The organism is Sphingomonas gilva (genome assembly GCF_003515075.1).
GTDB classification, from domain to species: domain Bacteria; phylum Pseudomonadota; class Alphaproteobacteria; order Sphingomonadales; family Sphingomonadaceae; genus Sphingomonas; species Sphingomonas gilva.
This window is the reverse complement of the sequence record NZ_QWLV01000002.1, coordinates 789,509-844,689: the sequence shown is the minus strand read 5'-3', so window position 1 is coordinate 844,689 and position 55,181 is coordinate 789,509. Positions and strand designations below refer to the sequence as shown.

Sequence of the window (55,181 nt, the reverse complement as noted above, 5' to 3'; positions counted from 1 at the left end):
CTTACCTCTCCCTGAAGGCGGCCGTCGTCGCGGCCTGCCCCACTCGCCGCGAAAAATTCGCGACGCCGCTATGGTAGCGCTATCAAGGAAAATCGTCAATCCTAATGTCGGAGTAATCGCCAGCAGTTCGCAACTTTCGACGCTGATTGGCCGCCTGCAACGTATCATGCGCATAGCTGCCGGCACGCGCGGTTGACGATAATTGCTCGAACAGTATGTTAGCGCTATCGATACGCAAGCCGCAAAATATCGGCTGGACGGCTTCAGGAGGGGACATGCGCGGCAATCGGTTGAAGGGCGGCGTGCCGGCCCTGGCGCAGGCATGTTTCGCCTTGGCGATCGGCTGGCTGCTGATCGCATCGCCGGCGCTGGGGCAGGCGGGCGGCGGCCGCGAACGCATCCGGATAAGCGACGACTGGCGCTTCGCGCGTGGCGACCCCGCCGGGCTCTCGGTCGATCTGCGCTACGACGTCCGCCCCAAGGTCGAGCGCACCGCCGATGGCCGCATCGCCGATGCCGAGCCGGAGGAGGCGGCGGCCGTCCGCAGGGCGGGGGCCAAGGTCCTGAAGCCCTGGATATTGCCCACCGCCAACCCGTTCATCGCCGATCCGGCGAAGCGTCATGTCCGCCCGGCGGGCCATCCCGGGGGCGATGTGTCCTATGTCCAGCCCGGATTCGACGACAGCGCATGGCAGCGCGTCACCCTGCCGCATGACTGGGCGATCGAGGGGCCGTTCCTGGAAGAGGGGCCTTATGGCGGGATGGGCCGGCTGAAAAGCTGGGGCATCGGCTGGTATCGCAAAGCGCTCGACATTCCGGCGAGCGATGCGGGGCGGTCGATCTTCCTCGATGTCGAAGGGGCGATGGCCTATGCGACGGTGTGGCTGAACGGCAAGCTCGTCGGCGGGTGGCCCTACGGCTATAACAGCTGGCGGCTCGACCTGACGCCTTATGTCGCACCGGGCGGGCGCAACCAGCTGGCGGTCCGGCTGGACAATCCGCCCGAATCCTCGCGCTGGTATCCCGGCGGCGGGCTCTACCGCGACGTCTGGCTGGTGAAGGCCGATCCGATCCATGTCGGCCATTGGGGCAGCTTCGTCACCACATCCGAGGTGAGCGCGGCGTCGGCCAGGGTCGATCTGGCGCTCAAGATCGACAACCGCTCGGATCGCGAGGCGGCGGTCGAGGTCGAGAGCCGGATCTACGCGCTGGACGAGAATGGGCTGCGCATCGGCAAGCCCGTGGCGCGCATCGCGCCCGTGTCCTTGCCGATAGCGCCGAACGCCGATGCGCGGTTCGCGGGATCGGCCCGCATCGCCAAGCCCCGGCTATGGGGACCGCCGCCGACGCAGCAGCCCAATCGCTATGTCATGGTGTCCACCGTCCGCTCGAATGAGCGGGTGGTGGACCGGTATGAAACGCCCTTCGGCATTCGCGACGTCCGGTTCGATCCCGACCGGGGGGTCGTGGTGAATGGCGAGCACATCCGCCTCAACGGGGTCAACAACCACCACGATCTCGGCGCGATCGGCGCGGCGTTCAACGCCCGCGCCGCCGAGCGGCAGCTCGAGATCCTGCGCGAGATGGGGGTCAACGCGATCCGCATGAGCCACAATCCGCCCGCGCCCGAGCTGCTCGAGCTGACCGACCGGATGGGCTTCCTCGTGATCGACGAGGTGTTCGACGTGTGGGAACGCAAGAAGACGCCGCTCGATTTTCATCTGATCTTCCCCGACTGGCACGAGGCCGACCTGCGATCGATGCTGCGCCGCGACCGCAACCATCCATCGGTGATCCTGTGGAGCATCGGCAACGAGGTGGGCGAGCAATATACCGGCGAGGACGGGGCGAAGATCGCGCGGCGGCTGGTATCGATCGTGCGCGAGGAGGACCCGACCCGTCCGACCACCACCGCGATGAACTATGCCCGGCCGGAGATGCCGCTGCCCGCCGAGGTGGATGTCATCAACATCAACTATCAGGGCGCGGGCGTGCGCACGCTGCCCGGCCAATATGCCGCCTTCCGCGCGAAGTTTCCCGACAAGGTGATCTTCGAAAGCGAGAGCGCTTCGACGCTGAGCAGCCGCGGCGAGTTCCTGTTCCCCGTGTCGGGCAGCGTCAGCGGGCCGGTCCGCCCCGGATCGGGCGGCGATCCCGAGACGCGGCATGTGAGCGCCTATGAGCTTCATTCCGCCGATTTCGGCTCCTCGCCCGACCGCGAGTTCAGCGCGCAGGACCAGCATCCGTTCGTCGCGGGCGAGTTCGTCTGGACGGGGTTCGACTATCTGGGCGAGCCGACGCCCTATTACAGCTCGCGCAGCTCCTATTCGGGCATCGTCGACCTGGCCGGCTTTCCCAAGGACCGCTTCTACCTCTATCAGTCGCGCTGGCGCCCCGACCTGAAGTTCGCGCACATCCTGCCGCATTGGACCTGGCCGGGCCGCGAGGGCGAGGTCACCCCGGTCCACGTCTTCAGCTCGGCCGACGAGGCGGAGCTGTTCGTCAACGGCAAGTCGCAGGGGCGCATCAAGCGCGCGCCCTTCGCCTATCGCTTCCGCTGGGATTACGTGACCTACGAACCCGGCGAGGTGAAGGTCGTCACCTGGAAGGACGGCGAGCCCTGGGCGACCGCGACGAAGACCACCGCCGGACCGGCGGCGAAGCTTTCGGCCACGGTCGACCGCAGCCGCATCGATGCCGATGGCCGCGATCTCGCCTTCGTCACCATCGATGTGGTCGATGCCGAGGGGCGGATCGCGCCCCGATCGGATGCGATGATCCGTTTCCGGATCGAGGGACCGGGCGAGCTGGTCGCGACCGACAACGGCGATCCGACCGACATGACCGCCTTCCCCTCCGCGCGGCGCGCCGCCTTCAACGGCAAGGCGCTGGCGATCGTCCGGGCGAAGACGCCCGGCCGCATCACGCTGATCGCGGAAGCGGAGGGGATGACCGCCGGACGCGCAAGCATCACCGCCGCGGCCGCCAGGCGATGAAGATCGCGCATATCGCCGCGCTCCTGCTGTCGCTGCTCGCCGCGCCGGCTTTCGCCTGCACCGGCGACGCCGCCATCTGCGAGACGACATCGCCCGGCGCGCTGTCGCTGATCGCCGAGGGCGTCCCGGCCAGGATTGTCGTCGAGCCCGGCGGCGATGCCGGCGTGCGCGACGCGGCCGACGATCTGGCGCGCGATCTTGCCGCGCTCGGCGTGCGCGACGATACGGCGTCCGATCGAGCGATCATCATCGGCGTCGTCGGCGCGAGCCCGCTGATCGACCGGCTGGTCGCCGAAGGGCGGCTGGACGTGAGCGGGGCCGCCGGGCGCTGGGAGGGCTTCGTCCAGCAGGTGGTCGACCGGCCGATGCCGGGCGTCGAGCGCGCGCTGGTGATCGCCGGCGCCGACCGGCGCGGCGCGATCTTCGGCGTCTATGATCTGTCGCGGCGCGCAGGCGTGTCGCCCTGGGCTTGGTGGGCGGACGTGCCCGTCGCCCGCCGGGCGAACCTGTTCGTCGCCACGGGCAGCCGCGCGGATGCGCCCGCGGTGCGCTATCGCGGCATCTTCCTCAACGACGAGGAGCCGGCGCTCGGCGAATGGGCGAGGGCCAGTTTCGGCGGCATCAACGCGAAATTCTACGAACGCGTGTTCGAGCTGACCCTGCGGCTGAAGGGCAATTACCTGTGGCCGGCGATGTGGGGCAAATCGCTGTGGCAGGACGATCCGGCCAGCGCCGCGCTCGCCCAGCGGATGGGCATCGTGCTCGGCACCTCGCATCACGAGCCGATGCTGCGCGCGCATGTCGAATGGGAGCGCGAGAAGGCGGGCGCATGGGACTATACGGCCAACACCGCCCGGCTGCGCCGGTTCTGGCGCGAAGGGATCGAGCGCAACGCCGGGCGCGAGGCGCTGGTCACCATCGGCATGCGCGGCGACGGCGACGAGCCGATGATCGAGGGCACCGCGATTTCGCTGCTGGAACGCATTGTCGCGGACCAGCGCGCCATCCTCGCCGACGTTACCGGCAAGCCCGCCGAGCAGACGCCGCAGATATGGGCGCTCTACAAGGAGGTGCAGGACTATTACGATCAGGGCATGCAGGTGCCCGACGACGTGACCCTGCTGTTCGCCGACGACAATTGGGGCAATATCCGCCGCCTCCCCAAGCCCGGCGAGACGCGGGCGGGCGGCTACGGCGTCTATTATCATTTCGATTATGTCGGCGGACCGCGCAACTACAAGTGGCTCAACACCAACCAGATTTCGCGGACCTGGGAGCAGATGTCGCTGGCCTGGACGCACGGCGTCGACCGCCTGTGGATCGTCAATGTCGGCGACCTCAAGCCGATGGAGCTGCCGACCAGCTTCTTCCTCGACATGGCGTGGAACCCGGCCGCGATGACCGTCGACGCGATGGCGGACTATCACCGCGCCTGGGCGGCCGAGCAGTTCGGCGCGGGGAGCGCCGCCGCGATTGCCTCGATCCTCGACCGCACCACGCGCTATCTCGCGCGGCAGAAGCCCGAACTGTGGTCGCCCGACAGCTGGAGCCTCGACAATGGCGAGGCGGCCGGCGTGCTGGCGGAATGGGCGGCGCTAGACCGCGATGTGGATGCGGTGCGGCCGATGATCGCCGCCGATGCGGAGGCGGCGTTCTTCCAGCTGGTCGAGCATCCGGTGCGCGCCGCGGGCAATCTCGCGCGCCTCTATGTGACCGTCGCGCGCAACCGCCGCGCGGCGTCCGAAGGGCGGCTGGAGGCGAACGCATTGGCGGACCAGGCGGAACGCCTGTTCGCCGAGGACCGCGCGATCCGGCGGCGCTACGAATCGCTGAAGGGCGGCAAGTGGCGCCACATGATGGCCCAGACGCATATCGGCTATACCGGCTGGCAGCAGCCCGAGACGGACATCATGCCGCAGGTGCATCGCGTCGTCCCCGGAACCGCCGCGACCCCGAGGCAAGGCCCGGCGGCTCTGCCTGCTCCGCTGACGATCGAGGCCGCCGCGTTCGCCAGCCAGCGGCCGGACGGCGACGCCCGCTGGATCACCGTGCCCGGCCTCGGCATCACCGGACGCGCGGTCACGCCCTGGCCGCAGATCGCTTCCGCGCGTTCCGCGGGCGAGGGGCCGATGCTGGAATATGACGTCACGCTGCCCCGCGGCGAGGTTCAGCTGGAGGTGCTCGCGGCGCCCTCGCTCGACGTGACGGGAACCGGGCGGCGCTACGCCATCGCGATCGGCGACGCCCCGCCGCAGACGATCGACCTGTGGGCCGGAACCGGCGAGCGCGAATGGGCGGAGGCGGTCAGCAATTCGGTGCGGATCACGACGTCCCGCCACCGGATCGAAACGGCCGGACGCCATCGCATCCGCCTCTGGATGGTCGATCCCGGCGTGGTGATCGAGCAGCTTCGCATTCGCACGTGGGGAATCGGCCGGTAACCAATGCGCTCGGCCATGGCGGCGCGGCGCCAATGGCGCCGTCCAATGTGCTGGGCGGATTTTTTCTCGTCCATGTCACACATGGCCATGTCGGCTCGTCATGTGGTCGGAACCAGAAAAGGAGACCGACCAATGACCGCCAAGCTCGATCCGATCGCCGCCGCTCCCCTTCTCATGAAGAATTGGATGGCCACCTCCATTGCCGTCGCCGCCAGCCTTGAGCCGACGCTGATGGAGCTGGTGAAGATCCGGTCCTCCCAGATCAACGGATGCGCCAACTGCATAAACATGCACACCGCGGAGGCGCGGGCGAAAGGGGAGACCGAGCAGCGTATCTACCTGCTCTCCGCCTGGCGGGAGGCGCCGTGCTATACCGACCGCGAGCGCGCCGCGCTCGGCTGGACGGACGCGCTGACGCGGCTTTCCGAAGGCCATGCGCATGAGGCCGCCTATGAAGCGCTCAAGGCCCAGTTCTCCGAGGAGGAGCAGGTGAAGCTGACGCTGATGATCAATGTGATCAACGGGTGGAACCGCATCGCGGTCGGCTTCGGCCTGTGGTTCGAGCCGGCTGCGGCGGCCAAGGCCGCGGCGTGACGGGCGACGCGGCCCACCGGGACGCGGCGGCGAGCTTCGACCCGCTGCGTCCCCGCCTCGCGCGCGTCGCCTATCGCATGCTCGGCTCGGTCGCCGACGCGGAGGACGTGCTGCAGGAGGCGTTCATCCGCTGGATGCGGACCGACCGCAGCGAGGTGCGCGAGCCCGAGGCGTTTCTGCGCCGGACGGTGACGCGGCTGTGCCTCGACCAGCTCAAATCGGCGCGGCGCCAGCGGGAGACCTATATCGGCCCGTGGCTTCCCGAGCCGGTGATCGAGGAAGAAGAGGAAGAGGACGTCACCCTGCCGCTGATGCTCGCGCTCGAGCGCCTCTCGCCGCTTGAGCGCGCCGCCTTCCTGCTGCACGACGTGTTCGGGCTCGGCTTCGAGGAGATCGCCGCGACGATCCAGCGGGACCCGGCCGCGTGCCGCCAGCTCGCCTCGCGCGCGCGGACGCATGTCCGTGAGGCGCGGCCACGCTTCCAAGTGGAGAAGGAGCGCGGCCTTGAAATCGCCGACGCCTTCTTTTCCGCCTCGCGCAGCGGCGACATGACCGCGCTGGGCGCGATGCTCGCCGCCGATGTCAGCATCCATTCGGACGGCGGCGGCAAGCGGCCCGCGGCGATGCGGCCCATTCTGGGCTTCGATCGCGTCCTTGAGGTGCACAAGGGGCTGGCGGCGATGTTCCGCAAGCAGGGGTCGACGCTCGTCCGCACCGCGATGATCAACGGCCTGCCGGGCTTCGTCACCCGCGAAGGCGACGGCGAGCTTCAGACGACCGCCCTCCAGATCGAGGACGGGATGGTCGCCGCGATCTATGTGATGCGCAATCCTGACAAGCTGAGGCACCTGCATTAGGCTATGCCGCATGGTCGCGGCTGTGCGCGGCGATCATGGGGCAGCTGGTCAAGGGACTGGGCGAGACCCATGTCTGCTGGGGCACCGATGCGGTGTGGACCGGATCGCCGCAATGGCAGATCGAAGGTCTGCGCCGCCTCGAGATTCCCGAGGACATGCGGAGCAAGCACGGCTTCGCGCCGCTGGGCGCCGCCGACGGGCCGGTCAAGACGGCGATCTTCGGCGGCAACAATGCGCGGCTTTACGGTATCGAGCCCCCGATCGCCGCCGCCGCCTCGGCCACCGACCGCTTCGCCGCGATCAAGGCGGAGTATGTCGCCGGCGGGCGCCAATCCGTCCAACCGCCGCTATGGCTTCGTCGCGCGCGGGCGGGATGATCGGCGCGGCTGATCAGGCGCTTTCGTCCCCGCCGATCCGGGGATCGGCCGAACGGCGCGCATAGGCGCTGGGCGACATCCCGAATTCGCGGGTGAAGGCGTGGGTGAAGGCGCTCAGATCGCCGTAGCCCGCGCTGTCGGCGACCTCCGTCGCGGAAGTATGCGAACCGGTAAGCATCCGCGCGGCGTTCTCGAGCCGCAGCTTGCGATGATAGCGCGCGGGCGGAAGGCCGTAGACGGCCGAGAAGTAGCGGACGAGGTGGAAGCCCGACAGCCCCGCCACGCCGGCCAGTTCGGGCAGCGGGACGCTGCGGCCGAGATGGCCGTGCAGATAGGCGCGGGCGATCTCCAGCCGGTTCATCACCTCATGCCGGGTCGAGGCCTTCTTCGCATCGATCCGCGCCATGTTTCCGGCGGCGGCGACCAATGTGTCGTTGAGCGCGGCGCGGACCTCCTGAAGCACGGGATCGGCGGCGTCGGGATCGAGGCTCTGGTGCAGCCGCGCGCCGTGCTGCCGCACCAGGGCGCCCAGCCGGCTGGCCTCGCTCGACAGGATCAGCGCGCGGCCCAGCAGCGGGCTTTCGGGCTGGGGCTCACCCACCGGGCCGGGCAGATAGAGACAGAACCCCATGGTGGTGACGTTGCGCCGCAGCATCGCGCGATATTCGGCGCCGCGATCGACGATCAGCATCTGGCCCGGCCGTACGATGTGGGCGCGGCCGTCGACCTCATGGATCTCCTCGCCTTCCAGCACGAGCTTGATCGAGGTGAGCGAGCAGAGGATGCGGCTCTCGCCCGAGCCGAGGCGGGACACGACAACCTTGCCGTCCGGCACTGCCGGCGCCGGCGTATCGACGTGCTTGTCCATCCTGACCAACACTGCCGACATCAGCGGCCCTCCCGAATCACCCTTGCTTTACAGAGGCTGAATCGGACGTGAACGCGTATTAGTATCATAATACACTAATTCAGTGACTCGGAAGGTGGGAAGACCTCGCCCAACTTGTTCGATCTTGCGAAAAACCCAGGATATCCGGCATTTTTTCAGCTTTCTGGCAAGCACGAACAAATGCCCGCTGAGCGACAGGGAGTACCTTTGAAGGGCTGCGTCATGCAGCGCTTAGGAGGTGAGTGATGAAACGTTTGATGAGCGCCATGGGCCTCGCCGCTCTGCTCACAGCCGGACTGGTGACGGCGCCCGCCGCCGCGGGAGGCGTGAAGAAGATCGAGGAGGCCAAGCCGAAGCCGCGTAAGGTATCCTATCGCGATCTCGACCTGACTACTGAAGCGGGCGAGCGCAAGCTGCGCAAGCGGCTGAGCTCGGCGGCCTACGGCGTCTGCACGACCGATCAATATGGCCGGTTCATCAGGCCGAGCGCGGCGAATCGCAGCGCTTGCCACAAGGAGGTCATGGCCGGCCTCGAGCCGAAGGTGGTGGCGCTGGTCCAGAATGTCCGCCTCGCGGCGAAGAGCGGCGGCGATGCCAAAGCGGCGGTGGCGGCAGCAGGGCTGGTGGTCGCGCGATGATCGAGATCGATTGTCCGGAAGGCGACAGCGCACGACGCCCCGTGATCAAGCGCGGGGCGCTCACCGCGACCTTCGATCCGATCCGGATCTGGTGGAACGACCGGCTCATCCCGCTCTCGCCGACCGAGGCGGAACTGCTCGCGCTGATCATGCGGCGGAGCCGGCTGTGCTGGGCCGAGGTCAACGAGGCGTTGGGATCGAGCGCACCGGCGCGCGCCGTGCTGCTCCACCGCATCCGGCACAAGCTGGCCGAGCTGGGCGGCGCCGATCCGGTCGAGACGATCCGTCACTGGGGCGTGAGGCTGCGGGTCGAGCCGGATCGGGAGCAATCGCGCACGACCTGGATCGGAATCGACGAGGCCGGTCTGCGGCTGCTGGCGCGAACCGGCTATCCGACGCCGGAATTGGCAAGAACGAACAAGACGGCGGCGGCGGCGTGAGGCTAGACTGGCGGCGATGATCCGCCGCCACCTCTCCGCAATCGCCGCCGCCGTCCTGTTGGGCGGCGCATCCCTTCCCGCGTTCGCGGCGGAGGACTTGCCTCGCCGCGCCTGGCTGGGCGCGCGCTTGTCACCCGCGCCCGCGGGCGGTTTTCGCGTCGACCGGGTCGAACCCGGCCAGACCGCCGATCGCATGGGGATGCGTGTCGGCGACGTGCTGATCGACGATTATCCGCCGAACGGCCGCCCGCCGATCGCCGGCGCCGATCTGACGCTGCGCGTGAAGCGCGGCGACCGCACGCTTGCCCTGAAGGGAAAGGCCGTCGCACGCCCGCGCGAAAGCTATGCTGGCGGCGTAACGCGCTATGGCTCGGTGGATTTCGGCGGCGGGCGGCTGCGCGACATATTGGTGCTGCCCGAGGGCGTGGAAGAGCCGCCGATCGTGTTCCTGATCCAGGGCTACACCTGCACCACGATCGAATCGCCCAATCCGGAGAATATCCATCGCCGTGTGGGCGCCGATCTGATCGCAGCGGGCATCGGCTATTACCGTGTCGAGAAGCCCGGCGTCGGCGACAGCAGCGGCGGTATGCCGTGCACGGAAATGGACTTCACGACCGAGCTCGACGCCTTTCGCGCCGCCTACAGGCACCTTACCGGCGAGCTGGGCGTCCCCACCGGCCGCATCATCATGCTCGGTCATTCGATGGGCGGGATCCAGGCGCCGCTGCTCGCCGCCGAACGCCCGCCGCGCGGTATCGCCGTCTACGGGACGGTGGTGCGCAACTGGGCCGATTACATGCACGATCTCGGCACCTTCCAGGAATTCATGCTCAACGGCGCCGATCCGGTGAAGGAATATGCCGAGGCGCAGGCCGCGCGCGAGGCGATGCGGCGCTTCTATTTCGGCGGCGAAATGCCCGCCCGGATCGCCGCAACGAGTCCCGCGCTGGCGGCGGCGGCGCGCGACGCGTTCGGCACCGACAGCAGCGAGCAGGTGTTCGGCCGCCATGCGCGCTTCTGGCAACAGATCGCCGCGATCGATCTGGTCAAGGCCTGGGCGGATACGAAAAGCCGGGTCCTGTCGCTCTACGGCGAAAGCGACGTGATCGCGCTGTTCGACGAGGATCAGCGCCTGATCGCCGATATCGTCAACCATTACCGGCCGGGCACCGCGCGCTATGTCGGCGTGCCCGATACCGGGCATGGCATGGAGCTTACCGGAAGCCGCGCCGAGATTCGCGCGCGCAAGGGGGCGCCGCTGGCCGAGCCTGAACCCTTCAACCCCGCGGTGACGGCGCAGCTGGTCGCGTGGATCAAGGACACGATGAAAGCGCCCGCGGCGAGCTAGGATCGGCGCTTGCACCCGCTTGCGCGCGGCCCCTAAAGGACCACGCGTCAGGAAAGGGTGAAGATGAGACTGTCGTCCGAGACGATCGATCGGCTGCCGCGCGATGTGGCCCGGCCGGCCTACGACCGCGCGCAGGTCCGCGCCGGCGTGGTCCATCTCGGCATCGGCGCGTTCCACCGCGCGCACCAGGCGGTGGTGTTCGACGATCTGCTGGCCGCGGGTGACCTGCGCTGGGGCGTGCGCGGCGCGTCGCTGCGCTCGCCCGGCGTGCGCGACAGCCTCGCGCCGCAGGACGGGCTCTACACGCTGCTGGTGCGCGACGGGGACGAGGAGCGGGCGCGGATCATCGGCGCGGTCGGCGATGTGCTGGTGCTGCCCGAGGATCCCGCCGCGCTGATCGGCGCGCTGGCGAACCCCGACACGCATCTTGTCACGCTGACCGTGACCGAGAAGGGCTATCGGCTCGATCCGGCGAGCGGCGAATTGCTGAGCGGCGATCCCGACGTCGCGGCCGACATAGCCGGCGAGGGCGCGCCGCGGACCGTGCCCGGCCTGCTGGTCGCGGCGCTCGCCGAGCGGCGCGCGCGGGGCCTGCCCGCCTTCACCGCGATCTCTTGCGACAATCTCGCGCATAACGGGCGCAAGCTGGAAGCGGCGGTGCTGGCGATGGCGGCGGCGCGCGATCCCGCCCTGCGCGACTGGATCGCCGAGGCCGCGCGTTTTCCCCAGACGATGGTCGACCGCATCGTTCCCGCCACCAGCGCGGTGGACATCGCCGCGCTCGCCGGGGGGCTGGGGGTGACCGACGCAGCGATGGTCAAGACCGAGCCGTTCAGCCAGTGGGTGATCGAGGATCGCTTCGCCGGCGAGCGTCCCGATTTCGCCGGCGCGGGCGTGCAGCTGACCGACGATGTCGCGCCCTGGGAGGAGGCGAAGCTGCGCCTGCTCAACGGCGCGCACTCGACCATCGCCTATTTGGGCGGGTTGGCGGGTATCGAGACGGTCGACCAGGTCGTCGCGCGGCCGGGCGGACGGGCGCTGGTCGAGGCGTTGTGGGACGAGGCGGAGACGACGCTGTCGCCGCCGCCCGGCCTCGACATCGCCGCCTATCGCCGCGCGCTGATGGCGCGCTTCGCCAACAGCGCGCTGGCGCACCGCACGCGTCAGATCGCGATGGACGGATCGCAGAAGCTGCCGCAGCGGCTGGTCGCGACCGCGGCGGCGCGGATCGCCGCCGGCCGGCCGATCGACACGCTGGCGCTCGCCATCGCCGGCTGGATGCGCTGGCAGGCGGGGCGGACCGACGCGGGCGCGGCGTTCGTCGTCGACGATCCGCTCGCCGCCCGGACCGCCGCGCGGATCGCCGGGCGCGAGACGTCGTCCGGTCAGGTCGACGCGCTGCTGGGGCTGGAAGCGGTGTTCCCCGCCGATCTTGCCGCCGATCCGCGCTTCCGCGAACCCGTCGCCGTCGCGCACCGGCGGCTGGCCGAAAAGGGCGCCGCCGCCCTCCTCGCATAGAGGGTTCGTTAACCGCTTTCGTCAATGACTGGCGGGATGACGACCACCGGCACAGCGCAGCACGCCCTGGCCGTCCGCCGCGAACGCGTGGCGGACGCGGTGTGGCGCGCATCGGCGCGGACGGGGGTCGATTTCGGCTATCTGATGGATCAGGCGCGCGTCGAAAGCGGATTCGACGCCGACGCGCGCGCGCGAACCTCCTCTGCGACCGGGCTGTTCCAGTTCATCGAGCAGAGTTGGCTGGGCGTGGTCGAGCGCCACGGCGCCAAGCACGGTCTCGGCTGGGCGGCGCAGGCGATCACCCGCGGCGGCGACGGCCGCTACCGCGTGGCCGATGGCGCGACCCGCCAGGCGATCCTTGGCCTGCGGCGCGATCCCGATGCGGCGAGCGCCATGGCGGCGGAATTCGCCAGCGACAATGCCGATGTGCTGCAGCAGCGGCTGGGCCGCCCGCCCAACGCCACCGATCTCTATTTCGCGCATTTCCTGGGCGCGGGCGGCGCGGCGAAATTCCTCGCCGCGCGTGATGCCGACCCCGGCGCGTCGGCGGCGGCGCTGCTGCCCCAGCAGGCCGCGGCCAACCGCAATGTCTTCTTCACGCGCGGCGGCGCGCATCGCAGCCTGGACGAGGTCTATCGGCTGATGGCGGCCAAGCTCGGCAATGAGGGCGGTGCGCCGCCCACGGTGCAGATGGCGGCGCGCGATCCGATCGACTCGCCGGTGTTGAGCAAGACGCCGCCCGGTCCGGACACCACGGCGGCGCTTGCCGCCCGGCCGACGGATGCGGAAGCGGCCGGCAGCGTGCTCAGGCCCAGTCCGGCACAGGCGCGGCTGGCCTATCTGATGGTGGTCTCGACGCTGGGCGCGTGAGGTCAGCCGATTGGAGCGTGGCCGGTGAAGACCGCCAGCTGGGCGTCGAACGCACGCTTGTAGGCAGGCCGCGCCTCGCCCCGGGCCACATAGGCGGACAGGTTGGGATATTCCTGCATCATGTCCATTCCTTCCAGCCGGCGCAGGACCATCACCATCATCAGGTCGCCGGCGCTGAACGCGCCGTCCAGCCATTCGGCGTCGCCGAGCCGGCTGGAGAGATCGTCCAGGCGAACGCGGATGCGATCCTCTAGAAGGGGCAGGCGCTCCTCGTACCATGGCTTGTCGCGCTCGACATAGGGAACCTGCTCGCGCTCGACGATCGGCGGCTCGACCGTGTTGAGCGCGGCGAACATCCATGTGATCGCGCGCGCCCGCGCATTCGCGTCGTCGGGCAGCAGGCCCCGACCTTGCTCCGCGACGTGGAGGATGATCGACCCCGTCTCGAACAGGACGAGATCGCCTTCCTGATAGGTCGGGATCTGCCCGAAGGGGTGAAGCGCCTTGTGCGCCGGTTCCTTCATCCCGCTGAACGAAACGAGGCGAACGTCGTAGGGCCGGCCCACTTCTTCGAGCGCCCAGCGAACACGCATGTCGCGCGCCAGCCCCCGACCCTTGTCCGGGGAGCTTTCGAAGGCGGTGATGGTCGGCGTCATCGTGAAGCTCCGCATGACGATGGAGAAGGCGACCTGTCTTTAGCGCGTCGCCGGCGCCGTCGCCATCGGCTGCGCATGCCCCAGCCGCGCCCAGCCGAGCGTGATCGACATGCGGCGGTTGCGCGGGTCGTAGCGGTCGCCGGGCACATAGGGCTCGCGGTCCGACACGCCTTCGATCCGGGCGAAGCGGCGCTCGGGCACGCCCGCCGCGTGCAGCGCCTGGCGGGTCGCCTCGGCGCGCAAGGTCGAGAGCGTCCAGTTGTTGGTCGTGCGGCCCGCGGCATAGGGCAGCGCGTCGGTGTGGCCGCGGACGATCACGTCGTTGGGCACGGCGGCGATCACCGCGGCGACCTCGGTCATCAGCCGCCGCGCGTCGGGCAGCAGATCGGCGGTCGCGAGATTGAACATGGCGAAATCCGCCTCGTCGACCAGATCGATGCGCAGCCCTTCGCGCGTTTCGGTGAAGCGGACGTTCTTCAATAGCCGCTTCAGGCCCGGATCGCGCTGCATCTTACGGATGAGCGTGCGTTTAAGGCTTTCGAAGCGCTTGCGATCGGCCGATTTGTCGCCCGCGCCCTCCTGCATGCCGCCGGTCGCGTCGCGCGGGATGGTGATGCCCCTGGAGCCGGTCTGCGCCGCCTTGTGCGGATAATTCTCCTTCGCGTTCAAGGCGTCGCCGCCGAACGGGCCGTTGGCGCCCGCGCTCTTCTGGCGCATCTCGACCAGGGTCGGGGTGAAATAGTCGGCGATGCCCTTGCGCTGCTTCTCGGTCGTCGCGCCGAGGATCCAGAGCAGCAGGAAGAACGCCATCATCGCGGTCACGAAATCGGCATAGGCGACCTTCCACGCGCCGCCATGATGGCCGCCATGCCCGTCGGCGATGATCTTCTTGACGATGATCGGGCGCGGTTCGGGCTCGTTCTTTCCGCGCGGCGCGGCCTTGCTCGCCATCGCTCAGCGCCCGCGCATGCCGTCGAACACGTCGGCGAAGGCCGGCTGGTTCATGTGCGCGATGCCCGAGCGCGCCGCTTCGATGACGAGCGGCAGCGGATGGCCGTGCAGCGAGGCGATGATCATCTGCTTGACGACGTGGTAGATCGCCGCGTCCGCCTCGATCACCGCCTTGGCGCGCGTCGCCATCGGCCCGACGATGCCGTAGGCGAGCAGCACGCCCAGGAAGGTGCCGACCAGCGCCGATCCGATCATCGCGCCCAAGACGGCGGGCGGCTGGTCGATCGATCCCATCGTCTTGACCACGCCCAGCACCGCGGCGACGATGCCCAGGGCGGGCAGCGCGTCGGCCAGGCTCTGCAGCGTGTCGGCGGGCTTGATCACCGCGTGGTGGTGGGTCTTGAGGCTGTTGTCCATCACCTCCTCCACCGCATGCGGATCGAGCGTGCCCGAGGAGACGACGACCAGCCTCAATGTGTCGCAGATCAGGTGGACCAGCGTGCCGTCGGCCAGCAGCCGGGGATATTCGCTGAAGATCGCGCTCGCCGCCGGGTCCTCGATATGCGGCTCCAGCGCCACCGGCCCGTCGGTGCGCATGATCTTCATCAGGCGGGAGATCAGGAAGATGACGTCGAGATAATCCTGCTTTGTGTATTTCGCGCCCTTGAACACCTTGACCACGCCGCCGCCCAGCGCCTTCAGCTCGGGAAGCGAGTTGCCGGTGACGAGCGCGCCGATCGCCGCGCCGCCGATGATCAGCATCTCGTGCGGCAGCGCATGCATCACCGCCCCGAGATCGCCGCCGGTGAGCATGAAGCCCCCGAAGACCATGACGAGCAGAATGACGACTCCGACGGCTGAAAACATGATGGTCCCCGCTAATTCCCACCTGGGTTAACGGCGGGGGAGGCCGCGACTTTATGGTTTCGCTGGAATTAATCTTCGCGTCAGCCAAACCCCCTCCGTTCGTGTCGAGTAGAGACCGAGCTTGTCGAGGGCTCGTATCGAGACACCTGCCGGGCACGGTCCCTCGATACGCCGTCTCGACAAGCTCGACGGGCTACTCGGCGAACGGGAAGGATTTACCCCAGCAGGTCGAACAGGGTCCGACGGTTGATGCGCGTGAAGGCGGCCTGCGCGGCTTCCAGCGTCAATTGCTTGGCCTGCAGCTCCGGGATCGCCCGGGTGAGGTCGGTCGCCTCGATCGCGACGCGTTCCTCGGTCGCGGCGGTCGCCTGCGCGGCCAGCCTGTCGAGCGCGGCGTCGATCCGCGCGGCGCGGACGCCCTGCGCGCCGCGCGCATCGGTGACCCGCGCCTGGCCGGCCTGGATCGCGTCGAGCGATGCGGCGATCGCCGCATCGTCGCTGCCGCCGATCGCCACAGCGGCGGCCTCCAGCCGGTCGGCGAGCGTATCGCCGCCCGTGCCGAACACCGATGCGCGAGAGGGATTGGCGGCGAGCAGCGCGCCGCTCCCGACCGGCGCCGCCAGCGGCTCGCCATCGGCGAACACCGCCTGCCCGCGCGAATCCTCGGCGGCCATCGCCAGCCGCATCTCGGCGGCGAGCGCGTTGAGCTCGGCGGCGGCGACCGCCTTGTCGCCGCCCGGCGAGCGGGCGCTGGTCACGAGTTCGGCGGCGCGGTCCATCATCGCATGGATGTCGGCGAGCGCGGTGTCGGCGCGCTGGGCGAGCGCCGCCGCGGCTTGCGCATTGGCCTTCCAGATCGTCTGATCGGTCTGGTCGCGCGCGATCGCCGCGACGCGCGCCGAGGCGAGCGGATCGTCCGACGGCGCAAGGATGCGCTTCTCGCCTGAAATCTCGGTTGAAAGCCGGGCGATCTCGCGTGCGAGCCTGCCCTGCGCGGCGATCTCCAGGTGCATGCGGGGGCCGATCAGCATGGGCGTTCTCGCGTCAGAAGATGTTGAGGATGGATTGCAGCGTCTCGCGGGCGATCTGGATCACGCGCGACGAGGCGTCGTACGCCTGCTGGAAGCGCAGCAGCTCGGCCGCCTCGCGGTCGAGATCGACGCCCGAGATATCGGCGCGCGCGGCGTCGAGCTGGTCGCGGTGCGCGACGAGCGCATCCTCGCGCGTGCGGGCGGAGGAGAGGCGCTGGGCGAGCGTGTCGACCGCGCCCTGCGCCGCCGTCTCTATGCCGTGACCGTCGCGTGCGGCGCCGAGCGCCAGCGCATTGGCGTTGGCCACTCCGCCGGAAGCGGCGGCGACCTTGGCCGGATCGCTGGTGGTCATCGTCAGGTCGGCGGTGAGGAGCGGGGCGCCCGCCGCGCCGTTGGCGTCGACCCCGGCGGCCGACCAGTCATTGACCATCGCGACGAAACCGGCCGCCGCATCGGCGGTGAGGCGGCGCGTGTCGGCGATGGTGACCGCCGCCTGCGCCAGACCGGCAAGCGATCCGCGCGCGGGCTGAAGCGACGTGTCGCCCGCCGCGAAGGACAGGCGGCCGTCATCGGCCTGGGTCACGCTCACCAGCGTCGTGCGCCCGTCCTCGAGCAGCGCGGGACCGCCGCCAGCGACGCTGATCGACACCGCCCCGCGCGCGTCGAAGCGCGCATCCACGCCCAGCTTCTCGCCCAGCGAGGCCAGGCGGCGGCCGCGTTCGTCGATCAGCCCGGCATGGCCGCTGCTGCCCGGCGTCGCGCGTGCGATCGAGCGGTTGATCTCGGCAAGCGCCTTCAGATCGGCGTTGGCGGCATCGACCGTCGCCTTCGCCTCGGCGGCGATCGCATCGGCGGTGCGCGCGAGGCCGTCGGACTGCGCACGGAACGCCGCCGCGGCGTCCTCCAGGCCCGCCAGGAACAGCTGGCGCTGCGTGGTCGATCCGGGATCGCCGGCAAGCGCGTCGGCGCCGCTGTAGAAGCGCGCCAGCGTCGCCGGCAACGCGGCGGAGGAGAGACCGGTCTCGCCCGCGCTCAGCCAGCGGCCGAGCGCGGAGGCGCCGGCGGTCTCGCTGCCCGCCAGCCGTGCCTCGGCCTCCAGGAACGCGTCGGTCGCGCGGGTGACTTCGGTCACGCGCACGCCGCCCACCATGTTGGTGCGCGCGGTGAAGGGATCGCCCGCGCCGGCGATTGCGGTGTCGGTCAGCGAGATGCCGCGGCGGTGATATCCGGCGGTCCCGGCGTTGACGACATTCTCGCCGGTGACCGACAGCGCGCCGCGATAGGCGGCGACGCCTTGCGCGCCGATGCGCAGCAGATCGCTCATTTCGCGGGCTCCTGCGGTTTGGCGAACTGGGCGATCAGCATGTCGGCGATGCCCAGCGCGCCGGTCGCGGCCATGCCCTCTGCGGTCCTGGCGTCGGCCAGCTCGCGGAACTGCTCGGTCGCCTGGCTGCCGAGGATGTCGTCGCCCAGCGAGGATGCGCGCATCGATCCGATCAGCTGGCGGACGAACACCGCCTCGAACGCCTCGGCCGCCTTGCGCAGGCCGGGATCGACGGTGTTCGCGGCCGCGGCGGGCGCGGAGGAGACGCCCGCGATCACAGCACCACCAGCTCGGCCTTGAGCGCGCCGGCCTGCTTCAGCGCCTCGAGGATCGCGACCAGATCGGCGGGCGAGGCGCCGATCGCGTTCACCGTCTTGACGATGTCGGCCAGGCTCGCGGTGTCGGCGGTCTCGAACATCGGCGCGCCCTGTTCGATCACGCTGATGTCGCTCGCCTGCTCGGTCTCGGTGCGGCCGCGGCTGAACGGGCCCGGCTGGATGACGCGCGGGTCCTCGTCGACGCGGACGGTCAGCTTGCCGTGGCTGACCGCGGCGGCGCGGATGCGCACCGCGCCGTTGATCACGACCGTGCCGGTGCGGGCGTTGACGATCACGCGCGCAGGCGCGTCGGCGGGCTGGACGGTGAGGTTCTCGATCCGGCTCATCAGCGCGATCCGCGCTTCCTGGCCGGGCTCGGCCATGATGCCGATCGACACCGCGTCGATCGCGCGCGCGCGGCCCATGCCGAGCGACTGGTTGATCGCGGCGGCGACGCGCGTCGCGGTGGTGATGTCGGCCTCAGCGAGGTTGAAGGTCAGCTCGGGCGTGTCGCCGAAGCCGGTCTCGACCGCGCGCTCGACGCTCGCCCCGCCGGGGATGCGGCCGGCGGAGGGGACGTTGACCGACAGCTTCGATCCGTCCGCCGCCTCGACGCCCAATCCGCCGACGGCGAGATTGCCTTGCGCCATCGCGTAGATCTGCCCGTCCGCGCCGCGCAGCGGGCTCATCAGCAGCGTGCCGCCGCGCAGGCTCTTCGCCTTGCCCAGCGCGGAGACGGTGATGTCCAGCCGCTGGCCGGGCTTGGCCATCGCCGGCAGATCGGCGGTGATCATCACCGCGGCCGAATTCTTGAGCGCGGGGTTGAGGTTGGGCGGCAGCGTGATGCCGAAGCGCGCGGCGATGCCCTTCATCCCCTGGGTCGAATATTCGAGGCCGTCGTCACCCGTGCCGGCGAGGCCGACGACGATGCCGTAGCCGGTCAGCTGGTTGGAGCGCAGACTCTGGAACTGCCCCAGATCCTTGACGCGCTCGGCGGTGGCCGGGGTGCTGAAGGTCAATGCCGCGAAAAGGGTGAGGAGAATGCGAAGCATGATGGTCGTCCTCAGAACGGGCTGATCCAGGAGAAGAAGCGCTGCAGCCAGCCCTGACGGCTGGCGCGGGCGACTTCGCCGTTGCCCGAATAGGTGATCCTGGCGTCGGCGACGCGGGTGGAGGCGACGCGGTTGTCGGCGGTGATGTCCTCTGGCCGCACCAGCCCGGCGATCTGGATGAACTCGTCGCCGCGGTTGAGCGTCACCAGCTTCTCGCCCTTCACCAGCATCGCGCCGTTGGGGAAGACTTGCGCCACGGTGACGGTGATCTCGCCCGAAAGCGCGTTGGCCTGCGTCGCCTGGCCCTTGCCGGTGAAGCTGTTGCCGCCGCCCATGCCGATGTCCGACGGGCTGAACAGCGCGAGCGGGCCGGTGGTCGGGGGCGACAGGCCGATCGATCCGTCGCGGTCGGTGACCTGCGTCGCGCTCTTCGACGCCTGGGTGCGCTCGACCAGCACGATGGTGATGAGATCGCCGACCCGCGCGGCGCGGTTGCCGCTGGTCAGCGGCGCATAGCCGGCCGAGGCCTGGAAGATCGCGCCGTTGGGCGCGGGCGCGGGCGGCGGCGCGACCGGCAGCGTCGCGGCATAGTCGATGTCCTTGGACTTCTTCTTCTTGCGCGCGTCGGCAGGGGCCGCGGCGACGACGGCGAGCGCGCAGGCGGCGAGGGTGAGGGTGCGGATCATCGTCAGATATTCTGGTTGATGGTGCGCAGCATCTCGTCCGTCGCCGAGATCATCTTCGAATTGACCTCGTAGGCGCGCTGGGTCTCGATCATGTCGACCAGCTCCTCGACCACGCTGACGTTGGAGCCCTCGAGCGTGCCCGCACGCACCGCGCCGCGGCCCTCGATGCCCGGCGAGCCGACCTGCGGCGCGCCCGACGATTGCGTCTCGGCGAACATGTTGTCGCCCAGCGCCTGCAGCCCCGCCGGGTTGACGAAGCGCGCGGTCTCGATCCGGCCCAGCTCGGTCGCCTCGGTGGCGCCGGCGAGCGTCGCGGAGACGGTGCCGTCGGCGCCGATGGTGATCGCTTGCGCGCCTTCGGGGATGCTGATCTCGGGGATCAGCGGCTTGCCGTCGCCGGTGACGATGCGGCCCTCGGCCGAAGGCTGGAAATTGCCCGCGCGGGTATAGGCGGTGCGGCCGTCGGGCAGCTGCACCTGGAAGAAGCCCGCGCCCTCGATCGCCATGTCGAGCGCGTTGCCGGTGGTCTGGTAGCTCCCTTGCGTGTCGATCCGCGACGTGCCGGTCATCTTCACGCCCGATCCGAGCGACAGCCCGGTGGCGTAGCGGTTCTCCGCGGAGGACGGCGCGCCGGGCGCGGTGATCGCCTGATAGGCGAGCGTCTCGAAGCTCGCGCGCTCCTTCTTGAAGCCGGTGGTGTTCACGTTCGCCAGGTTGTTGGCGATCACGCGCATCCGCGCCGACTGGGCGTCGAGGCCGGTGCGGGCGACGTGGAGGGCTGCGTTGGTCATCTTCGTGTCCCCTTAGTTGAGCTGCATCAGCTTGGCGCCGGCGTCGTCGATCTCGCGCGCGGTGGAGAGCAGCTTGATCTGGGTCTCCCAGGCGCGGCTGGCGTCGATCATGTCGACCAGCGCCTGCGTCGCATTGACGTTGGAGCCTTCGAGCGCGCCGGCGGTCAGCCGCGCGTCCGGATCGGACGGCAGCGCGCCGCCGCCCTCGACGCGGAAATGGCCGTCGATCCCCTTCACCACCGCCGAGCCGGCGGGGGTGACGAGCTTCAGCCGCTCGACCTGGCTGGGCTGGGTCGGATCGCCGCCTTCGGGGACGATCCACACCGTGCCGTCGGCCTCTATCCTGACGCTGTCGGCGGGCGGCAGCGTCACCGGCCCGCCTTCGCCGAGCACGGGCGCGCCGTCGCCGGTGGTCAGGAGGCCGGTGTCGGACAGCATCAGGTCGCCGCGGCGGGTATAGGCCTCGTCGCCGTCCTTCGCCTGGATCGCCAGCAGCGCGTCGCCGGAAAGCGCGATGTCGAGCGCGCGTCCGGTCTCGGTGACCGTCCCCGCGTCCATGTCGGCGGCGAGCACCTCTTCGGAGGCGAGCACGCGCGCATTGGCCGGCCCGCCCGTCGTCCACAGCGACTGGCTGTTCGCGATCTCGGCGCGGAAGCCCGTGGTGTTGGCGTTGGCCAGGTTCGACGCGATCACCGTCTGGCGCGCCATCGCGCCGCGCATCGCGGTCAGCGAGGTGTAGATCAGGCGGTCCATGTCGGGTCCGATCAGCCGAGGTTGACGATGGTCTGGGTCAGCGCGTTGGCGGTCTCGATCGCCTTGGCGTTGGCCTGGAAGTTGCGCTGCGCGGAGATCAGCGCGACGAGCTCCTCGGTGATGTCGACATTGGCCTGCTCGAGCGCGCCCGACTGGATCACGCCGAAGCCGCCCTTGGCCGCCTCGCCGACGATCGCCTCGCCCGAACGGCCGGTCAGCGACCAGGCGGCGTCGCCGAGCTGGCGCAGCCCGCCCGGATTGGCGAAATTGGCGAGCGCGAGCTTGCCGAGCGGAATGGTGTCGCCGTTGGAGAAGGTCGCCGAGACGATGCCGTCATTGCTGACCGAGACATTGTCGAGCTGGCCGGCGGCGTAGCCGTCCTGCTCGAAGGCCTTGAGCGTGAAGGGCGCCGCGGCCTGCGCGGTGCCGCTGTAATCGATGGTGAGCGCGAGCGGCGCCGCGCCCGAGCTCGCCTGGCTGGTGGCGTATTGCACGCCGCCGACAGGGCTCGTCATCGCGCCGGTCGCATCGAAGGTGAGCGTCAGCGGCGCGGCCGGCGCGGCCTGCGCCGGGTTGGACGAGACCTCCTGCCCGCCGACGAACAGCCGCGCCTCCCAGGTGGTGGTCGGGTCGGCCGCATCGGGCAGCTTGGTGCGCGTGTAATAGACCGTCGCCGGAATCTCGTTGCCCGAGACGTCGAACACGCTGGTCGCGGTCGAATAGTTGTAGCTGTTCGGGTCGAGCCGGTCGAAGGCGTAGGGCGTGCCGTTCTGATAGACCGCGCGTGCGGCCGGCAGATCGGCCGAGGTCGGCAGCGTCGTCGCGAGCGAGACGTTGCCCGTCGCCTTGGCGGTGCCCGAGGTCAGCGGCACCTGCAGGTTGCGCGTCGCCGCAAGCCCGGTCGCCGTGACGATCCCCTGCGAATCGACCGGCAGCACCTGCAGATAGGCGCCGCGCCCGTCGGTGACGTAGCGGTTCTGGTCCACACCGAACGAGCCCGCGCGGGTGAAGCTCACCGCGCCGCCGGTCAGGTCGTTGCGGGTGACGAAAAAGCCCTGGCCGCTGATCGCGAGATCGAGCGCGCGCTCGGAGGCCTGGAAGCCGCCCTGGCCGAACTGCTGGACGATGCCCTTCAGCCGCGCGCCCTGGCCGGCGACGCTGCCCGATTGCAGCGGCGAGGCGGAGATGATGTCGCCGAACTCGGTGCGGCTCTTCTTGAAGCCGATCGTGCCGACATTGGCGACGTTGTTGGAGATCACCGAAAGATCGGCCTGCGCGCCCTTGAGGCCGGAAAGCGAGGTGTAGAAGGACATTGGGAAACTCCTTGGAAAACGGGATCAGCCGAGGCGCACGGCCTGGTCCGGGGCGACGAGCCCGATGGGGGTGACGAGGCGCATGTCCGCGCCGCTCGCCGGGGAATGGACCGCGGTCACCGGCACCCAGGCGCCCGGCACCGCGTCGATCTGCCCCTTGGCGCCGATCGCGTTGACGACGATCTTGAGCGGTCCCGCGGTCGCGCCGCCCTCGTTCGCGTAGGCGAAGGGGAAGGTGCCCGCCTCCTGCGCGCCGAAATCCTCAGTGTGGACGACCTGCCCGTTCGCATCGACCAGGCTGACCGAGACCGCGCTCGCCGCCTCGGGCAAGGCGATCTCGCCCGCATAGCTGCCGTCGCGCCGCTGCGGCACGGTGTCGCTTTCGACCAGCGCGTCGCGGCCGATCCAGCCCGAAAGGTCGGTGATCCGCCCGCCGGCGAGCTGCCCGGCGATCGCCTTCAGGCTCGCATTCATCTCGGCGATGCCCGCCACGCTCGAGAATTGCGCCATCTGCGCGACCATCTGCGTGTTGTCGACCGGCTTGAACGGGTCCTGCGTCGTCATCTGCGTGGTCAAGAGCTTGAGGAACGAGGACTGGTCCATCGTCGCATTGCTGTTGGTGGTGGCCTGCTGCGGCAGCGCGAGGCTGCCGGTTCCGGAAACTGCGGTCATTTGCCCATCCTGATCGTGTCGAGGGTCAAGGTCTTGGCGGTCTGCAGCACCTGGACGATGTTCTGGTACTGGCGCGCCGTCTCCAGCATCTCGACCAGCTCGGCGGCGCTGTCGACGCCCGCCTCCCAGACATTGCCGTCGGCATCCGCCATCGGGTGGTTGGGGTCGTGGCGCCTGGTCGGCTCGACCTCGCTCTGCACGACGCGGCTGACGCGCACGGTGGCGACGCCCTCGCCGCCGCTCACGCTTTCGAACACCGGCTTGATCGCGCGGAACGCCTCGGCCTTGCTCGACGCGACCGAATCGGCATTGGCCAGGTTGGAGGCGGTGGTGTTCAGCCGCACCATCTGCGCGGACATCGCGCGTCCGGCGATGTCGAACACCGACATCTGGCGGTCGCCGCTCATGCGCATTCTCCCTTGCCCATTCTCATTCCCCCTTCAGCGCCTGCATCAGTGTGCCGATGCGGCCTTCGATGAAGGACAGGGTGGTGCGGTAGCGCACCGCGTTCTCGGCGAAGATGGTCTGCTCGGCGGCGAGCTCGACGGTGTTGCCGTCGAGGCTCGCCTCGTTCGGGATGCGATAGCCGAGGGTGCTGCCGATCGCGTTTTCGGTGTCCGTCCCGCCGGTCGCCATCCTGAGCGCCTCGGCAAAGTCGAAATCGCGCGCCTTGTAGTTGGGCGTCGCCGCGTTCGCGATGTTGGAGGCGAGCATGGTCAGCCGCTGGCTGCGCAACTGCAGCGCCGCGCCGTGCACGCCGAAGATCGAATCCGCCCCCATCGAAGCTCCCCCACTTAAACATTCCGCCGCCTGGCCGTTCTGATGCACGACAAAGCGGACCCAGGGGCTGCTCTGCAACCGGCGTGCCAATCGGCCTCCGGCAGGCGATGGACCCCGTGATTCCGCGATCATCTGTCCGATCCGGCAAATCCTTGCCGGTGGCGGCAATATCTTGCCGGTAGGGCGGCAAAGGGGGCGAAGTGGGGGCGGAACCGTTGATGCTGGTCGACCTCCAGGCGCTGTTGCTGGTCGTCGGCGCCAGCCTTGCGGTGGCCGCGGCGCGGGCGTCGCGCGGCGATATCGGCCGCGCCGTCCGCGCCTTCGGGCCGCTGCTCAGCGCCGATCCGCACGCCGACGCCGCGCGCGCCATGCCGATGGTCCGCGCGATTGAGCGCGTCGCGCACATGCAGACGCTGGCGGTCACCGATCGCGTCCATACGCGCCATCCGGTGCTCGCCGCCGCGGCGCGGGCCTTGGCCGACTGCACCGATCCCGAAGCCTACCGCGTCTATGCAGAGGAAACGCTGGCCGATCGCGCGCGCCGCCATCGCGGCGGTTACGAGTTCTGGGCGGCCGCCGCCGACGCCGCGCCGGCGATGGGGCTCGCCGGCACCGTCGTCGGCCTGATCGCGATGTTCGCCAATATGGCCGCGCCGGAGGCGATGGGCGGCGGCATGGCGCTCGCGCTCGTCACCACGCTTTACGGCGTCGCCTTCGCGCATCTCGTCGCGCTCCCCATCGCGCGCCGGCTCGAACGGCTGAGCCTGGACGAGCTCGCCTGGCAGCGCCGCGCCTTCGATCACCTGATCGCGCTCGCCGAACGCGAGCTGCGCCATCCGCCGGCGCCCCGCATCCGGGCGGTGTCGTGATCGGCGCCGGCCAGCGCTGGGCGATCAGCCTCGCCGATCTCCTCATGCTGCTGCTCGGCTTCTTCGTCCTGCTCGACGCGAGCAAGACTGCGCGCGGGGCGCAGATGGCGAGCGTGTCGGCGGCGGTGACGGGCGTTCCGGTGAAAGCTCTGCGCACCGACGCGGCAACGCTGTTCGCCGATGGGGAGGCGATGCTGACGTCCACTGGCCTCGCTCGCATCCGCGCGATCAAGGGCGATGCCCTCGTGCGCGTCGCGGTCAATCAGCAGACCCAGGGCCGCTACGATCGGTGGGACCTCGCCGCCGCCCGCGCCGCCGCCATCGCCCGCGCGCTGCCGGGCAAGGCGGAGGTCGAGCTGTCGTCCTCGGCCCCGGCGAACGAGGTGCTGATCGTGCGGCCCCCTCTCAACTCCGGCTAGCGCGCTCACGCGCGCAACCCTCCGTATCTCTCCCCTTCAGGGGAGAGATACGAAGCCTTGCGAGCTCGCTCGCTAGGCGCAGTTGAGAGGGGCCCCGCCACCCGCCACCAGCTTGGCCCGCTTGTTGCTTGGCCTCCCCCAAAGGAGTGTCCGAATGACGATTATCCGACGCGCGCTCGCGCTCGCGCTGCTGGGCGGCGCCGCGCCGCTCGCCGCGCAGGGATTCGAGAATCTCGACCGGCTGGAGGGCGATCTGATCGCGCAGCTCGGCGCCGGTATCGGCGAACCGGGCGGCCCCGCCGCGGGGATCGACCGGCGGCTGAAGCTCGCCGCCTGCCCGGCGCGGCCCGAATTCGATGCGCCGCACCTCAATGCGGTCGCGATCCGCTGCCCGGCGAACGGCTGGCGCATCCGCGTGCCGCTGACGCGCGGCGACGCGGTAGGCGCGGCCCAGGCGGTGGCGGCGCCTGTCGTGCTGCGTGGCGACGCCGTCTCGGTGGTCGCCGCCGGACGTGGCTTCACCGTGTCGCAGGCCGGCGTCGCGCAGGAGAACGGCGCGCCGGGCGAGCGGATCCGCGTCCGTATCGACCAGCGAAAGCCGCCGATCTACGCCGAAGTGGTCGCCCAGGGCGAGGTGCGCATTTCGGGGCTTAATTAATCCTTACGCCTGCCGTTATGGCATGCGATGGACAGGTTAGAGGTCAGGAAGGGCCGCAGCATGATCAAGGGTATCGGGCCGGCGAATGTCGGCCGGCCGGCGAGTGAGGCGATGCGCGTGGCGGGCGAGGCGAAGGCCGTCGATCGCGCCAATCCGGCGCGCACGGCCGACAGCGCCGCCGCCGCGCCGTCGCTGCAGGTCAAGCAGATGGTCGCCGACGGCCCGCCCGTCGCCGCCGATCGCGTCGCTGCGCTCAGGGCGGCGATCGCCGGCGGCAGCTACCGGATCGATGCCGATGCCATCGCCGATCGCATGGTCGAGAATGACTTTCCGGAAGGTGGCCGGTGAACCTGACCGACGTGCTGGATTCGCTCGAGCCCGCCATCGAGGCGCTCGAACGCGCGCTCGATCGTCCCGATCCGCAGGCGATCGCGGTGGCGAGCGAGCTGCTCGGCGCCAGCCTCGCGCCCTTGCGCACCGCCTCGGGCGCGATCGTCGCCGAACATGCCGATCGCTTCGCCGCGGCGCTCGCACGGGTGGAGGGCCTGCGCGCGCGCATCGCCGTGCTCGCCGATTTCGACCGCGAACGCCTGGCGATCGCCGCGCAATCCCGCGCCGGACTCGCCGGACCGGTGTACGCCCGAAACGGCCGCATGCGCCTCGTTTCGGGCGGCTGAGCGCCCCATCAAGCCCGTCGCCCCTGCGGAGGTAGGGGCCTCCGGGTTTGTGGCACATCCGTAACGTTTGCCGCCAGAGGCCCCTGCCTTCGCAGGGGCGACGGGCAGGCATCGCCGACTTGCCCGCATCTGGCACGACACTTGCTGATTACCCCCGTGATGACCGTGGGTGTCGAATTTCCGACGCGGGTGGGGCCGCATGCGAATGGGGTGGCGCGATGACCGCGCTGCGCAGCCTGCTGGCCGGCGGCCGCATGGCCATCCTGCCTTTCGCCACGCTCGCGCTGGTCGCGCTGATGGTGGTGCCGATCCCTGCGCTGCTGCTCGATATCGGCTTCATCTTCAACATCGTCATCGCGCTCGCGGTGCTGATGGTGGCGCTCAATGCCGCCAAGCCGCTCGATTTCTCGTCCTTCCCCACCGTCCTCCTGTTCGCGACGCTGATCCGGCTGGCATTGAACGTCGCCTCGACCCGCGTCGTGCTGGTCGACGGGCACAACGGACCGGGTGCCGCGGGGCATGTCATCGAGGCGTTCGGCAGCTTCCTGATCGGCGGCGACTACGCCGTCGGCATCTTCGTCTTCATGATCCTGATGATCATCAATCTGGTCGTCATCACCAAGGGTGCGGGCCGCGTTTCCGAGGTTTCGGCGCGCTTCACCCTGGACGCGCTGCCAGGCAAGCAGATGGCGATCGACGCCGACTTGAACGCCGGCCTGTTGACGCCCGACCAGGCGCGCGAGCGCCGCCAGGAGGTCTCGACCGAGGCCGGCTTCTACGGCTCGATGGACGGCGCGTCCAAGTTCGTGAAGGGCGATGCCGTCGCTGGCGTGCTGATCCTCGTCATCAACATCGTCGGCGGCATGGTGCTGGGGATGTTCAGCCACGGCCTGTCGGCGGGCGACGCTGCCAGGACCTATGTCGTGCTGGCGATCGGCGACGCGCTGGTGGCGCAGGTGCCGGCGCTGCTGCTTTCGATCGCTGCTGCTGCGATCGTCACCCGCGTCTCCTCGCCGATGGACCTGTCCGGCCAGATCGTCAGCCAGTTCGCCTCGCGCCGCGCCTGGGCGCCGGTGGCGGCGATCATGGGGCTCCTGGGCGTGCTGCCGGGCATGCCGCACCTCGTCATCCTGCCCGCCGCGGTGATCTGCGGTTTCATGGCGTGGAAGATGAAGGACGCGCCCGCCGAGGCCGAGGAGGCCGCCGCCGACGAGCCGCTCGCCGGCGCGCTCCCCTCGACCATCGAATGGAGCGACGTCAGCGACGCCGCGCCGCTGGGGCTCGAGCTGGGCTACGGGCTGATCGGGCTGGTCGACGAGCGCAAGAACGCCCCCTTGATGGCGCGGATCACCGGCATCCGCCGCCAGCTGTCGCGCGAACTGGGCTTCGTGGTGCCGCTGGTGCGCGTGCGCGACAATCTGTCGCTGGCGCCGCGCGCCTATCGCATCATCGTCGGCGGCGTGGTGCTGGGCGAGGACGAGGTGCAGCCCGATCTGCTGCTCGCGCTCGACAGCGGCGATGTCGACGGGCCCTTGCAGGGCATCCAGACGCGCGATCCCAGCTTCGGGCTGGAGGCGGTGTGGATCGCGCCCGAGCTCAGGAACGACGCGATCGTCGCCGGCTATACCGTGGTCGATCCGGCGACCGTCATCGCCACGCACCTCAACCAGCTGATCACCGCCAACGCCGCCGAGCTGTTCGGGCTCGACGACGCCGACAAGCTGGTCGAGGCGCTGAAGGACAGCGCGCCGCAGCTCGTCGCCGGGCTTACGCCGCAGCCGTTGGCGCTCGCCGACATCGCGGCGATCTGCCGCGAACTCCTCGCCGAGGGCGTCAGCCTCAAGGATTTCCGCCGCATCGCCGAGGCCATGGCCGAATCCGCGCGCGTCTCTCAGGACCACACCGCTCTCGAACGTGAGGTCCGCCAACGCATCGGCGCGATCATAGTCCAGTCGATCGTCCCCCTGCGCATGCCGCTTCCGGTCATAACGTTCGACGGCGAACTCGAAGGTCTCCTTGCGCAGGCGGTTCGAACAGGTCCTGCCGCGATGCACCCGTTCGAGCCGAGCCTGGCCAACCGCGTGGTCGAGGCGGTGCGCGAAGCCGCGCTGCCGCTGCAGGCCGAGGCGCGGAGCTTCGCGCTGGTCACCTCGCCCCAGGTCCGCCGCCCGCTGTCGCGGCTGCTGCGCGCGCACCTGCAGGGCGTGCCGGTGCTGGCCTTCACCGAAATTCCTGACAGCAAGGCGGTCGAGGTGGTCGCGGTCGTCTCGGGCCAGCCGCAGGGCCAGCCGCAATTGACGAGCGCGGCGGCATGAACGGTCATGCCCGGCGCGCGCGCGTGATCGCGGTGGCGAGCGGCAAGGGCGGCCTCGGCCGCTCCACGCTCGCCGCCAATCTGGGCGTGACGCTGGCGCTCGCCGGACGCAAGGCGCTGCTGGTCGATCTCGATTTCGGCCTCGCCGATGCGGCGACGCTGCTCGGGATCAACGCCGCGGTCGATCTCGATGGCCTTGCGGCGGGGACGACGCCGCTCTCGGCGATGACGCTCGCCGGGCCCGCGGGCCTCGATCTCGTTCCCGGAGGTCCCGCCGGCGAGATCCCGCGCTCGCGCGAATTGCTGCTGCGCCGCCTCGCCCAGTCGATGCGGCCGCTCGCAGACCGCTACGACGACATCATCGTCGACACGACGACCGGCGCATCGCCCGAGGTGATCGCCTCGATCGGCGACAGCGACGGCGTGATCCTGCTGGTCGGCGAGGAGCCCACCGCGTTCATGAACGCCTATGGTCTCCTCCGCCTGCTCGCGCACGGTCCGGGCATCGCCGCGCTGGGCATCGTCGCCGCGCAGGTCGAGGACGAGGCCGCCGGGGCCGCCCTGTTCCAGCGCTTCGCCTCCCTCGCGGCGCGCTTCCTGCCGGTGCAGCCGAGCTATCTCGGCGCGTTGCCGGTGGATTCGCATGTGCGGGATTCGGTGATGGCGCGCCGGCCGTGCGTCCAGCTGTTCCCCGACTGCCCGGCGTCGCTGGGCTATCGCCGGGTCGCGGGCGCGGTTGCGGGCGGGCTGTTCAAGCCATTCGCCGGCGGCGACCGCTTTCTCGCGCTGGAGGGCCATCATGCACTCGGCTGAGATGGTGACCTATGGCCGCAATCCCGCGCGTCAATCGGCCGACGCGCTGGTCCGCGCGCACATGCCGCTGGTCCGCCGCATCGCCTGGCACGTCCACGCCCGCGTCGCCTCCGCGATCGAGATCGAGGATCTGGTCCAGATCGGCATGGTCGCGCTGATCGAGGCGGCGAACGGTTACGAGGATCGCGGCCACGCCTTCGCCACCTATGCGCAGATGCGCGTGCGGGGCGCGATGATCGACCGGCTGCGCGCCAGCGCCGGCCTGTGCCGCTCCGCGCTCGCCAGGCGCCGCCAGCTCGCCGCGACGCGCGCGAAGCTGGAGCAGGGGCTGGGCCGCCAGGCGGGGGACGCCGAGATGGCCGCCGCGCTGGGGCTCGACGCCGCCGGCTACCGCGCCTTCGTCGATTCGGCGATCTCCACGACGCACGAATCGATCGACGAGATCTATTCGGACCACGCCATGTGGTTCGCGAGCGACGAGGACGATGCCGAGGAGGCGATCGACAAGGCGCAGATGAAGGCCGCGGTCGCCGCGGCGATCCGCTCCCTGCCCGAACGCGAGGCGATGGTCCTCCAGCTCTATTTCGTCGAGGAACTGAACCTGGAGGAAATTCGCCAGGTGCTCGGCGTCACCGCCGCGCGCGTCTGCCAGATCAAGAAGGCCGCGCTCGACAAGGTGCGGGCGCTGCTGACCGCATAGTTGCGGCGCCGGCGGCCGCCAGCTTGCCTCCACCACCGCTCACGCACAAAATCGAACCCCCCGGAAGCGGGGGCTTCCGAGGGGTTCGGGGGACCGATCCCGGCGCGTGGATTTGGGGACCTCTCGCCGGGATCGCGTTTGCTTCGCCTGAAAGACCGAGGAGGGTCTTAGCGGAGCAGGGACATCACATTCTGCTGGCTCTGGTTCGCCTGGGCGAGCATCGCGGTCGATGCCTGGCTCAGGATCTGCGAGCGGGCCAGCGCGGTCGATTCCGCGGCGAAGTCCGTGTCCTCGATGCGCGAGCGCGATTCCTCGAGGTTGGTCACGCGGTTGGTGATGTTGGCGACGCTCGCCTCGAGGCGGTTCTGCACCGCACCCAGGCCGGCGCGCGCCGTGGTGATCGTGTCGAGCGCGGTGTCGATCGCGTCCATCGCCGCGCCGGCGTCGCCGGTCGAGCCGATGTCGAGCGTGTCGACGCCGAGCGTCGTCCCTGTGACGTCGGACAGCGTAACGTCCATCGTCTGCGTCGAGGTCGTGCCGGTTTGCAGCGTCACCGTCGCATTGGTGCCGTCGAGCAGCGCCACGCCGTTGAAGGTGGTGCGGCCGGCGACCTCGTCGATCTGGGTGACCAACTCGGAGAACTCGGCCTGCAGATTGTCCTTGTCGGCGTCGCTGAGCGTGCCGTTGCCGGCCTGAACCGCGAGCTCCTTCATGCGCTGCAGCATGGTGGTGACCTGCGACATGCCGCCTTCGGCCGTCTGCACCATCGAGATGCCGTCATTGGCGTTGCGCGAAGCGGCGTTGAGGCCGCGGATATCGGAGGTCATGCGCGTCGCGACCGAAAGACCGGCGGCGTCGTCCTTGGCGCTGTTGATGCGCTTGCCGCTCGACAGGCGCTCCATCGCCTGCTGCAGGCTGGCGTTCGCCAGACGCGAGCTGTTGCCCGCCCGGATCGCGCTGACATTGGTGTTGATGACAGTCATTTGAATTCCCTTTCCCGCTTCGTTTCCCTGACCCCCGAACCCATTCAAACGGCGGTCACGAAAGCTGTAACGGCCGGGCCGCGCCGGAATTAAATGCGGCGCGGCGGAAATTTGTCGCGACGATCTTCCGACGGGGCATGACGGCTTTCCGACGCTCCCTGGAATCGCGCGCGCGTAAGGGCCGCGATTTCACGGCGGTTCCAGCACCTCAAAAATTTGGCACGCTGCTTGCTTTTACGGAGGCAGGGCCGGCTTCGGCCCGTGGGGAAAAGTGGGGGCAAGTTTCATCATGGCGATTATCGTCAGTGCTACAGCGGCGGACGCGATGCCCACGCTTTCGGCATGGCTCGCCGGCGCAGGCGTGGCGCACGGCGTCCACGCCGTCGGCGTCAATCCGCGCGGACCCCGCCGCGTCCTCCATGAAAGCGAGATGGCGATCGCCACGGTGCGCGACCTGATCGTCGGCACCACCGATGGTGAGCCCGTCTTCACCCGCTCGGCGAACGGCCAGCCCGATCATATCGCGTTCGGCTTCCGCGACATGGCGTTCGGCCATGCGCTGATCGCCGAACTCGTCCGCTCCGCCGGCGAGCCAGCGCTGGGCGAACCGGCCACGCAGCGCCTCTACGCGCTGGCGGCGCGCGTCGCCGCCAGCGACGCCACCGTCCTCGTGCTGGGCGATACGGGCACGGGCAAGGAAGGGCTGAGCCGCATGATCCACGCGAGGAGCGCGCGCGCCGAAGGGCCGTTCGTCGCGATCAATTGCGCCGCGCTGCCCGACACGATGCTCGAGGCCATGCTGTTCGGCCATGTGAAAGGCAGCTTCACCGGCGCCGGCACCGCGGCCGACGGTCTGTTCCGGGCGGCCGAGGGCGGCACGCTGATGCTCGACGAGATCGCCGAGCTGCCGCTGCCGCTCCAGGCCAAGCTGCTCCGTGCGTTGCAGGAGCGCGAGGTTCTGCCGGTCGGTGCGACCCAGGCGGTGCCGGTCGATGTCCGCATTGTCGCGGCATGCAACCGCGATCTCGCCGCCGAAGTCGCCGCCGGCCGCTTCCGCGCCGATCTCTATTGGCGCTTGAACGTCGTCGCGCTCGAACTCGAACCGCTCGCCGAGCGCCGACAGGATGTGCGTGCCATCGCCGCCTCGATGCTGCTGCGCCACACCGCGAACGGCCAGCCCTTCGCCTGGCCCACGGCCGATGCGCTCGCCGCGCTGATGGCGCACGACTGGCCGGGCAACGCCCGCGAACTCGACAACGTCTTGCAGCGCGCACTGTTGCTGCGCGAAGGCGATCGCATCGAAGTCGATGATCTCGGTTTCGTACCCGCAGCCGCTTCCGCGCCGATCAAGACTGCGCCCGCGCTCGCCACCACCGATGGCGCGATCACGCCGCTGTTCGAGGTGCAGCGTACGTCCGCGCACGAGGTGATCCGCGCCGCGCTGGAAGCGACCGGCGGGCACCGCGCCCGCGCCGCAGCGCGCCTTGGCATCAGCGAGCGCACGCTGCGCTACCGCCTCGCCGAGCTGCGCGCGGCCTGAAGGAGAGAGATAGATGAGCGGCATCGACGCCAGCAGCATCCTCCAGATGCGCAACCAGATATTGCAGCAGAACGCGGCGCTGCAGCGCGTCGCGACCGCGCCGGTCATGCCGCCGGCCGCGCCCGGCGCGGCGGCTCCGGTCGAGCAGACCGGTTTCACCTCGGCGCTGCGCGACGCGCTGACCCAGGTCAACAGCCTGCAGGCCGCGTCGTCCGAGGCGACCGCCGCCTATGAGCGCGGCGAGACCACCGACATCGCCGCCGTGATGCTGGCGCGCGAGCAATCGAGCCTCGGCTTCCAGGCGACGCTGCAGGTCCGCAACAAACTCCTCACCGCCTATCGCGACATCATGAGCATGCCGGTCTGACATGAGCGAACTCGTCACCATCCCCGCCCAATCGCGCCTCACCATGGACAAGGTCCGTGGCCTGGCGACCCAGCCGGCCGTCACGCGCGCCTTGCCGATGCTCGGCCTGCTCGGCGTCGCCGGGGCCGCCGCGCTCGCCTGGTCGGTCATCTCCGCGCCGCCGCAGCGCGCGTTGTCGACCGGCATGGACGATGCGGAGAAGGCGGCGGTGGTCGACGCTCTGGCCTCTGCTGGCATCGCCAACCAGGTCGATCGCGACACCGGCGCGGTGACGGTGGCCGGAGACGACTATCATCGCGCGCGGATGATCCTCGCCCAGCAGGGGCTTCCGAAGAGCGCGCCCGACGGCGCGGCGGTGATCGATGCGATGCCGATGGGCGCCAGCCGGGCGGTGGAGGACCAGCGCCTGCGCGCCGCGCGCGAGCAGGATCTCGCCCGTACGATCGAGGCGATCGACGCGGTCAAGACGGCGCGCGTCCACCTCGCTTTCGAAACCCCCAGCGTGTTCGTCCGCGACCGTTCGTCGCCCGCGGCATCGGTGATGCTGCGGCTCGAGGGCGGTCGGCGGCTGCGGGAAGCGCAGGTCGGCGCGATCGCCCATCTCGTCTCCTCCTCGGTGCCCGGACTCGATCCGGCCGAGGTCTCGATCGTCGATCAGAATGGCCGTCTGCTGTCGCGCGGGGGGGATGGCGATCCGATCGCCGCCGCTTCCGACCGTCAGCTCGAAGTGCAGGAGCGCGTCGAGGCGCGCTATGCCGGCAGCATCGACGCGCTGCTGACGCCGATCGTCGGCGCCGGCAACTTCACCGCGGAGGTCAACGCCGATCTCGATTTCGCGCAGGTCAGCGCGACGCGCGAGAATTACCCCGCGGATCAGCGCGTCGTCGCCCAGGAGCGCGGCGAGACCGTGAGCGAACCCAATTCGGCGGAGGCCGGGGGCATCCCCGGCGCGCTCGCCAACCAGCCCCCACCGGCTTCGCAGCTGTCGGAGAGCCCCACCTCTCCCGACGCTGCGGAGCCGACTCCGGGTACGACCCCCAATCGTAGCTCGGAGACCTATAACCGCACCTTCGCGCTCGGCCGCGAGGTGTCCGTCACCCAGGGCGCGACCGGCACGGTCAAGCGCCTGACCGTCGCCGTCGCGCTGAAGGAAGGCACCGCCGGCCGCACCATGACGCCCAGGCGGCTCGCCGAGATCGAACGCCTCGTGAAGGGCGCGGTCGGCTTCGATGCGGCGCGGGGCGACACCGTGGCCGTCACCGTCCAGCCCTTCGTCGAGCTTGCCCCCGCCGCACCGCCGCCCTGGTATGAGGCGGCGTGGGTGACGACGCTTGCCCGCGCGCTCTCCGGCGTGATCGTCGCATTGCTGCTGGTGTTCTTCATCGGCCGCCCGCTGCTCAAGCGCCACCAGGCGGCGGCGAAGCTGCGCGCGGCGGAGGCGGGCCAGCGCCGCAAGGAGATCGGCACGCAGATGGCCGGCGCGCTCGCGCAGCAAGTGCGCGGCGGCGAGGCGGGATCGATCACCGTCGACATGATCGAGAGCGCGCCGAGCTATGCCGCGCGCGCCGATCTGATCCGCGATTTCGTCCGCCAGGATCCGGCGCGCGCCGCGCTGGTCGTGCGCGACCTGCTCAAGGCCGGCGGCGAGCAGGAGGCGCGCAATGCCTGATCTCGCCACGGTCATTCCCGCCGAAGGCGGCGCGCGCGCCGCCGCCATCCTGATGATGCTGCTCGAAGAGGCCGAGGCGGCCGACGTGCTCGGCCGGCTGGAGCCCGACGAGGTCAAGCAGCTCGGCGCGACGATGTACGAGATCGCCGATGTCTCCGAAGGCTCGGTCAACTCGGTGCTCGACCTGTTCGTCGCCCAGGCGCGCGAGCGGACCACCATCGGCTTCGAGGCCGACCAGCAGATCCGCGGGATGATGGAGCGCGCGCTTGGCGCCGAGCGGGCCGACAAGGTGCTGGCGCGGGTGATGCCGCCGCAGAAGTTCGGATCATTGGAGGCGCTCAAATGGATGGACGCGCGCTCGATCGCCCAGCTGGTCGAGCATGAGCATCCGCAATTCGCCGCGCTGACGCTCGCCCATCTCGATCCGGCCGCCGCCGCCTCGGTGCTCGAGCTGCTCGACGAAGGCCAGCAGGCGGAGATCGTCTATCGCATCGCGACGCTGCGCCCGGTGGGTGCGATGGCTGTCGAATCGCTCGAACAGCTGCTGCTTCGCCAGACCGGCGGGGCGGGGGGCGCGACCTCGCGCCGGGGCGGGCCAAGCGAGGCCGCGGCGATCGTCAACAACACGCGCACCCCGGTCGAGCAGCGCATCATCCGCACGCTGCAGAAGCTCGACAAGGGCCTCGCGCGGACGATCGAGGACGAGATGTTCGTGTTCGAGAACCTGCTCGACCTCGACGACAAGAGCCTGGGCGCGGTGCTGCGCACGGTCGAGGCGGACCGGCTGGTGCTGGCGCTGAAGGGCGCCGACGACCGGATCAGGGACCGCTTCTTCGGCTGCATGTCGCAGCGCGCGGCGCAGTCGATCCAGGACGAGCTGGCCGATCGCGGCCCGACCCGCCTGTCCGACGTGCAGGACGCACAGAAGACCATCCTCGCCGCCGCGCGCCGCCTGGCCGATGCGGGCGAGATCATGCTCGGCGCGAAGGGCGACGACTATGTCTAGCTTGTGGTCCGCCGCCGAACGTGTGACCCCCACCGCGATCGCCTCCGGCGCGCTCGCCGGCTTCGCACCGTGGAGCGGCGGCGAGGCCGTGGCGGCCGCGCCGATCCGCCTCGATCCGCGCGAGGCGGGCTATCGCGAGGGGCTTGCCGAGGGCCGCGCGCAGGCGCTGGCCGAGTTCGAGGAGCAGCGCCAGGCGCTGGTCGCATTGGCGGAGAACCTCGCCGCCTGCCGTTCCGAGCCGCCGGAGATGCTGGCTTCGGTGCTGGCGGAGGTGGTCGGCCGGCTGGTCGCGCAGATCGTCGGCGAGACCGAGATCGATCCGGCGCTGGTGCGCGAGCGCGTGGACGCCGTCGCGCGGCTCGTCACCGAGCAGGCGGGCCCGGCGCGGCTGCGGCTCCATCCGGCGGATGTCGTGATGCTGACCGGCGCCGCGCTCGATTGCGAGATCGTCGCCGATCCGGCGCTGATTCCCGGCAGCGTGGTCTGCGAGACCGCGACCGGCTGGATCGAGCACGGCCCGGAGGCGGGCATGGACCGGCTGCGCCAGGCGCTCGACCAGTTGGCGGTGGCGCGATGAGCCTCGCCGCGCAAGCCTCCGCCATGCTCGACACGATCGATGTCGCGGCGCTCGGCCCGCGTCGCGTGGGCCGGCTGGCCGCGTTCGACGGCCAGATGCTGGAGGTGACCGGCTTCGTCCAGCCGATCGGTTCGACCGCGCGCGTGATCGACGCGCACGGCCAGCCGACGATCGCCGAGGTGGTCGGTTTCCGCGGCGACCGGGCGATGCTGATGGGTTTCGAGGGCGATCGCGCGCACCTCAACGGCGCGCGGGTCGAGCCCGACGGGTTCGGCGGTTCGGTCGCGGTCGGCGACGGGCTGCTCGGCCGCGTGATCGACGCGCTGGGCAATCCGCTCGACGGGCGCGGGCCGATCAACGCGTCGGCGCGCTGGCCGCTCGCCGGGCGGCCGGGCAATCCGTTGCACAGAACCCGCGTGACCAGGCCGTTCGATCTTGGCGTCCGCGCCGTCAATGCGCTGCTCACCGCAGGCCTCGGCCAGCGTATCGCGCTGATCGCCGGCTCGGGCGTCGGCAAGTCGGTGTTGCTCGGCCAGATGATCGCCGGCGCCGAGGCTGATGTGACCGTCATCGGCCTGGTCGGCGAGCGCAGCCGCGAGGTCACCGATTTCGTCGAGACCAAGCTTGCCGGCGCGCGGCGCGACAAGAGCATCGTCGTCGCCGTCCCGGCCGATCATCCGCCGGTGCTCCGCCTGCGCGCGGCGATGCGCGCCACCGCCATCGCCGAATATTACCGCGCGCAGGGCCTGAAGGTGCTCCTCCTGATCGACAGCCTGACCCGCGTTGCACACGCCCAACGCGAAATCGGCCTATCCCTCGGCGAACCCCCAACGATGAAGGGCTATCCGCCCTCCGCGCTCGCCATGGTGCCGCGCCTCGTCGAGCGCGCCGGCGCCGACGTGCGCACCGGCGGCGCGATCACCGCGGTCTACACCGTCCTCGCCGATGGCGACGACTTGGACGATCCGATCGTCGACACCGCGCGCGCGATCGTCGACGGGCATATCGTCCTCGCGCGCAGCCTGGCCGAACAGGGCGTCTATCCGGCGATCGACATCGGCCGCTCGCTGAGCCGCGTCATGGCCGACGTCGCGGATGAGGCGCACCTCGCCGCCGCGCGCGGCTTCCGCCGGCTTTGGTCGGTGTTCGAGGAAAATCGCGATCTCATCATGATGGGCGCGTACAAGGCCGGCGCCGACGCGGCGATCGACGAAGCGATCGCGCGCCGCCAGGACCTGCTCGCCTTTGTCGGCCAAGGCCAGAAGGAACGCGTCGACCTCGCTGCGGCGCGCGAGCGCCTGATCAAGGAATTCAGCCGATGAAGGTCGCCGTCCAGCGCCGCGAACGGATCAGCCGCGCCCGCCAGGTCCAGCATCTCCAGGCGGCCGCGCAGGCCGCACAGGCCGAGGGGCTGGTCGCGCATCTGAAGGCGCAATCGAGCCAGATCGCCCACCTTTCGACGAGCATGACGCCTGCACCCGGCGGCGCCACCCGCGCTGTCACCTTGTCCAATACCGGTGAGCTCGCCATGCGCCTGCGTGAGGCGCACGTTCAGCTCTCGCGCGCGCTGAGCGAGGCGCAGGTCAAGGCCGCGGAGCGCTCGGCCGAGCGCGTCGAGGCGCGCATCCGCGAGGAAAGCGCCCGTCAGCTGGTCGATCGCGCGCGGGCCGCGCTCGAGGAACTCTACGATCGCCGCATGGCCGCGCTCGCACTGCGCCGCCGTATCGCGGGGACGGAGGAATGATGCCCGTCGCACCGCTTCCGAATCTGCCGTTTCAGCTTCCGGTTCCACCGGTCGCGCCGGTGACGCTCGATTTCACCGCGCTGATACAAGGCGAGGCCGTGCCTGCGCCGATGACCGCGCCGGTCCCCGCACAGGCGCCGGCGCCCGTACCTGTTTTCATCGAGAAAAGCATCGCGCATCCCGCACAGGTCTCGCTGCCCGAACCTGATGCCGCCCAGCCGGACCAGGCGACGTTGCCTACGGAATCCGATCAAACGGCGCTGCCCGCGCCGCCGTCGATCTTAGCGATGCTGCAGCCAGCTCCGCCCGCGCCTGTTTCTACGCCTACGCCCGGCGTGCCGCCGTCCGCGGCTGCTGGGTCCCCCCCCGTTCCCGCTCCCATAGCGCCGCCGGTCTCTGTCGTGCCGGCGATCCAGTCGCTCCCCATTCAGCCCGATGCGCCGCGCCTCGTGCGCGCAGCGCCGATGCTGCCCCCCTCGCCGGTTCCCCTCCCCACGGCGGAACCGGCCCCTCCTGCGGACCCCACGCCGCAGGAGGCTCCTTCTTCAACGCCGCCGGTGGAAAGCGCGCTGTCAGGCGTGCTCCCGGCGGCACCCGATCCTCAGCCGGCTCCCGCAGTCGCACCGCAGTCGCGCGCCGCGGGAGTCGACGCGCAGCCGCAGGCGCCGATCGACACCGCCGATCCGCGCTGGATCGCGCGCCTGGCCGACGAGATCGCACGCACCGCCGGCGACGACGGCCGCGCTCGCTTCCGCCTCAATCCCGAAGCGCTGGGATCGATGGAGGTGACCGTGCGCCATACCGCCGAGGGCGTCTCGGTCCGTTTCGAGGTCGAAAGCGAACAGACCCGCGCGCTGATCGCGCATGTCGAGCATCGGCTGCAGGCTGAAGCGCGGGCGAACGGCCTGCGCATCGCCGAGACCCAGGTCGATCTCGCCGGCCAGCACCAGCAGCAGGGCGGCCGTGAACGCCCCGCCGAACAGCCGCTGGTCGCCATCCGCGCCGCCGTCGACACCGATCCCATCCAATCCGGGGGCGAGACTGTCGCCTCCGCCCGTTACGCCTGAGGACCGAAATGAGCGACGAAACCGAAGTTGAAACGCCTGCGCCGAAAAAGAAGGGCAAGAAGAAGCTGTTGCTGATCCTTGGCAGCGCGCTGCTGCTCGCCGGCGGTGCGGCCGGCGGCGGGGTCTATCTGGGCCTGATCGGCAGCCATGCCAGCGCGGCGGACGCCAAGCCGGAGCCCAAGCCTATCGCCTATGTGCCGATCGAAACCAGCTTCACCGCCAATGTGCGCGACAGCGACGCGATCATGCAGCTGTCGATCGGCGTCTCCACCACCGGCGGCGAGGATGCGGCGGCCGCGATCAAGACGCACGAGCTGCCGATCCGATCGGCGGTGCTGATGGAGCTGGCCGAGGCGGAGGGCGATCCGCTGCTCTATAGCGAGGGCAAGAACCAGCTTCGCCGCAAGCTGACCAAGGCGATCAACGGCGTGCTTGCCGAAAAGGCGGGCGAGGCGCGGATCGACGACGTCTATTTCACCAGCTTCCTGATCCAGTGACCGTGGCGGCCGATCTCGATTTCGACGTGCCCGACGTCCGCAGCGTCACGCTGGGCGGGGAGAAGGTGCAGTCGAGCGCCTGGGGCGCGGGCATGGCGCGTATCGGCGAACGCTTCGCCCGGCAATTGCGCGCGCTGATCGATCCGATGATCGACGCCAAGTCGCAGGTCGTGGTCGGCGAGGTCGAGACGCGCCGCTGGGACAGCTGGCGCACCGATCTGCCCGATTTCGCCAGCCTGGGCCTCTATCGCCTGCGCCCGATGAAGGGCGGGATGCTGATCCGCATCGATCCGGGCTTCGTCAGCGGGCTGCTGGAGACCGTCTATGGCGGCCCGGGTCGCGCCTGGAACCGTCCGGTGATGGAGTTCACCCCCGCCGAGGAGAAGCTGCTGGCGAAGCTCCACGACGGCATGGTCGCGGGCCTCGCCGAGGCGTGGAGCGAGGTCGCGCCGCTGCAGCCCGCAGCCGTCGGGCACGAGACCAACCCGGAATTCGCCAATGCCTTCCGCGCCGACGAACAGGTGCTGATCCAGCATTTCACGATCGCCGCGGGCGATATCGCGCCGACCGACATCGCCATCGTCTATTCGCTCGCCGCGATGCGCGCGGTCGAGGCGCAACTGACCGCCAAGGTCCATGACGACGCCGGCCCGTCCGATGAATTGTGGCGGCTGCGCATGGCGACCGCGCTGCAGGAGGTCCGCCTGCCGGTGCGCAGCGTCCTCGCCCGTCCGCAGCTGTCGGTGTCCGAACTGATGGCGCTCAAGCCCGGCGACGTCATCCCGATCACCATTCCCGCCGCGATCCCGCTGCTCGTCGCCAACAAGCGCGTCGCCGCGGGCACGATCGGCGAGAAGAACGGCCTCGCCGCGATCCAGATCACATCCGTCGAAAGAGATCCCAAATGAACGATTTCTCCACCACGCCGCCGATGGCGGACAGCCGCCAGCGCACCGGCCTCGGGCTGCTTTCGGACATCCCGCTGCGCCTGTCGGTCGAGGTCGGCAGCACCTCGCTCCGGCTCGCCGAGCTGCTCGATCTCGCCGAAGGCAGCGTTGTCGAGCTCGACCGCCAGGCGGACGAGCTGCTCGACATCATGGTCAACGGCACGCTGGTCGCGCGCGGCGAGGTGGTGACGGTCAACGGCCGCTACGGCGTGCGCGTGGTCGACGTGGTCGGCGCCGAGGACCGGCTGGCGGGGCTGGAACGCCGCAAATGATGACCGCCTACATCCTGCGCCTCTTGATCCTGCTGCCGCTCGTCGCCGGGCTGGCCTGGGGCGCGCTCTATCTGTGGAAGCGGATGGGCGGCGGCTTCCTGCCGCAGACCCGCGCCAAGCGCCTGCGCGTGGTCGACGCGGTGCCGCTGGGCACCGCGGGCCGCCTCGCGCTGGTCGAGTTCGACGACCGCGCGCTGCTGCTGTCGGTCAGCCGCGCCGGCGTGACGCTGGTGGCGGAGGGCAAGGCGGGCGCGGGCGTGGAGGCGGATGGTGTCCTCTAAGGTCTGTCCTGCTCAGGCTGAATATTTTTCCCGTCGCCCCTGCGAAGGCAGGGGCCTCTGGCGGCAAGAGCGACTTTCGGATGTGCCACAAACCCAGAGGCCCCTGCCTTCGCAGGGGCGACGGGGAATTGTCATGCGTGCGCTGATCCTCCCGCTCGTAGCAATTCTGTTTCTCCTCCTCGCCTCCCCCGCCTTCGCCACGCCGCCGGGCGGGGCGCTCGACCGGGCGGTGAGCACGATCGCCTCGGACGGGCGGCCCTTGTCGCTCTCGTTGCAAATCCTGCTCTTGATGAGCCTGCTGACGGTGCTGCCGTCGCTCGTCCTGATGATGACCAGCTTCACCCGCATCATCATCGTGCTGTCGATCCTGCGCCAGGCGCTGGGCCTCCAGCAGACCCCGCCCAACCAGGTGCTGGTCGGCCTCGCGCTGTTCCTTTCGCTGTTCGTCATGCGCCCGGCGATCGAGCAGATCAGCGCGACCGCCTACACGCCCTATGGCCAGGGGCAGATCAGCATCGAGGAGGCGGTGTCGCGGTCAGGCCAGGTGCTGCACGGCTTCATGGTCCGCCAGACGCGCGAGAGCGACATCAAGCTGTTCGCCGACCTGGCCGAGGCGTCGCCCTTCGCGCGTGCGCAGGATATTCCCTTCACCATCCTGCTGCCGGCCTTCGTCACGTCCGAGCTGAAGACTGCGTTCCAGATCGGCTTTCTGATCTTCCTGCCCTTCCTGATCATCGATCTGGTGGTGGCGGCGACCTTGATGGCCTTGGGCATGATGATGCTTTCGCCCACCATCATATCGATGCCGTTCAAGCTCCTGCTGTTCGTGCTGGTCGACGGCTGGGCGCTGACCATGGGCAGCCTCGCCGCCTCGTTCGGGGGCGGGTAGTGCATCACGACCACTCCGAATTCGTCACCCCGGACTTGTTCCGGGGTCCATCGTGCCAAGAAGCACAGACGGTTGAAATAGTGGCACGATGGATGCCGGAACAAGTCCGGCATGACGGTGGTGTTTTGCGAAGGTCTCGCCGCCGCTGCGGTGCTGGGAAGCTGAGGCCCAACCCATGAACGAAGCCGATTATTTCATCGGCGTGGCGCAGCAGGCCTTGTGGGTGCTGGCGCTCGCCAGCGCGCCGATCCTGATCCCCGCGCTGATCGTCGGCATCGTCATCGGCATGGTCCAGGCGGCGACCTCGATCAACGAGCAGACCTTGTCGTTCGTGCCCAAGCTGGTGATCGTCGCGGTCACGCTCGCGCTGTTCGGCGGCGCGATCCTGATCCTGCTCGCCGATTTCACGCGCGAGATCTTCGCCCGGATACCGGACCTGATGCGGTGATACCCGCCGGGTTCGCCGGGGTCGAGGCGCAGCTGTGGCTGTGGCTGGTGGCGATGATCCGCCCCGGCGCGGCTTTCGTCGCCGCGCCGGTGTTCGGCAACGCCAGCGTGCCCGTCCAGCTTCGCCTGGTCATCGCGCTCGCGCTGGGCATCGCGGCGACCAACGCGGTGCCGATCCCGATGCCGGAAAACGGCCTCGCCAGCATCGCCGGCATCGGCCTGGTCGCGGGCGAGCTGCTCGCGGGCCTCGCGCTCGGCTTCGCGGTGCAGATCGGCTTTTCCGCGGCGATGGTGGCGGGGGAGACGATCGGCAACGCGATGGGCCTGGGCTTCGCCGGGATGGTCGATCCGGCGACGGGCGCGCCGTCCTCGGCGATCAGCCAGTTCCTCTCGCTGCTCGCGACCTTCCTGTTCCTCGCGATCGGCGGGCATCTCGCGCTCGCCGGCATCATCGTCGACAGCTACAAGGCGCTGCCGCCGGGCGGCGGGCTGATGGGAGCCGACGCGCTGGAGGGGCTGGTGCTGTTCGGCGGGCACGTCTTCGCCGCCGGGCTGGTCATCGCGCTGCCGGTTGGCTTCGCGCTGATCCTGGTGCAGATCGTCATGGGGATGCTCGCGCGCTCGGCCCCCAGCCTCAACCTGTTCGCGGTCGGCCTGCCCGCCACCTTGCTCGCCGGACTGGTGCTGATGGCGATCGCGACGCCGGTGATGGGCGACGCGCTGATCGCCTCGCTCACCGCCGGCCTCGAAGCGGCACGCGACTTGCTACGCTAGAGCCATGTCCGAGCAGCCCGATCAGGACCAGAAGACCGAAGCGCCGACGCAGAAGCGCGTGCGCGACGCGCGCGAGAAGGGCGACGTCCTCCAGTCGCGCGACCTGGGGGGCGCGCTGGTCGTGCTTGCGGGGGCGGCGTGGTTCGCCGTGGCGGGCGCCTGGGCGATGGGGGCGCTCGGCGACATGGTGGCCGATGCGCTCAGCTTCGATGCGCGCGATATCGGCGATTTCCAGCCGGGGATGCGGGCGTTGACGCTGATCGTCGCGATCCTGCTGCCGCTCGGCTCACTGCTCGCGCTGACCATGGCCGCGGCGATCCTTGGCCCGGCGCTGCTCGGCTCGCTCGGCTTCCGCTCGGGCGCGATGGCGTTCAAGGCCGACCGGATGAATCCGATCTCGGGCGTCAAGCGGATGTTCGGTCTGCAGGGCGTGATCGAGCTGGGCAAGAGCCTGGCCAAGGTGATCGTGCTCGGCGCGGTCGGCTATCTGGTGATCGAGGCCAACCGGCCGGTGATCTTCGGCCTCGCCCAGGCCGACCCGCGCGAGGCGATCGCCGATATCGGCGCGATCTTCGCGCAGGTGGTGCTGGCGATGGCGGGCGGCCTCGCGGTCATCGCGCTTGCCGACGTGCCGCTGCAATGGCTGCAGCGCGCGCGCAAGCTGCGCATGTCCAAGCAGGAGATCAAGGAGGAGCACAAGCAGACCGAAGGCTCGCCCGAGCTGAAGGCGGCGCTGCGCCGCCGGCAGTACGAGATGGCGCGCACCCAGACGCGCGGCGCCATCGCCGAGTCGACGGTGGTGCTGGTCAACCCAGCGCATTTCGCGGTCGCGCTGCGCTACCGCCCCGGCACCGACGCCGCGCCCGTGGTCGTCGCGCGGGGGAGGGGGGTGCTGGCGCAGGCGATCCGCGATCTTGCGGCGGAGGGCGAGGTGCCGGTGCTGCGCTATCCGCTGCTCGCCCGCGCGATCTATTTCACCGCGCGCGCCGGCGACATCGTCCGCGACGACCTGTTCGTCGCGGTCGCATCGGTGCTTGCCTTCGTGTTCAACCTCGACGCCGCGCTCGCCGCCGGCCGCGCCCAGCCCGACGTCGATGTGCCGGAGGGCGCGCGCTTCGACGAGGATGGCCGGCCGATCGTCTAGGATCGACATTCGGGGGGTGGTTCACGGAGGCGAGGAAGGAAGAATGGTTCACGCGAAGGCGCGAAGGCGCGAAGAAAGAAGAAGGGGTTCGCGCAGAGACGCGGAGGCGCAGAGAGGTGGTTTTGCCGCGTCAGCGGCTCTCATCTTTTCGCAGGATCCCGCTTGCCGCAGCGGAGCGAGGTGACATGCGCTTCGCGCAGGTTTCGGCATCTCTGCGTCTCTGCGCGAACCAATCTTCTTCATTCTTCTTCGCGCCTCCGCGCCTTCGCGTGAACCAATCTCTTCGAACGTCGATACCGGGCGCTTGCGGCACGTCGGGATGGGCCCCTGCCTCAGCCGAAGGCTGAGTTTATCCTGAGCGCCTGCCTTGCAGGCAGTCGAAGGGCAGGGGCGACAGGAATTTTGCCATCGGCGAGATCACTCAAATGGCCGCGAAATTGATTATCCAACCATCACCGATCGCTTAATCCGCGCCCCCTGTCGCCGTTATCCCCCATGGACAGGGGACAGGCACGATGGTTTCGATCACAAACGCGCTGGGCATCGGATCGGGGATCGACATCGCCGCGCTGGTGGCCGATCTCGCCAATGCTTCGCGCGCGCCGCGCGAGGCCGCGATCGCCAGGCGCGAGGCCGCCAACGCCGCGCAGGTCTCCGCGCTCGCCGGGCTGAAAAACGCGCTGGACGGCTTCGCCACCAGCCTCGAGACGCTGTCCACCAGCGGCTCGCTTTCGACCCAGCCGCTGGTGTCGGACAGCGCGGTGCTCGCCGCGACCGCCTCGCGCGGCGCGGCGCTCGACGGATTTTCGGGGCAGGTCGAGGTGGTCCGCCTCGCCACCGCGCAATCGATGGTGTCGGGCGGCTTCGCCGACGCCGGCGCGCCGATCGGTCAGGGCGACCTGACGCTGAGCATCGGCGGCGTCGATCACACGATCGGCATCACCGCGGCCAATGACAGCCTGTCCGGCCTCGCCGCCGCGATCAACGCGGCCGAGAGCGGCGTCACCGCCACCATCCTGCGCGACGGGGGCCTGTCCAAGCTCGTCCTGCGCGGCCCTTCGGGCGCGGCAGGGGCCTTTTCGCTTTCCGGCGGGCCGGCGATGACCCAGGTACAGGCGGCGGGCGACGCCGAACTCACCATCGACGGCGTCGGCATCACCCGCGCGTCGAACCGCATCGACGATCTCTTCGCCGGGGTGACGATCGACCTCAAGAAGACGGGGCAGGCGACGCTCTCGACCGAGCGCCCGACCACCGCGATCAAGCAGGCGGTCTATGATTTCGCCAGCGCCTACAACCAATTGGAGGCGGCGCTGGACGATGCCGGCGCCAGCGGTCTCGAGGGCGAGCCCGGCCCGCTGCGCGGCAGCGCCGCATTGCGCGACATGCGCGCCAAGCTTGCCGCCCTGGTTTCGGCCAGGCTGTCGACCGGGGCCGGCCCCCAGTCGCTGGGCGAGATCGGCGTCAAGACCGGCCGCGACGGCGCGCTCACCGTGGACGCCACGCTGCTCGACGCCGCGATCGCCGCGAACCCCCAGGCGGTCGAGCGCATGTTCAGCCCGGCGATCACGGTCGACAGCCCGCTGGTGCGCGTCACCAGCCTTTCCGGCGCGGTCAAGCCGGGAACCTATGCGCTCAGCAACCTGGTGCCCGCGTCCGGCGGCTCGCCCGCCGGCGGCAGGATCGACGGCGTGGCGGCGAGCGCCGACGGCGCGATCCTCTCGGCCGTCACCGGCGATGCGAAGGGGCTGTCGTTCGAGGTACTGGGCAGCGTCGCTTCCGCCACCGTCACCGTCGACACCGGCCTTGCCGCCGCGATGGCCGCGATCCGCGACCTGCTCACCGCCGAGCAGGGCAGCTTCACCACCGCCAACGACCGCCTTGCCGCCGAGGCCAGGACGCTCGCCGGCGAACGCGAGAAGATGGAGCTGAGCGCCGACGCCTATGAGGCGCGGATCAAGGCCAGCTTCACCGCGATGGAGGCGCGCGTCACCGCGATGAAGGCGACCCAGGCCTATCTGCAGCAGCAGATCGATATCTGGACCGGCGCGGACGATTGATGCGGCCATGTACATCGCCCCCGATCGCCCCGACGCCGCGAGCCTCTACGGCCGGATAGAGCTTGCCGGCCGCGTCGAGAACGCCGACCCGCATGCGCTGGTGATGCTGCTGTTCGACGAGCTCGAAGTGGCGATGCTGCGCGTTCGCCGCGCGGTCGAGCAGGGGCGCGTGGCGACGGCGCTGCCGCGCGCGATGGACATCGTCCAGGCGCTCAGGATGAGCATCGACCATCAGCGCGGCGGCGATCTCGCGGCGTCGCTGTCGGCGGTGTACGAGGAGGCGCTCGCCCATCTGGTGCTGGGGGCGCAGCGGCGCTCGGCCAAGCGGATCGCGCACGCCCAGGCGATGATCCGCGACATCGCCGACGCCTGGCGGCAGATCGGCTGAGGCGCTCAACCGGCCTTGCGCAGGCCGTATTTGTTCATCTTCTCGATCAGCGTCGTGCGCTGGAGCGAGAGAAGCCGGGCGGCGTCGGCCACCACGCCGTTCGCCTGATCGAGCGCGCGGCGGATATGGTCGTGCTCGACCTCCGCGACGATCGATTTGAGATCGACCGGCTCGCTCGCGTGCACGGGCGGCAGCGGCAGCGGCAGCGGAGCGGGCGATGCGGGCGCGATCGGCAGATCGATCGGGGCGGGCGCGGCCACCGGCATCGCCGCATCCAGCGGCGCGGGCGGGCTGATCGCCTCCCACAGCGCCTGCTGCTCGATGCGCCGCCGGGGCAGGCCGCGGTGGACCAGCGCGTCGACCTCCGCCGCGCCGACGGTCTTGCCCGCATGGAGGATGCAGCCGCGCTCGACGAAGTTCCTGAGCTCGCGGACGTTGCCCGGCCAGTGATGCTGCATCATCTGCGCGATCGCCTCCCCGGTCGGGCGGAAGGCGCGCGCGGACGGCGCCAGCGTATCGAGGAAATAGGCGAGCAGCTGGGGCACGTCCTCGATCCGCTCGGCGAGCGAGGGCAGGTGGATCGGGAACACCGCCAGCCGGTAGAACAGATCCTCGCGGAAGCTCTGCTGGCGGATCGCGCTGTCGATGTCGCGGTGGGTCGCCGAGACGATGCGCGTGTCGATCGGGATGGGGTTGCGCGACCCGACGCGGGTGACGGTGCGCTCCTCGAGCACGCGCAGCAGCTTGACCTGCATCACGCCGGGCATGTCGCCGATCTCGTCGAGGAACAGCGTGCCGCCGGAGGTGCTTTCGAAGCGCCCCTTGACCTGCGCCACCGCGCCGGTGAAGGCGCCGCGTTCGTGGCCGAACAGCTCGGATTCGAGCAGGTCGGCTGGCACCGCGCCGCAGTTCATCGCCGAAAAGGCGCGCGCCGAGCGGCGGCTGCGATCATGGATGGCGCGCGCGACCAGTTCCTTGCCGCTGCCCGAAGGGCCGGTGACGAGCACTGTCGCATCGGTCGGCGCGACCATGCCGATCAGCGCGCGGACCTCGCGCATCGCGTCGCTGTCGCCGACAAGCTCGGGGGCGCTCAGACGTTCGGGGACGACTTCGAGGAAGGCGGCGCTCGCCATGTTCAAGCGACGGTCACTGAACGCACGGAACAAACGCGAAAACGATTACGTCCCATTATGCGCGCTGCCTCGAATGTGGGGGAAACGGGATCGCCGCATCATAGCCTGCTGGAAAAACAATGGCTTGAAAACCGCCAATCGGTTCCATTTTGAATTGTCTGACCATTCAATCCGGATCGAATCCGGCCGGTCAGAACGTGTTGCGCCAGAGCGCGGTGAGCCGCTCGATATCGGTCATCGCGCGCGGCGTGGGGTTGAGCAGGGTGCGCCGCTTGTCGCCGGGATCCGGGCGCTTCGATACATAGCCGTCGGCCTCCATCGTTGCGATCCAGCGCAGCGCGGTGGAGGTGGGAACGCCCGATACCGCGACCGCATCGGACACCGCGACCTGGCGTCCCTCGCGGTTCGATACGTAGAGATCGAGCAGGATGGTGAGCGCCGGCCCGTCGAAATAGCCCGCCGGCAGGAAGCGCCGGCGGCCGGTGCGGATGGTCAGCAGCCGCTTGGCATAGTCCAGCGCGTCGGCGGGCGTCGCCTCCGTCGGCGGCGGCGCCTTCGGGACCTTCGGCCCCCCATCGCGCAAGCGCAGGACGTCGAGGAGTTCGCTCAGCGTCTCCTTGATCTCGACGAGATCGGAATCCTCATGGCGCGAGAAGGGCCGGAAATTCATAGGCGGGGCGCGACCTTCATTCGAGCCCGTCAAAAGGATGCGCGCCCCATCGCGCTCCCCGTTCACGGGCGGCATCTACGGTCCCCACCGTCCCGGCGAACCGGGCGGAAGGCAGCCTAACCCCCCGATTTGTCCCTGTCCACAGGTGCATTGCAAGCTTGCTAGCACGCGCTCAACCGGGCACGCTGTCGGCGAAGGAGCAAGGGATGGCGGGCGTTCGGCTGCAGGGCATCGACAAGGCGTTCAGCGAGACGCGCGTGCTGTCCGGCATCGATCTGGACATCGCCGATGGCGAGTTCGTCGTGTTCGTCGGGCCTTCGGGCTGCGGAAAATCGACGTTGCTCAGGATCATCGCCGGGCTGGAGGAACCGACCGCGGGCGACGTGCTGATTGGCGGAGAAAGGGTCAACCACCTGTCGCCCGCCGATCGCGGGATCGCGATGGTGTTCCAGTCCTACGCGCTCTATCCGCAGATGAGCGTCGCGGAGAATATGGGTTTCGCGCTCAAGCTCGCCGGCGTGGCCAAGGCGGAGATCGCGCACGCGGTCGCGGCGGCGGCGGAGACGCTCGGCATCACTCAGCTGCTCGACCGCAAGCCGCGCGCCTTGTCCGGCGGGCAGCGCCAGCGCGTCGCGATCGGCCGGGCGATCGTGCGGCAGCCGCGCGTGTTCCTGTTCGACGAGCCGCTGTCCAACCTGGACGCGAGCCTGCGCGTGCGGATGCGCTACGAATTCGCGCATCTGCACAAGGTTCTGGGCACGACGATGATCTACGTCACGCACGATCAGATCGAGGCGATGACGCTGGCGGACCGGATCGTGGTGCTGAACGGCGGCCGGATCGAGCAGGTGGGCGCGCCGATGCACCTGTACGAACATCCCGCGACCGCGTTCGTCGGCGGGTTCATCGGATCGCCGCGGATGAACATGCTGGGCGGTGCGCTGGTGCGGGCGGACGAATATGCCGCCGAGGTCAAGCTGGCAGGCGGTCAGCAGCTGCGCGTCGCCGTCGATGCGCGCAAGGCGAGCGCCGGCGATCCCGTCACCGTCGGGCTGCGGCCCGAGCATGTTCGCCGTGACGAGCCAGCCAATCGGCTGACCGGCGCGGTCCGTTTCGTCGAGACGCTCGGCGGCAGCGCCTTCGCCTATCTCGATCTCGCCGGACAGGCCGATACGCTGACCTGCCAGATCGAGGGCGCGATCGACCCCGGCGTCGAATCGCTCGAATTGGGCGTGGCGGCCGAACGGCTGTACCTGTTTGCGGAGGATGGCGGCGCCTTCCCGCGCACCGCCGGGAATCCAGACATCGCCGCCGGGAAGATTTCGCTTGCCGGGGTATGAAACCGGTTACATAAATCGGGGCGAAGCGCCCCCAGAGCGTTGATCGCAGAGGATCCGGGGAACCATGGCGACAGGCGGCCGCGCCATCACGATACGCGACGTTGCCCGTGCGGCGGGCGTTTCGGTGGCGTCCGCCTCGCGCGCGCTGAACGGCCACAGCAACGTCGCCGAACCGATGCGCCACCGCGTGACCGAGGCGGCGCGCGCGCTTCACTATGTGCCGCATCTGGGCGCCCGCAGCCTCTCCACCCGGCGGACGGGGGCGATCGGCGTGGTGCTGCCCGATCTATTCGGCGAGTTCTTCTCGGAAATGATCCGCGGCATCGATTCGGCGGCGCATCGCCAGGGACTGCAACTGCTGCTCGCCAACATGCACGGCGACGCGCGCGAGACCGAGACCGCCCTTCGCGCGATGCGGGGGCGGGTCGACGGACTGATCGTCATGTCCCCCACGGTCGGCGCGGATTTCCTCGGGCGGCACCTGCCCGAAGGGATGCCGGCGGTGGTGATCAACGGCGGCGCGGCGGGGCGCAGCTGCATCGTGGTGGACAGCCATGCCGGCGCGCGCGCGGCGGTGGCGCATCTCGTCGAGCGCGGCGCCCGCAAGCTGGCGCATATCGCGGGGCCGACGGACAATGTCGACGCGCAGGAACGCGTGCGCGGCTTCCGCGAAGCGGTGGCCGATCTGCTCGGCGATGCCGATCCGATCGTGTTCCAGGGGGATTTCGCGGATGAATCGGGGCGGTCCGCGGGCATGGCGCTGGCGAGGGAAGCGCACGGCGTCGACGGGGTCTTCGCGGCCAACGACATGATGGCGGTGGGGTGCCTCGATGCGCTCGCCGAATCCGGCATCGACGTGCCGGGCCGGATGATGGTGGTCGGTTTCGACGACGTGCCGATCGCGCGCTATGCCCGGCCGTCGCTCACCACGATGCGCGTGGCGATCGCCGATATCGGCCGCCGCGCCTTCGAACGGCTGCAATCCTCGATCGACGCGCCGGCGTCGGTCTCCGCCCCGACCGAACGGATCGTGCCGGAGCTGATCGTTCGCCAATCCACCGGCGGCGACCGCCAGGGGGGAGCACGGCCCGGACTTGAGCACACACCCTAGCGTTTCGCCCCTGGAGATCGCCATGTTCACCCGCCGCCGCATGATCGGCCGTTCCGCGCTCGGGCTCGCCGGGCTCGCGGCGGCGGGCTGCACACCCGTGACCCGCCCGCCGTCGGCGTCCGACGGCGTGCTGGTCGAAGATCTGCAGCGCCGCACCTTCCAGTTCTTCTGGGACACCACCGACGCCCGCACCGGCCTTGCGCCCGATCGCTGGCCGACCAGGAGCTTCGCCAGCATCGCCGCGATCGGCTTTGCCCTGACCGCCTACGGCGTCGGCGTGTCGCGCGGCTGGGCGACGCGGGCCGAGGCGCGGTCGCGCACGCGCGCGACGCTCGAATTCCTCGCCGCCGCGCCGCAGGGGCCGGCCGCGCGGGGGATGAGCGGGCACAAGGGCTTCTTCTACCATTTCCTCGACATGGAGCAGGGCCGCCGCTTCGACCGGACCGAGCTTTCGACCATCGACACGGCGCTGCTGATGGGCGGCGTGCTGTTCGCGCAGGGCTTCTTCGACGGCGGCGATACCGACGAGAAGCGCATCCGCGCGCTCGCCGATCAGCTCTACACCGCAATCGAATGGACGTGGATCCGCCCCCGCGCGCCGTTCATCTCGATGGGCTGGCATCCGGAGACGGGCTTCATCCCGCATGACTGGGACATCTACAACGAAGCGCTGCTGCTCCACATCCTCGCGCTCGGATCGCCGACGCATGCGGTGGAGCCGGAATATTGGCCGGCGCAGACCGCGCGGTTCGAGCCGAGCTGGGGAACGCACTGGGGCCAGCAGCATCTGCACTTCGCGCCGCTGTTCGGCCACCAGTACAGCCATATGTGGATCGATTTCCGCGGCATCCGGGAGCCGTATATCGCATCCAAGGGCATGGATTATTTCGAGAACAGCAGGCGGGCGACGCTGGCGCAGAAGGCCTATGCCGACGCCAATCCGAAAAAATGGACCGGCTATGGCGGCGATATCTGGGGGCTGACGGCGTGCGACGGGCCGGGCGACTTCACCCTGCCGATCGACGGCGTCGGCCGCGAATTCCACAGCTATTCCGCGCGCGGCCCGGGCGAGCGCGACGACGGCACCATCGCGCCCACCGCCGCCGCCGGATCGATCGCCTTCGCTGCCGAGATCGTCGTCCCCGCGATCGACGCGATGCACGCGCGCTACGGGCGTGGCATCTGGGGCCGGTACGGCTTTTGGGATTCGTTCAACCCGACCCTGACCGAAGCGCCCGAAAAGGGCCTGCAGCACGGCAGGATCGTGCCCGGCATCGGCTGGGTAGACGGCGACTATCTGGGGATCGACCAGGGGCCGATCGTGCTGGGGATAGAGAACTGGAAGACCGGGCTGGTCTGGCAGGTGATGCGCAAGAATCCGCACATTGTGCGCGGGCTGAGGCGCGCCGGCTTCACCGGCGGGTGGCTCGACGCGGCGTGAGCGCGATGCGCCTCTCGCGCCGGCAGGCGCTGGCGGGGGCGCTCGCCCTTCCGGCGCTCGCCGCGTGCGGGCGGCGCGATCCCGTAGGCACGCTGCGTTTCTGGGCGATGGGCAACGAGGCGGCGCATGTGCCGAAGCTGGTGCCGGCGTTCGAGAGCGCGCACGCCGGCATCTCGTTGAGCATCCAGGCGCTGCCCTGGACTGCGGCGCATGAAAAGCTGCTGACGGGCTTTGCCGGCAGCTCGCTCCCCGCGGTCAGCCAGATCGGCAATTCGTGGCTCGCCGAGCTCGCCGCGATCGGCGCGATCGAGCCGCTGCCCGAGGATCAGAGCGCGCTGACCACCGACCAGTTTCCCGCGGTGCTCGACACCAACCGCATCGGCGGCAAGGTGTACGGCGTGCCGTGGTATGTCGACACGCGCCTGCAATTCTATCGCACCGATCTGCTGGCGGAGGCCGGATATGACGCGCCGCCCGAAACCTGGCCGGCGTGGAAGGCGATGCTCCACAAGGTGAAGGCCGCGGCGGGGGAAGGGAACTTCGCCATCCTGCTGCCGGTCAACGAGTTCGAGCAATTGCTGACCTTCGCCCTCCAGCAGCCCGAGCCGCTGTTGCGCGAGGGCGGCGCGCGCGGGAATTTCCGCAGCGATGGGTTCAAGGCCGCGCTCGCCTTCTACAAATCGCTGTTCGACGAGCGGCTGGCCCCGCTCGCCGCCAACACACAGATCAGCAACGTCTGGAACGAGTTCGCGCGCGGCTTCTTCTCGGTCTATCTCTCCGGCCCCTGGACGGTGGGCGACATGAAGTCGCGGCTGCCGGCCGATTTCCAGGACCAATGGGCGACCGCGGCGATGCCCGGGCCCGATGGGCCGGGCGCGTCGGCGCCGGGCGGATCGAGCCTCGTCGTGTTCAAGGGCGCGCGCGACCCCGCCGCCGCCTGGGCGTGGGTGCGCTATCTGAGCCAGCCGCCGGTGCAGGCGCGTTTCAACGCGCTGTCGGGCGATCTGCCCGCGCGGCCTTCGGCCTGGGAGCTGGCGGGGCTGCGCGCCGATCCGCTGATGCGGCCTTTCGCCGAACAGCTCGAACGCGCCAAGGCGGTGCCCAAGGTGCCCGAATGGGAGCGGATCGTGACCGAGATGCAGGTGGTGGCCGAACGCTGCGTGCGCGGGCAGTTCACCGTCGACCAGGCGGCCGCCGAGATCGACCGCCGCGCCGACCGGTTGCTCGAAAAGCGGCGCTGGATGCTTGAGCAGGGTCGCGCGCTGTGAGGCGAAGCCGCGCGCCCTGGCTGTTCGTCAGCCCCGCGCTGCTGGCGATCGGGCTGTTCTTCGCGGTGCCAGCGATCGCCAGCCTGTTCCTCTCCTTCACCGATTTCGACATCTACGCGCTCGCCGATCTCGCCAATCTGCGCTTCGTCGGCCTGCAGAATTACGGCCGGCTGATCGAGAATCCGCTGTTCTGGCGGGCGATGGGCAACACCTTGTGGTTCGTCGTGATCGGCGTGCCGCTGACGGTGGGGCTGAGCCTCGCCGCCGCGCTGCTGGTCAACGCGCGCACGCTCAAATGGCGGCCGGTCTGGCGCGTCGCGCTGTTCGCGCCCTATGTGACGACCTTGGTCGCGACCGCGGTGGTGTGGCGATACCTGCTCCACACGCGCTACGGCCTGGTCAATTACGCGCTCGGCTGGTTCGGCATCGAGCCGATCGACTGGCTGGGCAGCCCGACCGCGTCGCTGCCCGCGATCCTGATCTTCGTCGCGTGGAAGACCTTCGGCTACAACATGATCATCTTCATGGCGGCGCTGCAGACCGTGCCGCACGAGCTGCATGAGGCGGCGCGGATCGACGGGGCGGGGCCGTGGGCGCGCTTCCGCCATGTGACTTTGCCCGCGATCGCGCCGGTGGTGCTGCTGGTCAGCATCCTTTCGGTCGCCGGCTTCTTCCAGCTGTTCGCCGAGCCTTATGTGATGACGCAGGGCGGCCCGGCGCAATCGACCGTGACGGTGCTCTACTTCATGTATGAAGAGGGCTTCAAATGGTGGAACCTGGGATCGGGCGCGGCGGTGGCGTTCATCCTGTTCGTGATGATCTTCGCGGTGACGATGGCGCAGCTCGCCGTTGCGAGGCGGGCGGAACGCGCATGAGGTGGAGCGCCGAACGCTGGCTGCTGACCGCCGCCGCGGCAATCGTCGCGCTGGTGACGCTCGCGCCGCTCCTGTGG

At 69.8% G+C, this 55,181-nt stretch carries 61 protein-coding genes (2 of these 61 running past the window's edge); 43 read left to right on the top strand and 18 right to left on the bottom strand.

Annotated elements, in window-relative coordinates:
* From D1610_RS16850 to D1610_RS08600, 6 genes are all read left to right on the top strand, one after another.
* On the top strand, positions 1-196 hold the 3' portion of the coding sequence (locus tag D1610_RS16850) for a hypothetical protein (protein WP_147414300.1). The gene continues 20 nt to the left of window position 1, outside the view; 196 of the gene's 216 nt are visible here — the last part of the coding sequence; the start codon falls outside the window, past its left edge; its stop codon occupies positions 194-196.
* A 79-nt stretch (positions 197-275) separates the two neighbouring features.
* Positions 276-2,996, top strand: a complete 2,721-nt coding sequence (gene galB, locus D1610_RS08620) for a beta-galactosidase GalB (protein WP_118863684.1) — start codon at positions 276-278, stop codon at positions 2,994-2,996.
* Entirely contained in the window at positions 2,993-5,437 is a 2,445-nt protein-coding gene (locus D1610_RS08615) for a glycosyl hydrolase 115 family protein (RefSeq protein ID WP_118863683.1), read from the top strand. Before galB ends, D1610_RS08615 begins: the two co-directional genes overlap by 4 nt.
* Before the next feature lie 132 nt (positions 5,438-5,569).
* A complete protein-coding gene (locus D1610_RS08610; protein WP_118863682.1) occupies positions 5,570-6,031 on the top strand; it encodes a carboxymuconolactone decarboxylase family protein in 462 nt (153 codons plus the stop codon).
* Positions 6,028-6,888 (top strand): sigma-70 family RNA polymerase sigma factor, encoded by an 861-nt coding sequence (locus D1610_RS08605; protein ID WP_118863787.1) that lies wholly within the window; start codon positions 6,028-6,030, stop codon positions 6,886-6,888. Before D1610_RS08610 ends, D1610_RS08605 begins: the two co-directional genes overlap by 4 nt.
* Before the next feature lie 35 nt (positions 6,889-6,923).
* Positions 6,924-7,265, top strand: coding sequence for an amidohydrolase family protein (locus D1610_RS08600; protein ID WP_222926965.1), 342 nt, complete (start codon positions 6,924-6,926; stop codon positions 7,263-7,265).
* 13 nt (positions 7,266-7,278) lie between these two features.
* On the opposite strand, the gene D1610_RS08595 is transcribed toward D1610_RS08600, so the two are convergent.
* Positions 7,279-8,154 (bottom strand): helix-turn-helix domain-containing protein, encoded by an 876-nt coding sequence (locus D1610_RS08595; RefSeq protein WP_118863681.1) that lies wholly within the window; start codon positions 8,152-8,154, stop codon positions 7,279-7,281.
* Between the two features lie 245 nt (positions 8,155-8,399).
* Here D1610_RS08595 and D1610_RS08590 point away from each other — a divergent pair, with 245 nt between their 5' ends.
* From D1610_RS08590 to D1610_RS08570, 5 genes are all read left to right on the top strand, one after another.
* Positions 8,400-8,792: a UrcA family protein gene (locus D1610_RS08590; RefSeq protein ID WP_118863680.1), complete on the top strand. Its 393-nt coding sequence runs from the start codon at positions 8,400-8,402 to the stop codon at positions 8,790-8,792.
* Positions 8,789-9,232, top strand: a complete 444-nt coding sequence (locus D1610_RS08585; RefSeq protein ID WP_118863679.1) for a helix-turn-helix domain-containing protein — start codon at positions 8,789-8,791, stop codon at positions 9,230-9,232. Before D1610_RS08590 ends, D1610_RS08585 begins: the two co-directional genes overlap by 4 nt.
* Before the next feature lie 16 nt (positions 9,233-9,248).
* Positions 9,249-10,583: an alpha/beta fold hydrolase gene (locus D1610_RS08580; RefSeq protein WP_118863678.1), complete on the top strand. Its 1,335-nt coding sequence runs from the start codon at positions 9,249-9,251 to the stop codon at positions 10,581-10,583.
* A 63-nt stretch (positions 10,584-10,646) separates the two neighbouring features.
* Complete coding sequence (locus D1610_RS08575) at positions 10,647-12,101, top strand: mannitol dehydrogenase family protein (RefSeq protein ID WP_118863786.1); 1,455 nt, start codon at positions 10,647-10,649, stop codon at positions 12,099-12,101.
* A gap of 36 nt (positions 12,102-12,137) precedes the next feature.
* Entirely contained in the window at positions 12,138-12,971 is an 834-nt protein-coding gene (locus D1610_RS08570; protein ID WP_118863677.1) for a lytic transglycosylase domain-containing protein, read from the top strand.
* Positions 12,972-12,973: 2 nt separating this feature from the next.
* Here D1610_RS08570 and D1610_RS08565 read toward each other — a convergent pair whose 3' ends face one another.
* The 14 genes from D1610_RS08565 to flgB all read right to left on the bottom strand — a co-directional run bounded on the left by D1610_RS08565 (position 12,974) and on the right by flgB (position 24,164).
* Entirely contained in the window at positions 12,974-13,627 is a 654-nt protein-coding gene (locus D1610_RS08565) for a glutathione S-transferase family protein (RefSeq protein WP_118863785.1), read from the bottom strand.
* A gap of 39 nt (positions 13,628-13,666) precedes the next feature.
* Positions 13,667-14,578: a flagellar motor protein MotB gene (locus tag D1610_RS08560; RefSeq protein ID WP_118863676.1), complete on the bottom strand. Its 912-nt coding sequence runs from the start codon at positions 14,576-14,578 to the stop codon at positions 13,667-13,669.
* A 3-nt stretch (positions 14,579-14,581) separates the two neighbouring features.
* Positions 14,582-15,445 carry a flagellar motor stator protein MotA gene (motA, locus tag D1610_RS08555; RefSeq protein WP_118863675.1) on the bottom strand — a complete coding sequence of 288 codons (864 nt, stop codon included), beginning with the start codon at positions 15,443-15,445 and terminating at the stop codon, positions 14,582-14,584.
* A gap of 215 nt (positions 15,446-15,660) precedes the next feature.
* Positions 15,661-16,476, bottom strand: a complete 816-nt coding sequence (locus tag D1610_RS08550; protein ID WP_118863674.1) for a flagellin — start codon at positions 16,474-16,476, stop codon at positions 15,661-15,663.
* 13 nt (positions 16,477-16,489) lie between these two features.
* A complete protein-coding gene (gene flgK, locus D1610_RS08545; protein WP_118863673.1) occupies positions 16,490-17,800 on the bottom strand; it encodes a flagellar hook-associated protein FlgK in 1,311 nt (436 codons plus the stop codon).
* Positions 17,797-18,078, bottom strand: coding sequence for a rod-binding protein (locus D1610_RS17365; protein WP_245942046.1), 282 nt, complete (start codon positions 18,076-18,078; stop codon positions 17,797-17,799). Before D1610_RS17365 ends, flgK begins: the two co-directional genes overlap by 4 nt.
* Positions 18,075-19,169 carry a flagellar basal body P-ring protein FlgI gene (locus tag D1610_RS08535; protein ID WP_118863672.1) on the bottom strand — a complete coding sequence of 365 codons (1,095 nt, stop codon included), beginning with the start codon at positions 19,167-19,169 and terminating at the stop codon, positions 18,075-18,077. The genes D1610_RS17365 and D1610_RS08535 overlap by 4 nt, the downstream gene beginning before the upstream one ends.
* Before the next feature lie 11 nt (positions 19,170-19,180).
* A complete protein-coding gene (locus D1610_RS08530; RefSeq protein ID WP_118863671.1) occupies positions 19,181-19,855 on the bottom strand; it encodes a flagellar basal body L-ring protein FlgH in 675 nt (224 codons plus the stop codon).
* A gap of 2 nt (positions 19,856-19,857) precedes the next feature.
* On the bottom strand, positions 19,858-20,646 hold the full coding sequence (flgG, locus tag D1610_RS08525; protein WP_118863670.1) for a flagellar basal-body rod protein FlgG: 789 nt from the start codon (positions 20,644-20,646) through the stop codon (positions 19,858-19,860).
* Between the two features lie 12 nt (positions 20,647-20,658).
* Entirely contained in the window at positions 20,659-21,399 is a 741-nt protein-coding gene (locus D1610_RS08520; protein WP_118863669.1) for a flagellar basal body rod protein FlgF, read from the bottom strand.
* Positions 21,400-21,410: 11 nt separating this feature from the next.
* Positions 21,411-22,712: a flagellar hook protein FlgE gene (locus D1610_RS08515; RefSeq protein ID WP_118863668.1), complete on the bottom strand. Its 1,302-nt coding sequence runs from the start codon at positions 22,710-22,712 to the stop codon at positions 21,411-21,413.
* 24 nt (positions 22,713-22,736) lie between these two features.
* Positions 22,737-23,384, bottom strand: coding sequence for a flagellar hook assembly protein FlgD (locus D1610_RS08510; RefSeq protein WP_118863667.1), 648 nt, complete (start codon positions 23,382-23,384; stop codon positions 22,737-22,739).
* Positions 23,381-23,791, bottom strand: coding sequence for a flagellar basal body rod protein FlgC (gene flgC / locus D1610_RS08505; RefSeq protein ID WP_118863666.1), 411 nt, complete (start codon positions 23,789-23,791; stop codon positions 23,381-23,383). The genes D1610_RS08510 and flgC overlap by 4 nt, the downstream gene beginning before the upstream one ends.
* A gap of 22 nt (positions 23,792-23,813) precedes the next feature.
* Positions 23,814-24,164, bottom strand: coding sequence for a flagellar basal body rod protein FlgB (gene flgB / locus D1610_RS08500; protein WP_118863665.1), 351 nt, complete (start codon positions 24,162-24,164; stop codon positions 23,814-23,816).
* A 218-nt stretch (positions 24,165-24,382) separates the two neighbouring features.
* Between flgB and D1610_RS08495 the strand changes: the two genes are divergently transcribed.
* From D1610_RS08495 to D1610_RS08460, 8 genes are all read left to right on the top strand, one after another.
* The gene (locus D1610_RS08495; protein WP_147414299.1) at positions 24,383-25,033 is read left to right on the top strand and encodes a MotA/TolQ/ExbB proton channel family protein; all 651 of its coding nucleotides are present in this window, start codon (positions 24,383-24,385) and stop codon (positions 25,031-25,033) included.
* Positions 25,030-25,452, top strand: a complete 423-nt coding sequence (locus D1610_RS08490; RefSeq protein ID WP_182466754.1) for a flagellar motor protein MotB — start codon at positions 25,030-25,032, stop codon at positions 25,450-25,452. Before D1610_RS08495 ends, D1610_RS08490 begins: the two co-directional genes overlap by 4 nt.
* A 154-nt stretch (positions 25,453-25,606) precedes the next feature.
* The gene (gene flgA / locus D1610_RS08485) at positions 25,607-26,110 is read left to right on the top strand and encodes a flagellar basal body P-ring formation chaperone FlgA (protein ID WP_118863662.1); all 504 of its coding nucleotides are present in this window, start codon (positions 25,607-25,609) and stop codon (positions 26,108-26,110) included.
* A 60-nt stretch (positions 26,111-26,170) separates the two neighbouring features.
* Entirely contained in the window at positions 26,171-26,458 is a 288-nt protein-coding gene (gene flgM / locus D1610_RS08480; protein WP_182466753.1) for a flagellar biosynthesis anti-sigma factor FlgM, read from the top strand.
* Entirely contained in the window at positions 26,455-26,787 is a 333-nt protein-coding gene (locus D1610_RS08475; RefSeq protein ID WP_118863660.1) for a hypothetical protein, read from the top strand. Before flgM ends, D1610_RS08475 begins: the two co-directional genes overlap by 4 nt.
* A gap of 218 nt (positions 26,788-27,005) precedes the next feature.
* Positions 27,006-29,102, top strand: coding sequence for a flagellar biosynthesis protein FlhA (gene flhA, locus D1610_RS08470; RefSeq protein WP_118863659.1), 2,097 nt, complete (start codon positions 27,006-27,008; stop codon positions 29,100-29,102).
* A complete protein-coding gene (locus D1610_RS08465) occupies positions 29,099-29,914 on the top strand; it encodes an AAA family ATPase (protein ID WP_118863658.1) in 816 nt (271 codons plus the stop codon). The genes flhA and D1610_RS08465 overlap by 4 nt, the downstream gene beginning before the upstream one ends.
* Complete coding sequence (locus D1610_RS08460) at positions 29,901-30,614, top strand: sigma-70 family RNA polymerase sigma factor (RefSeq protein WP_118863657.1); 714 nt, start codon at positions 29,901-29,903, stop codon at positions 30,612-30,614. Before D1610_RS08465 ends, D1610_RS08460 begins: the two co-directional genes overlap by 14 nt.
* 167 nt (positions 30,615-30,781) lie before the next feature.
* On the opposite strand, the gene D1610_RS08455 is transcribed toward D1610_RS08460, so the two are convergent.
* Entirely contained in the window at positions 30,782-31,597 is an 816-nt protein-coding gene (locus D1610_RS08455) for a flagellin N-terminal helical domain-containing protein (RefSeq protein ID WP_118863656.1), read from the bottom strand.
* 286 nt (positions 31,598-31,883) lie between these two features.
* Here D1610_RS08455 and D1610_RS08450 point away from each other — a divergent pair, with 286 nt between their 5' ends.
* The 18 genes from D1610_RS08450 (at position 31,884) to D1610_RS08365 (ending at position 47,266) form a co-directional block, all read left to right on the top strand.
* Positions 31,884-33,137, top strand: coding sequence for a sigma-54 interaction domain-containing protein (locus D1610_RS08450; protein WP_245942061.1), 1,254 nt, complete (start codon positions 31,884-31,886; stop codon positions 33,135-33,137).
* Positions 33,138-33,150: 13 nt separating this feature from the next.
* Positions 33,151-33,504, top strand: coding sequence for a flagellar hook-basal body complex protein FliE (gene fliE, locus D1610_RS08445; RefSeq protein WP_118863654.1), 354 nt, complete (start codon positions 33,151-33,153; stop codon positions 33,502-33,504).
* Position 33,505: 1 nt separating this feature from the next.
* Positions 33,506-35,173, top strand: a complete 1,668-nt coding sequence (gene fliF, locus D1610_RS08440; RefSeq protein WP_118863653.1) for a flagellar basal-body MS-ring/collar protein FliF — start codon at positions 33,506-33,508, stop codon at positions 35,171-35,173.
* Entirely contained in the window at positions 35,166-36,179 is a 1,014-nt protein-coding gene (fliG, locus tag D1610_RS08435; protein WP_118863652.1) for a flagellar motor switch protein FliG, read from the top strand. Before fliF ends, fliG begins: the two co-directional genes overlap by 8 nt.
* Positions 36,172-36,756 (top strand): FliH/SctL family protein, encoded by a 585-nt coding sequence (locus D1610_RS08430; RefSeq protein WP_182466752.1) that lies wholly within the window; start codon positions 36,172-36,174, stop codon positions 36,754-36,756. The genes fliG and D1610_RS08430 overlap by 8 nt, the downstream gene beginning before the upstream one ends.
* A complete protein-coding gene (locus D1610_RS08425) occupies positions 36,753-38,078 on the top strand; it encodes a FliI/YscN family ATPase (RefSeq protein WP_245942045.1) in 1,326 nt (441 codons plus the stop codon). The genes D1610_RS08430 and D1610_RS08425 overlap by 4 nt, the downstream gene beginning before the upstream one ends.
* The gene (locus tag D1610_RS08420; RefSeq protein ID WP_118863650.1) at positions 38,075-38,500 is read left to right on the top strand and encodes a hypothetical protein; all 426 of its coding nucleotides are present in this window, start codon (positions 38,075-38,077) and stop codon (positions 38,498-38,500) included. The genes D1610_RS08425 and D1610_RS08420 overlap by 4 nt, the downstream gene beginning before the upstream one ends.
* Before the next feature lie 578 nt (positions 38,501-39,078).
* Complete coding sequence (locus D1610_RS17050; protein WP_182466751.1) at positions 39,079-39,567, top strand: flagellar hook-length control protein FliK; 489 nt, start codon at positions 39,079-39,081, stop codon at positions 39,565-39,567.
* An 8-nt stretch (positions 39,568-39,575) separates the two neighbouring features.
* Positions 39,576-40,064 carry a flagellar basal body-associated FliL family protein gene (locus tag D1610_RS08410; protein ID WP_118863648.1) on the top strand — a complete coding sequence of 163 codons (489 nt, stop codon included), beginning with the start codon at positions 39,576-39,578 and terminating at the stop codon, positions 40,062-40,064.
* Positions 40,061-40,972: a flagellar motor switch protein FliM gene (locus tag D1610_RS08405; RefSeq protein WP_118863647.1), complete on the top strand. Its 912-nt coding sequence runs from the start codon at positions 40,061-40,063 to the stop codon at positions 40,970-40,972. Before D1610_RS08410 ends, D1610_RS08405 begins: the two co-directional genes overlap by 4 nt.
* Positions 40,969-41,283 (top strand): flagellar motor switch protein FliN, encoded by a 315-nt coding sequence (gene fliN / locus D1610_RS08400; RefSeq protein ID WP_118863646.1) that lies wholly within the window; start codon positions 40,969-40,971, stop codon positions 41,281-41,283. Before D1610_RS08405 ends, fliN begins: the two co-directional genes overlap by 4 nt.
* Entirely contained in the window at positions 41,280-41,564 is a 285-nt protein-coding gene (locus D1610_RS08395; RefSeq protein ID WP_118863645.1) for a flagellar biosynthetic protein FliO, read from the top strand. Before fliN ends, D1610_RS08395 begins: the two co-directional genes overlap by 4 nt.
* A 133-nt stretch (positions 41,565-41,697) precedes the next feature.
* On the top strand, positions 41,698-42,453 hold the full coding sequence (fliP, locus tag D1610_RS08390; RefSeq protein WP_118863644.1) for a flagellar type III secretion system pore protein FliP: 756 nt from the start codon (positions 41,698-41,700) through the stop codon (positions 42,451-42,453).
* 175 nt (positions 42,454-42,628) lie between these two features.
* Complete coding sequence (gene fliQ / locus D1610_RS08385) at positions 42,629-42,901, top strand: flagellar biosynthesis protein FliQ (RefSeq protein WP_118863643.1); 273 nt, start codon at positions 42,629-42,631, stop codon at positions 42,899-42,901.
* Positions 42,898-43,674 carry a flagellar biosynthetic protein FliR gene (fliR, locus tag D1610_RS08380; RefSeq protein ID WP_118863642.1) on the top strand — a complete coding sequence of 259 codons (777 nt, stop codon included), beginning with the start codon at positions 42,898-42,900 and terminating at the stop codon, positions 43,672-43,674. The genes fliQ and fliR overlap by 4 nt, the downstream gene beginning before the upstream one ends.
* Before the next feature lie 4 nt (positions 43,675-43,678).
* A complete protein-coding gene (locus D1610_RS08375) occupies positions 43,679-44,818 on the top strand; it encodes an EscU/YscU/HrcU family type III secretion system export apparatus switch protein (RefSeq protein ID WP_118863641.1) in 1,140 nt (379 codons plus the stop codon).
* Between the two features lie 515 nt (positions 44,819-45,333).
* Positions 45,334-46,878, top strand: coding sequence for a flagellar filament capping protein FliD (gene fliD, locus D1610_RS08370; protein ID WP_245942044.1), 1,545 nt, complete (start codon positions 45,334-45,336; stop codon positions 46,876-46,878).
* A gap of 7 nt (positions 46,879-46,885) precedes the next feature.
* Positions 46,886-47,266 carry a flagellar export chaperone FliS gene (locus D1610_RS08365; protein ID WP_118863640.1) on the top strand — a complete coding sequence of 127 codons (381 nt, stop codon included), beginning with the start codon at positions 46,886-46,888 and terminating at the stop codon, positions 47,264-47,266.
* A 5-nt stretch (positions 47,267-47,271) separates the two neighbouring features.
* On the opposite strand, the gene D1610_RS08360 is transcribed toward D1610_RS08365, so the two are convergent.
* Together D1610_RS08360 and D1610_RS08355 are read right to left on the bottom strand one after the other, a co-directional pair.
* On the bottom strand, positions 47,272-48,399 hold the full coding sequence (locus D1610_RS08360; protein WP_118863639.1) for a sigma-54 interaction domain-containing protein: 1,128 nt from the start codon (positions 48,397-48,399) through the stop codon (positions 47,272-47,274).
* Positions 48,400-48,589: 190 nt separating this feature from the next.
* On the bottom strand, positions 48,590-49,069 hold the full coding sequence (locus D1610_RS08355) for a helix-turn-helix domain-containing protein (RefSeq protein ID WP_182466750.1): 480 nt from the start codon (positions 49,067-49,069) through the stop codon (positions 48,590-48,592).
* 206 nt (positions 49,070-49,275) lie between these two features.
* Here D1610_RS08355 and D1610_RS08350 point away from each other — a divergent pair, with 206 nt between their 5' ends.
* From D1610_RS08350 to D1610_RS08325, 6 genes are all read left to right on the top strand, one after another.
* A complete protein-coding gene (locus tag D1610_RS08350) occupies positions 49,276-50,409 on the top strand; it encodes an ABC transporter ATP-binding protein (RefSeq protein WP_118863637.1) in 1,134 nt (377 codons plus the stop codon).
* Between the two features lie 64 nt (positions 50,410-50,473).
* On the top strand, positions 50,474-51,520 hold the full coding sequence (locus D1610_RS08345; RefSeq protein WP_118863636.1) for a LacI family DNA-binding transcriptional regulator: 1,047 nt from the start codon (positions 50,474-50,476) through the stop codon (positions 51,518-51,520).
* 22 nt (positions 51,521-51,542) lie between these two features.
* Positions 51,543-52,961, top strand: a complete 1,419-nt coding sequence (locus tag D1610_RS08340) for a glucoamylase family protein (protein WP_118863635.1) — start codon at positions 51,543-51,545, stop codon at positions 52,959-52,961.
* A 5-nt stretch (positions 52,962-52,966) separates the two neighbouring features.
* Complete coding sequence (locus D1610_RS08335) at positions 52,967-54,229, top strand: sugar ABC transporter substrate-binding protein (protein ID WP_118863781.1); 1,263 nt, start codon at positions 52,967-52,969, stop codon at positions 54,227-54,229.
* Positions 54,226-55,104, top strand: a complete 879-nt coding sequence (locus D1610_RS08330) for a carbohydrate ABC transporter permease (RefSeq protein WP_118863634.1) — start codon at positions 54,226-54,228, stop codon at positions 55,102-55,104. The genes D1610_RS08335 and D1610_RS08330 overlap by 4 nt, the downstream gene beginning before the upstream one ends.
* On the top strand, positions 55,101-55,181 hold the start of the coding sequence (locus D1610_RS08325; RefSeq protein ID WP_182466749.1) for a carbohydrate ABC transporter permease. The gene runs 741 nt beyond the window's last position; the window shows 81 of its 822 coding nt (coding positions 1-81); it begins with the start codon at positions 55,101-55,103; its stop codon lies off the right edge, out of view. Before D1610_RS08330 ends, D1610_RS08325 begins: the two co-directional genes overlap by 4 nt.

Coding starts and splice junctions, on each gene's coding strand:
- galB (WP_118863684.1), top strand. CDS start 276: ATGCGCGGCAATCGGTTGAAGGGCGGCGTGCCGGCCCTGGCGCAGGCA.
- D1610_RS08615 (WP_118863683.1), top strand. CDS start 2,993: ATGAAGATCGCGCATATCGCCGCGCTCCTGCTGTCGCTGCTCGCCGCG.
- D1610_RS08610 (WP_118863682.1), top strand. CDS start 5,570: ATGACCGCCAAGCTCGATCCGATCGCCGCCGCTCCCCTTCTCATGAAG.
- D1610_RS08600 (WP_222926965.1), top strand. CDS start 6,924: ATGGGGCAGCTGGTCAAGGGACTGGGCGAGACCCATGTCTGCTGGGGC.
- D1610_RS08595 (WP_118863681.1), bottom strand. CDS start 8,154: ATGTCGGCAGTGTTGGTCAGGATGGACAAGCACGTCGATACGCCGGCG.
- D1610_RS08590 (WP_118863680.1), top strand. CDS start 8,400: ATGAAACGTTTGATGAGCGCCATGGGCCTCGCCGCTCTGCTCACAGCC.
- D1610_RS08585 (WP_118863679.1), top strand. CDS start 8,789: ATGATCGAGATCGATTGTCCGGAAGGCGACAGCGCACGACGCCCCGTG.
- D1610_RS08580 (WP_118863678.1), top strand. CDS start 9,249: ATGATCCGCCGCCACCTCTCCGCAATCGCCGCCGCCGTCCTGTTGGGC.
- D1610_RS08575 (WP_118863786.1), top strand. CDS start 10,647: ATGAGACTGTCGTCCGAGACGATCGATCGGCTGCCGCGCGATGTGGCC.
- D1610_RS08570 (WP_118863677.1), top strand. CDS start 12,138: ATGACGACCACCGGCACAGCGCAGCACGCCCTGGCCGTCCGCCGCGAA.
- D1610_RS08565 (WP_118863785.1), bottom strand. CDS start 13,627: ATGACGCCGACCATCACCGCCTTCGAAAGCTCCCCGGACAAGGGTCGG.
- D1610_RS08560 (WP_118863676.1), bottom strand. CDS start 14,578: ATGGCGAGCAAGGCCGCGCCGCGCGGAAAGAACGAGCCCGAACCGCGC.
- motA (WP_118863675.1), bottom strand. CDS start 15,445: ATGTTTTCAGCCGTCGGAGTCGTCATTCTGCTCGTCATGGTCTTCGGG.
- D1610_RS08550 (WP_118863674.1), bottom strand. CDS start 16,476: ATGCTGATCGGCCCCCGCATGCACCTGGAGATCGCCGCGCAGGGCAGG.
- flgK (WP_118863673.1), bottom strand. CDS start 17,800: ATGAGCGATCTGCTGCGCATCGGCGCGCAAGGCGTCGCCGCCTATCGC.
- D1610_RS08535 (WP_118863672.1), bottom strand. CDS start 19,169: ATGCTTCGCATTCTCCTCACCCTTTTCGCGGCATTGACCTTCAGCACC.
- D1610_RS08530 (WP_118863671.1), bottom strand. CDS start 19,855: ATGATCCGCACCCTCACCCTCGCCGCCTGCGCGCTCGCCGTCGTCGCC.
- flgG (WP_118863670.1), bottom strand. CDS start 20,646: ATGACCAACGCAGCCCTCCACGTCGCCCGCACCGGCCTCGACGCCCAG.
- D1610_RS08520 (WP_118863669.1), bottom strand. CDS start 21,399: ATGGACCGCCTGATCTACACCTCGCTGACCGCGATGCGCGGCGCGATG.
- D1610_RS08515 (WP_118863668.1), bottom strand. CDS start 22,712: ATGTCCTTCTACACCTCGCTTTCCGGCCTCAAGGGCGCGCAGGCCGAT.
- D1610_RS08510 (WP_118863667.1), bottom strand. CDS start 23,384: ATGACCGCAGTTTCCGGAACCGGCAGCCTCGCGCTGCCGCAGCAGGCC.
- flgC (WP_118863666.1), bottom strand. CDS start 23,791: ATGAGCGGCGACCGCCAGATGTCGGTGTTCGACATCGCCGGACGCGCG.
- flgB (WP_118863665.1), bottom strand. CDS start 24,164: ATGGGGGCGGATTCGATCTTCGGCGTGCACGGCGCGGCGCTGCAGTTG.
- D1610_RS08495 (WP_147414299.1), top strand. CDS start 24,383: ATGCTGGTCGACCTCCAGGCGCTGTTGCTGGTCGTCGGCGCCAGCCTT.
- flgA (WP_118863662.1), top strand. CDS start 25,607: ATGACGATTATCCGACGCGCGCTCGCGCTCGCGCTGCTGGGCGGCGCC.
- flgM (WP_182466753.1), top strand. CDS start 26,171: ATGATCAAGGGTATCGGGCCGGCGAATGTCGGCCGGCCGGCGAGTGAG.
- flhA (WP_118863659.1), top strand. CDS start 27,006: ATGACCGCGCTGCGCAGCCTGCTGGCCGGCGGCCGCATGGCCATCCTG.
- D1610_RS08465 (WP_118863658.1), top strand. CDS start 29,099: ATGAACGGTCATGCCCGGCGCGCGCGCGTGATCGCGGTGGCGAGCGGC.
- D1610_RS08460 (WP_118863657.1), top strand. CDS start 29,901: ATGCACTCGGCTGAGATGGTGACCTATGGCCGCAATCCCGCGCGTCAA.
- D1610_RS08455 (WP_118863656.1), bottom strand. CDS start 31,597: ATGACTGTCATCAACACCAATGTCAGCGCGATCCGGGCGGGCAACAGC.
- fliE (WP_118863654.1), top strand. CDS start 33,151: ATGAGCGGCATCGACGCCAGCAGCATCCTCCAGATGCGCAACCAGATA.
- fliF (WP_118863653.1), top strand. CDS start 33,506: ATGAGCGAACTCGTCACCATCCCCGCCCAATCGCGCCTCACCATGGAC.
- fliG (WP_118863652.1), top strand. CDS start 35,166: ATGCCTGATCTCGCCACGGTCATTCCCGCCGAAGGCGGCGCGCGCGCC.
- D1610_RS08430 (WP_182466752.1), top strand. CDS start 36,172: ATGTCTAGCTTGTGGTCCGCCGCCGAACGTGTGACCCCCACCGCGATC.
- D1610_RS08425 (WP_245942045.1), top strand. CDS start 36,753: ATGAGCCTCGCCGCGCAAGCCTCCGCCATGCTCGACACGATCGATGTC.
- D1610_RS08420 (WP_118863650.1), top strand. CDS start 38,075: ATGAAGGTCGCCGTCCAGCGCCGCGAACGGATCAGCCGCGCCCGCCAG.
- D1610_RS08410 (WP_118863648.1), top strand. CDS start 39,576: ATGAGCGACGAAACCGAAGTTGAAACGCCTGCGCCGAAAAAGAAGGGC.
- fliN (WP_118863646.1), top strand. CDS start 40,969: ATGAACGATTTCTCCACCACGCCGCCGATGGCGGACAGCCGCCAGCGC.
- D1610_RS08395 (WP_118863645.1), top strand. CDS start 41,280: ATGATGACCGCCTACATCCTGCGCCTCTTGATCCTGCTGCCGCTCGTC.
- fliP (WP_118863644.1), top strand. CDS start 41,698: ATGCGTGCGCTGATCCTCCCGCTCGTAGCAATTCTGTTTCTCCTCCTC.
- fliQ (WP_118863643.1), top strand. CDS start 42,629: ATGAACGAAGCCGATTATTTCATCGGCGTGGCGCAGCAGGCCTTGTGG.
- D1610_RS08375 (WP_118863641.1), top strand. CDS start 43,679: ATGTCCGAGCAGCCCGATCAGGACCAGAAGACCGAAGCGCCGACGCAG.
- fliD (WP_245942044.1), top strand. CDS start 45,334: ATGGTTTCGATCACAAACGCGCTGGGCATCGGATCGGGGATCGACATC.
- D1610_RS08365 (WP_118863640.1), top strand. CDS start 46,886: ATGTACATCGCCCCCGATCGCCCCGACGCCGCGAGCCTCTACGGCCGG.
- D1610_RS08360 (WP_118863639.1), bottom strand. CDS start 48,399: ATGGCGAGCGCCGCCTTCCTCGAAGTCGTCCCCGAACGTCTGAGCGCC.
- D1610_RS08355 (WP_182466750.1), bottom strand. CDS start 49,069: ATGAATTTCCGGCCCTTCTCGCGCCATGAGGATTCCGATCTCGTCGAG.
- D1610_RS08350 (WP_118863637.1), top strand. CDS start 49,276: ATGGCGGGCGTTCGGCTGCAGGGCATCGACAAGGCGTTCAGCGAGACG.
- D1610_RS08345 (WP_118863636.1), top strand. CDS start 50,474: ATGGCGACAGGCGGCCGCGCCATCACGATACGCGACGTTGCCCGTGCG.
- D1610_RS08340 (WP_118863635.1), top strand. CDS start 51,543: ATGTTCACCCGCCGCCGCATGATCGGCCGTTCCGCGCTCGGGCTCGCC.
- D1610_RS08335 (WP_118863781.1), top strand. CDS start 52,967: ATGCGCCTCTCGCGCCGGCAGGCGCTGGCGGGGGCGCTCGCCCTTCCG.